Annotated in this window: 53 protein-coding genes and 3 pseudogenes (2 of these 56 cut by a window edge); 35 read left to right on the top strand and 21 right to left on the bottom strand. The window is 70.9% G+C overall.

The genetic code is table 11. The annotated features are described in order from the left end of the window. The 5 genes in view from JL475_RS07485 to JL475_RS07465 are tightly spaced (at most 47 nt apart) and all read left to right on the top strand, a layout consistent with a single transcriptional unit that may run on beyond the window. Positions 1-1,056: the 3' end of a nitrate- and nitrite sensing domain-containing protein gene (locus JL475_RS07485; RefSeq protein ID WP_202276626.1), read on the top strand. It extends 1,734 nt beyond the left edge of the window; only the last 1,056 of its 2,790 coding nucleotides appear in the window; the start codon falls outside the window, past its left edge; the stop codon is at positions 1,054-1,056. Beyond that, positions 1,053-1,490 (top strand): roadblock/LC7 domain-containing protein, encoded by a 438-nt coding sequence (locus tag JL475_RS07480; protein ID WP_202276624.1) that lies wholly within the window; start codon positions 1,053-1,055, stop codon positions 1,488-1,490. Before JL475_RS07485 ends, JL475_RS07480 begins: the two co-directional genes overlap by 4 nt. 47 nt (positions 1,491-1,537) lie before the next feature. Beyond that, positions 1,538-1,894 carry a DUF742 domain-containing protein gene (locus JL475_RS07475; RefSeq protein WP_202276676.1) on the top strand — a complete coding sequence of 119 codons (357 nt, stop codon included), beginning with the start codon at positions 1,538-1,540 and terminating at the stop codon, positions 1,892-1,894. A 5-nt stretch (positions 1,895-1,899) separates the two neighbouring features. Next, positions 1,900-2,469: an ATP/GTP-binding protein gene (locus JL475_RS07470; RefSeq protein ID WP_202276622.1), complete on the top strand. Its 570-nt coding sequence runs from the start codon at positions 1,900-1,902 to the stop codon at positions 2,467-2,469. Positions 2,470-2,509: 40 nt separating this feature from the next. After that, positions 2,510-3,640 carry an FAD-dependent monooxygenase gene (locus JL475_RS07465; RefSeq protein WP_202276619.1) on the top strand — a complete coding sequence of 377 codons (1,131 nt, stop codon included), beginning with the start codon at positions 2,510-2,512 and terminating at the stop codon, positions 3,638-3,640. Between the two features lie 228 nt (positions 3,641-3,868). Here the strand turns inward: JL475_RS07465 and JL475_RS07460 are convergent, their stop codons facing one another. Next, positions 3,869-4,345: an SRPBCC family protein gene (locus JL475_RS07460; RefSeq protein ID WP_202276617.1), complete on the bottom strand. Its 477-nt coding sequence runs from the start codon at positions 4,343-4,345 to the stop codon at positions 3,869-3,871. A 498-nt stretch (positions 4,346-4,843) separates the two neighbouring features. Between JL475_RS07460 and JL475_RS07455 the strand changes: the two genes are divergently transcribed. Further along, positions 4,844-5,560: a DinB family protein gene (locus tag JL475_RS07455; protein WP_202276615.1), complete on the top strand. Its 717-nt coding sequence runs from the start codon at positions 4,844-4,846 to the stop codon at positions 5,558-5,560. Here the strand turns inward: JL475_RS07455 and JL475_RS07450 are convergent. Then, the gene (locus JL475_RS07450; protein ID WP_202276606.1) at positions 5,493-6,275 is read right to left on the bottom strand and encodes an NUDIX hydrolase; all 783 of its coding nucleotides are present in this window, start codon (positions 6,273-6,275) and stop codon (positions 5,493-5,495) included. The two genes, JL475_RS07455 and JL475_RS07450, sit on opposite strands and share 68 nt — an antisense overlap. A 199-nt stretch (positions 6,276-6,474) precedes the next feature. Here JL475_RS07450 and JL475_RS07445 point away from each other — a divergent pair, with 199 nt between their 5' ends. From JL475_RS07445 to JL475_RS07435, 3 genes are all read left to right on the top strand, one after another. Continuing rightward, positions 6,475-6,957: a hypothetical protein gene (locus JL475_RS07445; protein ID WP_202276604.1), complete on the top strand. Its 483-nt coding sequence runs from the start codon at positions 6,475-6,477 to the stop codon at positions 6,955-6,957. 62 nt (positions 6,958-7,019) lie between these two features. Beyond that, positions 7,020-8,399 carry an SMI1/KNR4 family protein gene (locus JL475_RS07440; protein ID WP_202276602.1) on the top strand — a complete coding sequence of 460 codons (1,380 nt, stop codon included), beginning with the start codon at positions 7,020-7,022 and terminating at the stop codon, positions 8,397-8,399. Beyond that, complete coding sequence (locus JL475_RS07435; protein WP_307824993.1) at positions 8,396-9,109, top strand: hypothetical protein; 714 nt, start codon at positions 8,396-8,398, stop codon at positions 9,107-9,109. Before JL475_RS07440 ends, JL475_RS07435 begins: the two co-directional genes overlap by 4 nt. A gap of 49 nt (positions 9,110-9,158) precedes the next feature. Here JL475_RS07435 and JL475_RS07430 read toward each other — a convergent pair whose 3' ends face one another. From JL475_RS07430 to JL475_RS39835, 3 genes and pseudogenes are all read right to left on the bottom strand, one after another. After that, a complete protein-coding gene (locus JL475_RS07430) occupies positions 9,159-9,689 on the bottom strand; it encodes a hypothetical protein (RefSeq protein ID WP_202276600.1) in 531 nt (176 codons plus the stop codon). Positions 9,690-10,110: 421 nt separating this feature from the next. Continuing rightward, the gene (locus JL475_RS07425) at positions 10,111-10,308 is read right to left on the bottom strand and encodes a DUF397 domain-containing protein (protein WP_202276598.1); all 198 of its coding nucleotides are present in this window, start codon (positions 10,306-10,308) and stop codon (positions 10,111-10,113) included. A gap of 61 nt (positions 10,309-10,369) precedes the next feature. Further along, positions 10,370-10,563 (bottom strand): annotated as a pseudogene (locus tag JL475_RS39835) (hypothetical protein); the annotation flags it as partial. A 110-nt stretch (positions 10,564-10,673) separates the two neighbouring features. Between JL475_RS39835 and JL475_RS07420 the strand changes: the two are divergent. Then, the gene (locus JL475_RS07420; protein WP_202276596.1) at positions 10,674-11,546 is read left to right on the top strand and encodes a hypothetical protein; all 873 of its coding nucleotides are present in this window, start codon (positions 10,674-10,676) and stop codon (positions 11,544-11,546) included. 103 nt (positions 11,547-11,649) lie between these two features. Here JL475_RS07420 and JL475_RS07415 read toward each other — a convergent pair whose 3' ends face one another. The 4 genes from JL475_RS07415 to JL475_RS07400 all read right to left on the bottom strand — a co-directional run bounded on the left by JL475_RS07415 (position 11,650) and on the right by JL475_RS07400 (position 15,813). Continuing rightward, complete coding sequence (locus JL475_RS07415; RefSeq protein ID WP_202276594.1) at positions 11,650-12,042, bottom strand: hypothetical protein; 393 nt, start codon at positions 12,040-12,042, stop codon at positions 11,650-11,652. A 263-nt stretch (positions 12,043-12,305) separates the two neighbouring features. Further along, on the bottom strand, positions 12,306-13,448 hold the full coding sequence (locus JL475_RS07410; protein ID WP_237406466.1) for a DUF4190 domain-containing protein: 1,143 nt from the start codon (positions 13,446-13,448) through the stop codon (positions 12,306-12,308). A 620-nt stretch (positions 13,449-14,068) separates the two neighbouring features. Further along, the gene (locus JL475_RS07405) at positions 14,069-14,491 is read right to left on the bottom strand and encodes a hypothetical protein (RefSeq protein WP_202276591.1); all 423 of its coding nucleotides are present in this window, start codon (positions 14,489-14,491) and stop codon (positions 14,069-14,071) included. A 110-nt stretch (positions 14,492-14,601) separates the two neighbouring features. Then, a complete protein-coding gene (locus JL475_RS07400) occupies positions 14,602-15,813 on the bottom strand; it encodes a pyridoxal phosphate-dependent aminotransferase (protein WP_202276589.1) in 1,212 nt (403 codons plus the stop codon). Positions 15,814-15,936: 123 nt separating this feature from the next. Here JL475_RS07400 and JL475_RS07395 point away from each other — a divergent pair, with 123 nt between their 5' ends. Next, positions 15,937-16,764: a hypothetical protein gene (locus JL475_RS07395; RefSeq protein WP_202276587.1), complete on the top strand. Its 828-nt coding sequence runs from the start codon at positions 15,937-15,939 to the stop codon at positions 16,762-16,764. Positions 16,765-16,913: 149 nt separating this feature from the next. Beyond that, positions 16,914-17,870: a serine protease gene (locus tag JL475_RS07390; RefSeq protein WP_202276585.1), complete on the top strand. Its 957-nt coding sequence runs from the start codon at positions 16,914-16,916 to the stop codon at positions 17,868-17,870. A 22-nt stretch (positions 17,871-17,892) separates the two neighbouring features. On the opposite strand, the gene JL475_RS07385 is transcribed toward JL475_RS07390, so the two are convergent. Further along, the gene (locus JL475_RS07385) at positions 17,893-19,503 is read right to left on the bottom strand and encodes an amidohydrolase family protein (protein ID WP_202276583.1); all 1,611 of its coding nucleotides are present in this window, start codon (positions 19,501-19,503) and stop codon (positions 17,893-17,895) included. Between the two features lie 12 nt (positions 19,504-19,515). Then, positions 19,516-20,793, bottom strand: a complete 1,278-nt coding sequence (locus JL475_RS07380; protein ID WP_202276581.1) for an amino acid deaminase — start codon at positions 20,791-20,793, stop codon at positions 19,516-19,518. Between the two features lie 208 nt (positions 20,794-21,001). On the opposite strand from JL475_RS07380, the gene JL475_RS07375 reads away from it, so the two are divergent. The 5 genes and pseudogenes from JL475_RS07375 to JL475_RS07355 all read left to right on the top strand — a co-directional run. Further along, a complete protein-coding gene (locus JL475_RS07375) occupies positions 21,002-22,123 on the top strand; it encodes a sugar kinase (protein ID WP_202276580.1) in 1,122 nt (373 codons plus the stop codon). Then, the gene (locus JL475_RS07370; RefSeq protein WP_202276570.1) at positions 22,120-22,893 is read left to right on the top strand and encodes an IclR family transcriptional regulator; all 774 of its coding nucleotides are present in this window, start codon (positions 22,120-22,122) and stop codon (positions 22,891-22,893) included. Before JL475_RS07375 ends, JL475_RS07370 begins: the two co-directional genes overlap by 4 nt. Continuing rightward, positions 22,890-23,300, top strand: coding sequence for a RidA family protein (locus tag JL475_RS07365; protein ID WP_202276568.1), 411 nt, complete (start codon positions 22,890-22,892; stop codon positions 23,298-23,300). The genes JL475_RS07370 and JL475_RS07365 overlap by 4 nt, the downstream gene beginning before the upstream one ends. Positions 23,301-23,427: 127 nt before the next feature. Then, positions 23,428-24,924, top strand: a complete 1,497-nt coding sequence (locus tag JL475_RS07360) for a GntP family permease (protein WP_202276566.1) — start codon at positions 23,428-23,430, stop codon at positions 24,922-24,924. 155 nt (positions 24,925-25,079) lie between these two features. Beyond that, a pseudogene (locus JL475_RS07355) lies at positions 25,080-25,649 on the top strand (hypothetical protein); the annotation flags it as partial. Between the two features lie 324 nt (positions 25,650-25,973). Here the strand turns inward: JL475_RS07355 and JL475_RS07350 are convergent. The 3 genes from JL475_RS07350 to tnpA form a co-directional block, all read right to left on the bottom strand. After that, complete coding sequence (locus JL475_RS07350; RefSeq protein WP_202276564.1) at positions 25,974-27,311, bottom strand: M14 family metallopeptidase; 1,338 nt, start codon at positions 27,309-27,311, stop codon at positions 25,974-25,976. A 251-nt stretch (positions 27,312-27,562) separates the two neighbouring features. Next, positions 27,563-28,771 (bottom strand): RNA-guided endonuclease TnpB family protein, encoded by a 1,209-nt coding sequence (locus JL475_RS07345; RefSeq protein ID WP_202276562.1) that lies wholly within the window; start codon positions 28,769-28,771, stop codon positions 27,563-27,565. Beyond that, positions 28,768-29,196, bottom strand: coding sequence for an IS200/IS605 family transposase (gene tnpA, locus JL475_RS07340; protein ID WP_202276674.1), 429 nt, complete (start codon positions 29,194-29,196; stop codon positions 28,768-28,770). Before tnpA ends, JL475_RS07345 begins: the two co-directional genes overlap by 4 nt. Positions 29,197-29,351: 155 nt before the next feature. Here tnpA and JL475_RS07335 point away from each other — a divergent pair, with 155 nt between their 5' ends. Then, complete coding sequence (locus JL475_RS07335; protein WP_202276560.1) at positions 29,352-30,698, top strand: Nramp family divalent metal transporter; 1,347 nt, start codon at positions 29,352-29,354, stop codon at positions 30,696-30,698. A 117-nt stretch (positions 30,699-30,815) separates the two neighbouring features. On the opposite strand, the gene JL475_RS07330 is transcribed toward JL475_RS07335, so the two are convergent. Then, on the bottom strand, positions 30,816-32,963 hold the full coding sequence (locus JL475_RS07330; protein ID WP_202276559.1) for a serine/threonine-protein kinase: 2,148 nt from the start codon (positions 32,961-32,963) through the stop codon (positions 30,816-30,818). A gap of 308 nt (positions 32,964-33,271) precedes the next feature. Here JL475_RS07330 and JL475_RS07325 point away from each other — a divergent pair, with 308 nt between their 5' ends. The 4 genes from JL475_RS07325 (at position 33,272) to JL475_RS07310 (ending at position 37,886) form a co-directional block, all read left to right on the top strand. Next, the gene (locus tag JL475_RS07325; protein WP_202276558.1) at positions 33,272-34,846 is read left to right on the top strand and encodes an acyl CoA:acetate/3-ketoacid CoA transferase; all 1,575 of its coding nucleotides are present in this window, start codon (positions 33,272-33,274) and stop codon (positions 34,844-34,846) included. After that, entirely contained in the window at positions 34,836-35,624 is a 789-nt protein-coding gene (locus JL475_RS07320) for an enoyl-CoA hydratase/isomerase family protein (protein WP_202276557.1), read from the top strand. The genes JL475_RS07325 and JL475_RS07320 overlap by 11 nt, the downstream gene beginning before the upstream one ends. Before the next feature lie 76 nt (positions 35,625-35,700). Next, positions 35,701-37,098 (top strand): FAD-dependent oxidoreductase, encoded by a 1,398-nt coding sequence (locus JL475_RS07315; protein WP_202276556.1) that lies wholly within the window; start codon positions 35,701-35,703, stop codon positions 37,096-37,098. After that, positions 37,095-37,886: a shikimate dehydrogenase gene (locus JL475_RS07310; protein WP_202276555.1), complete on the top strand. Its 792-nt coding sequence runs from the start codon at positions 37,095-37,097 to the stop codon at positions 37,884-37,886. Before JL475_RS07315 ends, JL475_RS07310 begins: the two co-directional genes overlap by 4 nt. Positions 37,887-38,008: 122 nt before the next feature. On the opposite strand, the gene JL475_RS07305 is transcribed toward JL475_RS07310, so the two are convergent. Then, positions 38,009-38,797 carry an IclR family transcriptional regulator gene (locus JL475_RS07305; RefSeq protein WP_202276554.1) on the bottom strand — a complete coding sequence of 263 codons (789 nt, stop codon included), beginning with the start codon at positions 38,795-38,797 and terminating at the stop codon, positions 38,009-38,011. A 235-nt stretch (positions 38,798-39,032) separates the two neighbouring features. Between JL475_RS07305 and JL475_RS07300 the strand changes: the two genes are divergently transcribed. After that, a complete protein-coding gene (locus tag JL475_RS07300) occupies positions 39,033-40,382 on the top strand; it encodes an MFS transporter (protein ID WP_202276553.1) in 1,350 nt (449 codons plus the stop codon). A gap of 362 nt (positions 40,383-40,744) precedes the next feature. On the opposite strand, the gene JL475_RS07295 is transcribed toward JL475_RS07300, so the two are convergent. Then, positions 40,745-41,431 (bottom strand): TetR/AcrR family transcriptional regulator, encoded by a 687-nt coding sequence (locus JL475_RS07295; RefSeq protein WP_202276552.1) that lies wholly within the window; start codon positions 41,429-41,431, stop codon positions 40,745-40,747. 215 nt (positions 41,432-41,646) lie between these two features. Between JL475_RS07295 and JL475_RS07290 the strand changes: the two genes are divergently transcribed. From JL475_RS07290 to JL475_RS07270, 5 genes are all read left to right on the top strand, one after another. Next, positions 41,647-43,332: a class I adenylate-forming enzyme family protein gene (locus JL475_RS07290; protein ID WP_202276551.1), complete on the top strand. Its 1,686-nt coding sequence runs from the start codon at positions 41,647-41,649 to the stop codon at positions 43,330-43,332. Between the two features lie 3 nt (positions 43,333-43,335). Beyond that, on the top strand, positions 43,336-44,139 hold the full coding sequence (locus JL475_RS07285; protein WP_202276550.1) for an SDR family oxidoreductase: 804 nt from the start codon (positions 43,336-43,338) through the stop codon (positions 44,137-44,139). 34 nt (positions 44,140-44,173) lie between these two features. Then, positions 44,174-45,409: an acyl-CoA dehydrogenase family protein gene (locus JL475_RS07280; protein ID WP_202276549.1), complete on the top strand. Its 1,236-nt coding sequence runs from the start codon at positions 44,174-44,176 to the stop codon at positions 45,407-45,409. Next, positions 45,409-46,494, top strand: coding sequence for a phosphotransferase family protein (locus JL475_RS07275; RefSeq protein WP_237406461.1), 1,086 nt, complete (start codon positions 45,409-45,411; stop codon positions 46,492-46,494). The genes JL475_RS07280 and JL475_RS07275 overlap by 1 nt, the downstream gene beginning before the upstream one ends. 72 nt (positions 46,495-46,566) lie before the next feature. Beyond that, the gene (locus tag JL475_RS07270) at positions 46,567-47,886 is read left to right on the top strand and encodes an MFS transporter (protein ID WP_202276547.1); all 1,320 of its coding nucleotides are present in this window, start codon (positions 46,567-46,569) and stop codon (positions 47,884-47,886) included. An 86-nt stretch (positions 47,887-47,972) separates the two neighbouring features. On the opposite strand, the pseudogene JL475_RS07265 reads toward JL475_RS07270, so the two are convergent. The 4 genes and pseudogenes from JL475_RS07265 to JL475_RS07250 form a co-directional block, all read right to left on the bottom strand. Continuing rightward, positions 47,973-48,230, bottom strand: a pseudogene (locus JL475_RS07265) (chitinase); the annotation flags it as partial. A 174-nt stretch (positions 48,231-48,404) separates the two neighbouring features. Next, on the bottom strand, positions 48,405-48,839 hold the full coding sequence (locus tag JL475_RS07260) for a hypothetical protein (RefSeq protein ID WP_202276546.1): 435 nt from the start codon (positions 48,837-48,839) through the stop codon (positions 48,405-48,407). A 76-nt stretch (positions 48,840-48,915) separates the two neighbouring features. Further along, positions 48,916-49,491: a hypothetical protein gene (locus JL475_RS07255; protein ID WP_202276545.1), complete on the bottom strand. Its 576-nt coding sequence runs from the start codon at positions 49,489-49,491 to the stop codon at positions 48,916-48,918. Between the two features lie 21 nt (positions 49,492-49,512). Next, the gene (locus JL475_RS07250; protein WP_237406457.1) at positions 49,513-50,997 is read right to left on the bottom strand and encodes a hypothetical protein; all 1,485 of its coding nucleotides are present in this window, start codon (positions 50,995-50,997) and stop codon (positions 49,513-49,515) included. A 441-nt stretch (positions 50,998-51,438) separates the two neighbouring features. On the opposite strand from JL475_RS07250, the gene JL475_RS07245 reads away from it, so the two are divergent. The 7 genes from JL475_RS07245 to JL475_RS07215 all read left to right on the top strand — a co-directional run. Next, the gene (locus JL475_RS07245; protein ID WP_202276673.1) at positions 51,439-52,287 is read left to right on the top strand and encodes a hypothetical protein; all 849 of its coding nucleotides are present in this window, start codon (positions 51,439-51,441) and stop codon (positions 52,285-52,287) included. A 133-nt stretch (positions 52,288-52,420) separates the two neighbouring features. Further along, positions 52,421-53,128 (top strand): Flp pilus assembly protein CpaB, encoded by a 708-nt coding sequence (gene cpaB, locus JL475_RS07240; protein ID WP_202276543.1) that lies wholly within the window; start codon positions 52,421-52,423, stop codon positions 53,126-53,128. 7 nt (positions 53,129-53,135) lie between these two features. Continuing rightward, entirely contained in the window at positions 53,136-54,389 is a 1,254-nt protein-coding gene (locus JL475_RS07235; protein WP_202276542.1) for an AAA family ATPase, read from the top strand. 20 nt (positions 54,390-54,409) lie between these two features. Beyond that, positions 54,410-54,808 carry a pilus assembly protein gene (locus tag JL475_RS07230; RefSeq protein WP_202276672.1) on the top strand — a complete coding sequence of 133 codons (399 nt, stop codon included), beginning with the start codon at positions 54,410-54,412 and terminating at the stop codon, positions 54,806-54,808. 1 nt (position 54,809) lies between these two features. After that, positions 54,810-55,166, top strand: a complete 357-nt coding sequence (locus tag JL475_RS07225) for a TadE/TadG family type IV pilus assembly protein (RefSeq protein ID WP_202276541.1) — start codon at positions 54,810-54,812, stop codon at positions 55,164-55,166. Between the two features lie 119 nt (positions 55,167-55,285). Continuing rightward, positions 55,286-56,623, top strand: coding sequence for a CpaF family protein (locus JL475_RS07220; protein ID WP_202276540.1), 1,338 nt, complete (start codon positions 55,286-55,288; stop codon positions 56,621-56,623). 11 nt (positions 56,624-56,634) lie between these two features. Beyond that, positions 56,635-56,664 carry the beginning of a type II secretion system F family protein gene (locus JL475_RS07215; protein ID WP_202276539.1) on the top strand. The gene runs 915 nt beyond the window's last position, so only the first 30 of its 945 coding nucleotides appear in the window; it begins with the start codon at positions 56,635-56,637; its stop codon lies off the right edge, out of view.

Raw genomic sequence — 56,664 nt, 5'->3', positions numbered from 1 at the left:
CTGATGGCCCACCCGCCCCGGCTCGACGTCCTGGCCCACTCCGAGGACATCCGTCTGGGTCTGCACGTGGTTGCGCGCCTCGCGCACCAGTACGGCCTGGGAGTGGAGTTCCGTCAGTCCGCGTACGGCGGTACGCGGGTGGTCGTGCTCATCCCCGTCGAACTCACCGTCCCCGCCTTCCAGCAGGCTCCGAAGGCGGTGCTCTCATCCGTCCCGGACCCGACTCCCGCTCCCGGTCCGGTGGGTCCCGTGTACGGCGCCGACGAGCCGCTGCCCGCGCGCGTACAGGGACGGGCCCTGGCCGACGTCACGGCGCTGGTCCCGACGCACGCGGTGTCCCACGGGTCCGAGCCGCAGCCGCACCGGGACGCGTACCAGCCGCATGTCCCGGAAGTCACCGAGGCCTTCCCCGCGCCGGGCACGCCGGAGACGCCGTACGCGCAGCACGACCGCGGCCAGGACGCGAGCCACCAGCCCTACGGGACGTACGGCACCTACGCGTCCGAGGTGCCCCACGGAGCCGTCGGCACCCGTACACCTCAGGGTGGCCGGACGCCCCACATGACGGGTGAGGGCCACGGGGTGAACCTGGCCCACGGAGCCGACCTCGCCATGTACGGGACCGGGCAGGAGGGCGGGACCGGGCACGCGTCGTACCCGGCCGAAGCCGCCTCGTACGGGTCCGTGCCGACCTGCTCCGGTGAGGCCGAGGGGCCGTATCCAGCCCCCAGTGGGCCGCACCCGGCACCGCACCAGCCGCACACCGACGCGGGCGCCGACGGTGCCGGCCTGACTGGTGACCAGGCACCGCTGCCCCGCCGGGTGCGCCAGGCCAGCCTCGTCGACGAACTGCGGGCGGACGTCCCCGCCGAGGCGCCGCTGCCCAGGCCGCCGCGCTGGCAGGACGACCCGTTGCTGCGCCCCGTACCGCGCCGCGCCGGGGCGACGATCGGTGCGTTCCAACGTCGGTCGCGCGCTGCCCGTGAGGGGGGGATGCCGACGCCGCTCCCCCCCAGCGCTCCTCGCCAACAGATGAAAGAAGAAGAACGGTCATGACACGAACCATTGCGACCCATCAGGACCTGGACTGGCTGCTCGACGGCCTCGTGGACTCGGTCGCCGAGACCAGGAACGCGGTCCTGCTGTCCGACGACGGCCTGGTCGTGAGTCACTCGCAGAGCATCGACCGCGCGGATGCCGAGCGACTGGCAGCCATCTGCACCGGCCAGCAGAGTCTGGCCCGCGGCGTGGGGCAGCTCTTCAACGGCGGTGTCGTCCACCAGGTCATCGTCGAGCTCGCCGACCTGTGGCTCTTCATCATCTCGGCGGGCCAGGGCACCCACCTGGCCGTGGTTGCCTCCCAGGAGGTCGACGCAGAGGTGATGTCGCTCGCCATGCACAACCTCGTCCAGCAGGTCGGGCCGAAGCTCGGCACGGCGACCCGCGACGAGTTCGATGCCTTCGGCGCGGGGCAGGGAACCGTCACGTGAACCCGGGATGGGAGTACGAGGACCCCGGGGAGGACGGCGCGGGGAGCATGGTGCGTCCGTACACCATCACCCGTGGCCGGACCGCTCCCGAACGGGACGACCTCACCCTCATCACGGTACTCACGACCCTCGACGACCCGCGCGACGAACGCGGCGTGCCGTTGCGCCCCGGCAAACTCCAGCCGGAGCACCGTCGGATTCTGGAACGCTGCCGCCAATCCGCGGCCGTCGCCGAGATCGCCGCTGGACTCGACCTTCCCGTGTCGGTGACCAAAATCCTTCTGGCTGACCTCGTCAGCCAAGGCCTGCTCGCCGCTCGGGCACCGCTCACGGTGGCCTGGGCGGCGGGCGGTGCCGACCCGAGCCTGCTGGCTGCCGTTCGTGAAGGACTCCGGAGACTGTAGGAACCATGACCACGAGTCAGGCGGCACCCGCCGCAGTCAAGATACTCATCGCCGGCGGATTCGGTGTCGGCAAGACCACCCTGGTGGGCGCGATCAGCGAGGTCGCACCGCTGCACACCGAGGAGTACATGACAAAGGCTAGCGTCGGTGTGGACGACCTCGCCGGAATCGGGGAAAAGAGCACCACGACCGTCGCCCTGGACTTCGGACGCATCACGATCAACGACGAACTGGTCATGTACCTCTTCGGCACCCCAGGCCAGGAACGCTTCTGGTTCATGTGGAACGACCTGGTCAACGGCGCGCTCGGCGGCGTGGTCATCGCGGACACCCGGCGCCTGGACACCAGTTTCGCCTCAATCGACTTCTTCGAGAGCCGGCGCATCCCCTTCGTGGTGGCCATCAACTGCTTCCACGGCCACAACACCCGCACGGTGGGCGAGATCAGGGAAGCCCTCGACCTCGACCCGCATGTGCCCCTGCTGATGGGTGACGTCCGGCAGCGTGAGTACGCCAAGGAGGCGTTGCTCGCGCTGGTCGACCATTTGGCGAGCCTGCCCGCCCCGGTCGGCTGAGACCACACCCCCGTTTTCGTCTTTCCTCGGAGAAACTGACATGACTTCACGCCTACGCGTACTTGTTCACGGCGGCGGCATCGGCGGGCTCACCCTCGCCACGGCTCTGGCCCGGCGCGGCCACACGGTGGAGGTCGCCGAGCTCCGAGGGGAGCTGGAGGCGCTGGGCGTGGGCATCATCCAGCCGTCCAACGCGCTGCACGCCCTGCGGGAGATCGGCGTACTCGACGACTGCCTCGCGGTCGGTTTCGAGTGGGAGATCCTCACCGTCGCCGATCCGGAGGGCAACGCCCTGGCCCGGATACCGCAGCCCCGGATGGACGACGTTCCCCCCAGTAACGGCATCCCCCGCCCCGCTCTCGCGCGGGTACTCAATGCCGCTGCGGTGGCGGCGGGCGCGAAGATACGGTTCTCCACCACCATCACCGAACTCACCGACGACGGTTCTGGTGTCGACGTCACCCTCTCGGACGGATCGTCCGACCGCTGGGACCTGGTGGTCGGCTTCGACGGCATCGGCTCCCCGCTGCGCAGCCGGCTGTACGGCGACCGGTACACCCCCGAGTACACCGGCTTCGCCAACTGGCGGGTCACAGTCCCGCGCCTGCCCGACGTACGGGGCGTGGTGATGGGCACCGCGCAGGAGACGAAGGCGCTGCTCACCCCCATCACGGACGACACGATGTACCTGGCCGCGGTGTTCGCCGAGCCCGAGGACTTCAGGCCGGACCCGGAGCGTGCCCACGAGCAGTTCGCCGAGCGGCTGCGGATGTTCTCCGGACCGATCGCCGAGGCGCTCGGCGCCGTCACGGATCCCGCCGCCGTCGTGTACTCCAGGATCTCCCAGGTGACGGTGGACGCGCCGTGGCACGTGGGCCGTGTGGTACTGGCCGGGGACGCGGCCCACGCCAGCACCCCGCAGCTGGCGCAGGGCGCGGCGATGGCCGTCGAGGACGCCGTCGTGCTCGCCGAGGTGCTCGACGCCCAGGACGGCGTCCCCGAGGCCCTCACGGCCTGGGAGGAACGGCGCCGGCCCCGCGCCCTGTGGGTGCAGGCCCTGTCGCGCGCGGTGCTCAAGCAGGAGATGGGCGGTGAGACGACCGCCGAGGAGGACGAGCTGCTGAAGATCGGCGTTCCGGGCGCCGCGCACGTACTGGTCAATCCGTACTGATCCGTACCGCCTCAGCACGCCGGTCCGCGGTGTTCGAGGGCCGGGCCGCCGCCCCGGCCCTCGAACCGTCCACGAACTCCACGAAGTCCCCCGGCCGCCCACCCCAACGCCCGCCGCGTCACCGCCGTACCGCTGGTCACGGAGTCCTTCGACTGGAACCACGGCGTCTTCCTCGGCGGCGCAGACGCCCGAAGTGCGGGCCGACGACCTCATGCGGCGTACAGCTCCTCATCCGCTCCGGGTGCTCTGCAGAGCGCCGCCGGCGCTGCCGCGATGCTCGCGCACCGCGATCCGGGCCAGCTTCGTCAGCATCATGCCGTTGCGGATCGAGACGAGGTAGTCCACGGGGAGCCCGTGCATCCGGGTGCCGGGGCCCCGCAGGGGATGCCAGTCGAGAAGGAAAAGAGTGCTCTCGCCCCAGGGGATCAGGTTCATGGCGATGCGGGCCGCACCGAAGGGATCCGCCTTCGCCTCCAGTTCCAGGCGGCGTTGCGGCTCGCAGATGCGTACGACACAGGTGTCGTCGAGGACCAGAGGGCCGAGGCCGACCCGGACCTGCAGGCGGGCGCCCACTTCCGGCCAGTGCGGGTCCGCGGCGGTGACCTGCTGCGTTCCCGAGACCCATTCCCCGTAGCGCCGGCCGTCGGACAGCAGGTCCCATACCCTGGACGGCGAGCTCAGGATCAACCGGCGGTTCCGGGCCACACCGACCGCGCTCCTTATCTCCGTCGAGACCGACGCCCATGACCACGCTGCCAGGCGTGGAACGCCTCCTCGGCTGCTCGGCGCGCTCCTCGACACTAGCCGCGCCGTACACCTCCAGCACCCGCGACAGTGGTCGGGGCCGGCACTCGCACGGCATCGAGCACGACCGGTCCACCAGGCACGATCACGGCCCTGACCGGCGCTGCCCCTCCGGTCGGCACCGAGTGGTGCGCTCGTCCGATCAGGTGATGGCAGGGACCATCAGATGGCTGGTGCGGATCGACTCCGCCCTCGGCCGATCCCGAGGAGGCTTGACCACCGAAGTCCACTTCGCCTGCGACGGCGAAGGCCGACCGTGTGCTGGAGGAGTGCGGTGATGCCGGTGACACTGTGCCGCTTCGGGGCGAGGAAATCGGTCGCGCCCTGTGAGGGGATTCGTTAACTTCCGCCTGAGCGCAGTGTGTTGCGTGCGAGACGCGACCGCCAAGGGGGCCAGGCATGGAGATCGAGGGTGTGCGGACCGACCGGTTGGGGCTGCTGCTCGACCAGTTCGACCAGGCCAGGGAGATGGCCCAGGTGCGGCTGACGGGGCTCGGTGACGAGGAGTACCTGTGGGAGCCGGTGCCCGGTTGCTGGTCGATCCGGCGCCGGAGTGAGGCGGTGACGCCCAGGGCGTTCGGACCGGGCGAGTGGCTGCTCGACAAGGGCGCCCCGGACATCCCCTCGAGTGAGTACGCCGAGGTCGCCCGGCAGGCCGCGGGCGGCATGCCCATCGACAAGATCGCCGACGACTGGGGCGTGAGTGTCGAGCGGGTCGAGCAGGTCCTCGCCCACACCGGTACGCCGGAGCCCGACGCATCGCCGGTCACCACCATCGCCTGGCGGCTGGGGCACCTGCACTCCTGCTTCGCGGGCCAATGGGAGTGGACCTTCGGTGAGCGGCGGCAGGAGCCGGACCTGCTGGTCGACTTCACCCCCTCCGCCGCCCTGGCACTGGAGCGGTTCTGGAAGCTGATCGACCGCTGGCGCGCCGACGTCGGCGCCGTCACCGACGAGCAGCTCGACACGGTCGGCTTCTCCCAGTACCCGTACAGCAATGACGCCGACTACCCCTTCATCGCCGTGCTGACGGGGGCCAACATCGAGTTCATCCACCACATGGCCGAGATCGCGGTGCTCCGCGACCTGTGGCGGGCCCGGCCGTCGGGCCGGTGAGCCGGAGTGGACCGTGGCGGCGGAGGACCGGCTCCAGGTAGGCCACCTGCGGGCCGCCGAGGCCGGTCAGGTCGGCGTGGGAGCGGACGAGGGCGAGACGGTCCAGTTCCGGGACGCGGCCGAGGGCGTGCTCGGTGGCCGTGAGGGCGGCGAAGCGCTCGTACAGCCAGGGCGCCGGACGGGGCGGGGCCTGGAACAGGACGCCGACACTGCCGTTCGCGCCTCGGGTGACCTGCCAGGGGGTGAGGTCGTCGGCAGGGGTGTCGACACCGGTCTCCTCGGCCAGCTCCCGGGCCGCGTGACGGCGGAGGGCGGCCAGGTCGAGGGGCTCACCGTCCGGTGGGGGCTCGACCGAGCCGCCCGGCAACTGCCAGCGGCCGGGCGCGGTCGTCCAGGACGCCATCCGCCCCACCAGCAGGCGCCCGTCGTCCGCAGGCTGCGCGACGGCCACGAACAGGGACGGCAGCCGTACAGACGCGCCGGGCAGCCTGCGCAGGACGTAGAAGCGGTAGGTCGCCCGGACCCAGGTCAGGACGAGGCCGTCACGTGCGTCGTGTTCCAGGCCCGTACACCCGGCCACCGGCCCGTCGAACAGAGTCGGGTTGGCCCGGACCGCCGCGTCCCAGGCGTCGTCCATGGCACGACGGTCCTCCGGCGACAGCTGAGGTGGCAGGGCTTCGACCAGTCGCAACCGGTCAGCGGCGAAGAGGTCCATGTCGGGACCGTACCGGGCCCGTCCGGTACGTAGTGGAAGGGCAACCGCCGGGCGCGAGCCGTCCTGAACGCCGCAGAGGAACCCATCGGCCTCCCGGCAGGCGAGTCCCCCATCTCGCAGCCCCGTCCAACAGCCGCGCCGCCCAATGTCAGTGGCCGACCCTAGGATCGCGCCAGATCCATGACAGGGAGGGGCGACCGTGGGCGCCAGTTGGTGGGAGTACGTCACGGCGTACGAAGGCAGCGTCGAGAAGTCGCTGGAGGCTCTGCACCGGCAGGTCTTCGACAAGTTGTACGGCCACGACGACATGTACGGCTGTCTGGACGACCTCTGGGCCGACGAGGAGTTCATGGGTGAGGAGGGGACGCACTCCATCCTCGACATCCAGCGTGTTGTCCACTCGACCACAGCGCCGACGCCGCTCCGTGTCGAGGACTACGGGACACTGCGTCCCCTGACGCACGAACGCCTCCTGCACCACTTCGGCACCGTCCGGCCGACACCGCTCCGGTTCTCGGAACTCCTCGACCACGCCCGCACGGCCGACCGGTTTCCGCCCGACCCTGAGGAGACGCTGCTGGACGAGTGTCGTATGCGGTGGACGGGTGTGTACGTCCTCCTCTACGCCGGTGGCCAGGCCGAGCCGGCCCACCTTGGCATCTTCGGACACTCAGGCGACTGAGCCGTCCCGCGAGCACTCCATGGCTTCCTCTTCCTCACCAACCGACCGACCGGAGAACACCGTTGTCCTCGATACATGACCTCGCGACCTGGGAGCCGCTGCTGCGGCTGGTGCGGGATGCCCACGCGGAGGAGCTTGCCGCGCCGGGCGGTTGCTTCACGGGCCAGGTCGGTCTGGGCGGCTGGACCCTGCCCGCGCCACAGCCGCACCCGGCGCCGGGGCGGGCCTTGCAGGTGGCGGACATGCAGGACCAGTTCACCGCCGTGGAACGGGTACAGGACGCCCTCAGGGCCGACGGCCTGAACAATGTGTCGTACGTGGTTGAGACGGCGCCGGACGGGGCGACGCTGCTCCATGTCGTCGACTCCGGACCTGCCGTGGAGTACGGCGTCGTCAGCCCCTTCGTGGGAGCCCTGCTCCTGGTCGAAGGCGCCGTTCCCGAGCCCTGGCGGCGCCTGCCCGAGGAAGTCCTTGGTGCGGTGCCGGCGTCGTCGGCGGACCCGGCACTGCTGGAGCAGACCCTCCACGAGCGGCTGCCCGACGCCGTCGGTGCCACGGAGGAGGAGATCGCCGAAGCGGAGGCGCGCCTCGGTGTCACGCTGCCCGACGAGCTCAAGGCGCTCTACCGGGTGACCCGGGCACGGTGGCAGGACTGGGGCGATGACTACGAGGCTGGGGAGCGGGTCAGCGATGCGGTCGGTTGTGAGCTCTTTTCCTTGGACGGGCTCTACATCGGGGACGCGCAGTCCCGTCCCTGCCCTTGGCAGTTCGCCGCCGCCGCCGTCGTCACTGCCCCGGACGCCGCCGTGCAGGGCCTGGTCGGGTCGCCCGGGTGGATCGTCTTCGGCGACAACGGGGGCGGTGACCGGCTGGCACTCGACCTGACGCCCGGCCCTGGCGGACACATCGGGCAGGTCATTGTGATCGACCACGAGCGGAGCATCGGCGCCGGACTGCGCGCCGACTCGCTCACCGACATGGTGGTCAACCGCCCCAGCGGCTGGCACCAGGGCCGTGACGGGGACAATCCTCCGGTGGTGGCCCGGGTGAACATCCGTTACCTGGAGAGTGTGAGGACCGCCGCCCATCCTGCACTGGAGGTACTCAGCATCGGCGCATGGCAGGGCGAGCCGATCGGCCTCGCCTCGGTCGTCGGGCTTCCCCGTCTGCGGACCCTCACCGCCTACCCGGGCACGCTCGCCGATCCCCTGGAGATCACCGGGCTGGCGGGGCTGGAATACCTGAGTCTCGGCCCCGAGGAGTGGCGCGTCCTCCTCGACGCCGGTGCCGTCCCCCGGAGTCTGTCGGCGGCCGGTATCGAGGTCCAGGGCAAGCGGTACCCGCTGCCGATCCTGGACCTCGCCAACGAACTCCTCGCCCTGTGGGACCGCCCCCTCATCAGCCGGACCGTCCTGGAAGCCCACCTGGACACCGACCGGTGAGCGAGGACGGGCTGGGGGAGAAGTGGGCGCCGGCGCCCGAGTACGAGATCGAGATCGGTACCGAGCCGCTGGAACGTCCGGCCCGCAACTCGGTGGGCGGGTGGCCCTACTTCGACGACGACCAGGAGTGGCCTAGGTGCTTCTACGGCGAGCGGATGGCGCTGTTCTTCCAACTGGACCTGCCGGACGACATCGAGTTCTTCGGCGGAGAACACCTGTCGGTCTTCCACTGCGCCCACCACCACGACGCGGCCGACCCGGTGACGGCCGGCGGCCGGGCCGACAGACGCCTCGTACCCCGGTTCTGGGAGGCTCCGCAGCCGCCGTTCCCGGGCTCGTTCTGGCGGGTGCTGCTGCAGCGCGACCCAGGGGCGCCGGAAGCGGAGCCCGAACCGACCGTACACGCGCTGCCCCTGTCCCTGCGGCCCTTCGTGGACGGGCACGGGCCGTACGAAGTGCACTTCAAAGTGGGGGGTACGGCGGCTTGGCCTCACGAAGCCGAGTACTACCTGTGCGCGTGCGGTACGGAGCTGGCGTTCGTCTGCCAGGTGCCGGGTGACTGGGAGTTCGGCGTCCACCCCGGGTCTCCGGTGCAGCCCGACAGCATCCGTGACGACGCCTACCTCCTGTTCCTCGGCAACGAGGTCTACCTGCTGGCCTGCCCGAAGCGTTGCGATCCGGCGGCCGTCCTTCCGGTGAGCCAGCGCTGACCCTCAGCCGCCCGCCGACACGTTGGTGAGCTGCTCGGAGACCTCCTGCTCACACCTGTGAGGCACGCGGTTCCCAGGACACCGCGACCAGCCGATCGCTGAGGGGACTGGCGGCGCTGTCGCCGACCGTCCGGGCGCGGTACGCGCGGATCGCCGGCTCGGTGAGGGTGAGGGTCAGCACCGGGCAGTCCGCGACGTCGTTGGTGTCCTCGGGCGAGCACCTGTTGATGTCGAGCAGGCTGTGGCCAGGACATACGGCCCCGGCAGGCAGCTCCACGTCCAGGAGCAACTCCTTGCCCGGATCAACCCGGAAGCTGCCGGACGCCGGGACTTCTACGGGCTTGCCCTTGAAACCGCTGTCCACAACAGTCGCGGTGAGCCCGCGGGCAGAAGCGCGGACGCCCTCACCGTGGGGGCCGTGGAGATCGAGCGTGACCTGACCTTTGGCCAGCGGCGCGTCGAGCAGGAGGGGGCGGTCGCCCGCTCGTACGGCCGCGTGGACGGTGAAGCGAGCTTCGCCCGGCGTCTTCGGCCCCGGATCGTAGTAACCCCAGCTGGTGAGCACCAGCCTCGGGGCCATGCTCTGCTCGCCCTCCCCCCGTGGTACAGGCCGCGGCGATTCGTCCACCCCGCACTTCGAGAGCTGGGCCGTGCCGTCGGCGGGGAGCGGACGGTCCCGCAACGGCTCGGCAGGGGCCTGTCGTTCCCCGGATGCGCGCGTCTCGGGCGTCGTGGCGGAAAACGTCAGTGCCAACAGACCCACGACGGGCACGGCGAGGATCAACCAGGAACGCGGGGAAACGCGGGACACTCAGCCACGTCCTAGCACTCGGCCGACCGTCCCGGCATGCCCGGTCCCCGGACCCCGCTCGCCGGCCCGGGGGAACAACTCCATGACGCTCATGGTTCTTTCTGCGTGCTCGACGCCAAGAGCGTCACAGCGCACCGCGCCGGCCTTGGGTGTCTTCCCTCGCGTAACGGAGTCAAGACACGCGCGGCACCTACTTGAGGGACGTGACGAATGACGTCCAGGCCGGTGCCGCGACCGTGAGGACCGGTCCGTGAAGGACCTTGGAGTCGCGGACGGGGACGACGTCGGTGTGGGCGTCGCACACTTCGAGGCAGTCGCCGCCGCTGCCGTTGCTGTAGCTGCTCTTGCGCCAGACGGCCGTGCTCAAGTCAGTTCCGTGGTTTGCCATTTCGGTCATCCTCAGCCACTTGGTCAATCAAGGCGAGGGACGCCTTCGGAGGCGGTGCGGCGGCCCTGCGCACGTCCTCGCAGCGGCGGCGGAAGAAGCCGTCCGTGCCGAGGACCTTGTCGACGTGGTCGGCGAGTTCCGCCGGCGGCGCGTGCCCCGTTCGATCTCGCTGAGGTGGCTGGGGCCGTAGAAGCTGCCCTCGACCAACGGAAGACGGTCAGCAGGACCGAGGTTCAGAAAGGCCCGCCGTTGCAGTCGGGACCCAGGGCGTGACGCCACCGGATGTCGGGATTGTCTGCCGAGGTGATCAGGGGGCGGGCGCTGTTGTACATTCCGCGCCCCGTCGTGACGTAAGGAAAAGGTCCATGCGAACTCGTCCCGGACGCACCGCCGCGCTCGCCCTCCCGGTCGCCCTCACGCTGGCCGCGTGCGGCGCGGAGACGGACGACGCGAAGACCCAGGAGGTGGCCTCGTCGCCTGCCCGCGAGGTGTCCGAGCAGCCCCGGGCGCCCGAGTCCGCGGAGGACTTCCTCGACCTCGCCGAGGAGGCGATGGCCGAGGAGCCCGCCTGGGCCTTCTCCGTGACGGGCGAGGAGGGGCTGACGCTCCAGGGCCAGAAGAGCGCGGCGACCTACGAGGGCACCCTTCGGCGTGCCGTCGAGCGGGCGGCGTTGCACTCGCAGGGCGTCAGCACCAGCAGCAAGGGCACGAAGAAGACCGAGGAGCTCTACGTCGTCGGCGACGCGGGGTATCTGAAGGAGGGTTCGGCCGGCTGGAAGGCCGTGTCTCCCGTCGACCCCGAGATGCGGAACAAGGTCGAGGACCCGATCGCGGTCGTCGACGAGTTCCGGATGTACGCGCGGGCTGCCGACGGCGAGGTGAAGGTGACCGAGACGGAGGGCGGCGGCACGGTCGAACTCCGTGTCGTGAGCGGCGAGCAGAAGCTGAGCGCCGTCCAGGACCGGGCGTGGGCGAAGAAGGCCGAGCGCGAGTTCGAACCGACGGCCGAGCAGCTCCGCGCGGCGGGCGTCCCGGTCGAGGACGGGCAGTTGACGCTCTCCGGCCTGGAGGAGGTGCTGGTCCTGGACGCGACGTCGTACCGGATCGAGGGCCACCGTCTCGAGTTCGGCTTTCTGATTCCGTACAACGGCCAGGACATCACGTTCGAGCAGAAGGTCAGCGAGGCGAACCGGGGCCCGTATCAGGGGAAGATCGAGCTTCCGGCGGACGTGCGCTGACGCGGAGTTCCCTGCCCGCACCCGAGTGGTGGGCGGCCGGGTGCGGGCGCTACGGGGTCAGGGACGAGGACGGCACCGACGTGCCGGCTGTGACCGGGTGGCGTCAGGCGGCGGTACGCCGGCCGCGTCCGTGCAGGGTCAGGTAGAAGGTGCGCAGCGACTCCTGCGAGCTGCCCGCCGCGAAGCAGTTGCGGACCTTGCCGAGGGGGTTCCACACCCGCCCGTCCGGCATCCGTACGCCGACCGGCTGCCCGAAGTAGGCCCGCTGGTCGGCGTCGAAGTCGACCCACTGCGCGTCCGCACGGCGGACCAGCACCTCACCGACGTACGCCCCGAGCCCTAGCAGCGCACCGCTCACCCGCGCCTCGTCCACGCCGTCCTTGCGCAGCCCGTCGACCAGGAAATCGACGAGACGGAGGCTGGCCACGGAGTAGTCCAGCGGGAGCCGCTTGCGGGCGGTGACGCGACTGACGAAGGACCCTGCGCATGCCCGCATGTCCTCCGCACACGGCAGTCGATCGCTCACATCACTCACAGGACCGCTCCCCCTCCACTCGATTCGGGGGAGAGCTCCCGCCCGTCCCCCATCAGATCAAGCGGATCCGGTCGCGGAGGCATCACGGGTCACGGACGTGCGGAATCCCACACGATGTCCCGCGGGAACCGGTACAACCTTTTCACTCGTCATGCGTCGTCAGGGTCATGCCGGGCTCGTGCAGTCACTCCAGCCCGGGCGCGGAGGCCGAGGTCCCCTCCCGCTCACTGCCCGGGCCCGAGGTCGCCCTCGAGGACGGTCCGGGTGATGAGGGGCGGTCCCGGAGGGTGAGGAGCTCGTCGGTGGGGGTCAGGAGCGGAGACGGCGGTGCGCTCGAGCCCCTGGGTCGGTTCGGACGGGGGCAGGGGGAGATCCAGCAGGCCGCGTATCCGGCGGTGGTGCTGTTCTCCGTTGTGCCGGTCGACGGACCGCAGATGGCTGAGGAAGGCGTCGGCGTCGGGTGCCTTGGCTGCCTGCTGCCAGAAGGGCAGTCCCGCTTCGAGTTCCGCCACGAGCCGGCCGGTGGGCGCTTCCGCGCCCGGAAGGTCGGCGTCCTTGAGCAGCCGGATGGTCTCGGCCTGTGCCTGAGCCATGTCTCCGGCCCAGGCGGTGGCGCCGGCGAGGTCCTGCTGCGGGCTCTTCGCCGGGCGGAGTGCGCCGGCGGTGTTCAGCGGTTTCATCGCCGCGAGGAACTCCAGTTGGGCGGCGTCCAGATCGGAGGCGTCCCCGCGCACCGAGACGTCGAGTTCGGTGTTGTCCGGCCGGGCCACCCAGCACATTACGGTGCGCCGCCCGGCCGCCCATCCCTTCTCGTCGGGATGGAAGTAGTAGGTCTGCAGTCGTCCGAAGGCCATCGAATCGAGCGCGTAGTCCATGAAGAGCCTCGCGCACTGTGGCCAGGCGGTCGCCGTGATGCCGTCGAGCCCCGGGAAGTCACCCTCGGGGAGGGTGAAGGAAGCGTAGGCCTCCGCACGGTGCGGCATGTCGCAGGGGATCAGTTCCACACTTCCGCCCAGCGGCGGCGTCCCCGGTTTCGTCAGCCCGCCACGCGGGGTGAAGCAGTCACCGGCGCGGATCGACTGGATGGTGGTCCAGCCCGGCTTTGTGACGTCGCCGCTGTCGCTGCGAGCGGGTGGCGTCCAGACCCTGAAGTCGACGACCGGGATGACGACGGCGGCCAGCAGGAGAATCGCTCCGGAGACGGAGACACCGGCGATCGCGAGGCCCTTGCCCCGCTGTCTCCGTCTGGGGATCTGCCACAGCGCGATACAGCCGAAGACCAGCCCCAGGGGTGCGAGGCAGAGCAGCGACGTCACCAGGGAGGTGACCGCCAGGCCGTTCAACGCCGGTGGCGCGGGCGGGGGCATCGGATGCCACTGTGGTTCGGGACGGGGCCACGGGCCGGGCGGCTCGTGAGGATTCGGCGGAGGGGGGACCGACATCCGGTTCCAGCCTTTCTGGGACTGGGACTGCTGTGAGTCCTGCCGCAGCCCGCTCAGCACATCAGTGGAAGCCGGCGCGGATGTGCGAACCCGAGTCGATTCCAAGTCGGAAGTGTGATGACCAGACCCCACAGAAGGCCTGCCGTCTACGTATCAGGCCCGGAAGCCGGCTACGTTCCGCCGCCCGCGAGCAGGTGAAAGGCCGGCTAGCGGGTGCGCGGGCGCATTATTGACCAACGGATCGAGAGTTCGTCAAGCCCAAGGACATTCAGGGAATTCACCCCACCGAAAAGCAGTCACTTCGCCCCTTTTCGTTCTCTCGGTCGCGCTTCACTCGGCGCTGCCGGAGATCCGCCGCACGGCGGGCGCGTCGGAGTGCGCGGGCCCGCCCGTGCAGGCAGGCCGATGCCGCGGGGGAACGGCGACGGGGCGCCCCGGGCGGGTTGCCCGGAGTGCCCCGTCGGGGTGCGCGGTGCGTGGCGCCCGGTCCGCGCGTCGCTGCGGGTTGCACGCGGACCGGGGCCGTATGGGGGAGCCCGGTGGGCTCAGCGGGACGCGAATTCGCGCGGCTCGAGGGCCGCGGCGTGCGCGTCCATCCGTTCGGCGGCCAGAATCGCGGCCACCGTGTCGGCGCGGGAGGCGGCGACGACCAGGGCGCGGCCCGCGCGGGCGTGCGCCTGTCGGTGCAGGGCCGTGGCGTTCGCCCGGCGGCCCCTCGTGGTCGCCGACGCGCGGGCCGGCTTACGTCCTCCCCGCAGGCGGGTCACCTGCTCGGCGAGCCGCTCGGCCGCGGTGTCCAGATCGGCCGAGGGCGCCGCGAAGCGCAGCTCGTCGGTGACGGCGAGCAGCGCGGCGAGATGGCCCGCGAGCTGGATGTCCAGCTCTTCCTCACGGGAGCGGTGGGGGAAGTCGTGGGGGGTGCCGGCCATCGTGCGGTGGACCGACTTGCTGCGGATCGGTTCGTACATGGATGGCCTCCTGAGGGCTGACAGGAAACCATCCTAGCTTGGATTTCGTCTAAAGTTGAGTCGCTCACAAGATCGGACAGTTTAGACACACAGGGTGAGCGCGCACCCCGTCAGAGCTGGCCGTAGCCGTCCAGGAAACGGGCGATCCGGCCCACCGCGTCCCGCAGGTCGTCGACCGACGGCAGGGTCACCACCCGGAAGTGGTCGGGTTCCGTCCAGTTGAAGCCGGTGCCGTGCACGACCATGATCTTCTCGCTGCGCAGCAGGTCCAGGACCATCTGCCGGTCGTCCCTGATCTTGAAGACGTCGGGGTCGAGGCGCGGGAAGAGGTACAGGGCACCCTTCGGCTTCACGCAGGTCACGCCCGGGATCTGGGTCAGCAGTTCGTACGCCACATCCCGCTGCTCGCGCAGTCGGCCGCCCGGCAGCACCAGGTCGTTGATCGTCTGGCGTCCGCTGAGCGCGGCGACCACTCCGTGCTGGCCCGGCATGTTCGCGCACAGGCGCATGTTCGCCAGGATCGTCAGGCCCTCGATGTAGGAGTCGGCGTGCGCGCGGGGTCCGGAGACCGACATCCAGCCCACCCGGTAGCCGGCCACCCGGTACGCCTTCGACATGCCGTTGAAGGTGAGGGTGAGCAGGTCGGGGGCGACGGAGGCGGTGGGGGTGTGGACGGCGCCGTCGTAGAGGATCTTGTCGTAGATCTCGTCCGAGCAGACCAGCAGGTTGTGGCGGCGGGCGATGTCGGTCAGGCCCTTGACCATCGCCTCGTCGTACACCGCGCCGGTCGGGTTGTTCGGGTTGATGATCACGATCGCCTTGGTGCGGTCGGTGACCTTGCGTTCGATGTCGGCGAGGTCCGGCATCCAGTCGGACTGCTCGTCGCAGCGGTAGTGCACCGCCGTGCCGCCGGCGAGCGAGACGGCGGCCGTCCACAGGGGGTAGTCGGGCGCGGGTACGAGCACCTCGTCGCCGTCGTCCAGCAGCGCCTGCATCGCCATCACGATCAGCTCGGAGACGCCGTTGCCGATGAAGACGTGCTCGACGTCGGTCTCGATGCCGAGGGTCTGGTTGTGCATGACGACCGCCCGGCGCGCGGCCAGCAGCCCCTTCGCGTCGCCGTAGCCGTGTGCCGACGACACGTTGCGCAGGACGTCCTCGAGGATCTCGGGCGGGCACTCGAAGCCGAACGCGGCCGGGTTGCCGGTGTTCAGCTTGAGGATGCGGTGACCGGCAGCTTCCAGCCGCATCGCCTCCTCGAGCACCGGGCCCCGGATCTCGTAACAGACGTTGGCGAGCTTGGTCGACTGGATCACCTGCATGCTGGGAGCTTACGGCCCGGTAACGCCCCGTGCCGTGTCATCCGTCACGTGAGACGGGCGGATTCGGGTGTTTATGTCCGCCTGCTGTCCCCGCGGGCACCCGCCTCCTTACAATCCGCAGCCATGTCCCAGCCTTCTCACGAGGTCCAAAGGGGGTACGACGCTCAGGAGCCCCAGGCTCCGCCGAACGTGTACCTCCCCCCGGCCGCCCCACCCCCGGCGTACGACGCGTACACCGATCCGGCGACCGCGCACGGGTGGCAGAACGCGTACGACGAGACCCGCGAACTGCCACCGGTGGTCGGCGGCCCGCCCCGTCCTGGCGTGGTGCCCGAGCCCGCTCCCGCCTCGGAGTCGGGGCCCGGGGGCGGCGAGGAGCGTGCGGCCGCCGACGGGTCCGGCGCCGGGGGAGCCCGGCGGGGCGCGGGCCGGCACGCCCGCCTCCCCGGCTTCGGTCCGGGCTCCGGCTCCCGGGGTTCGCGTCGGGGCGTGGTGGCCGCCGGTGCGCTGGGGGCGGTGGCGGTGGCGGCGCTGGTCGCCGGGTTCTCCCTCTCGGGGTCTTCCCCGGGTGGCTCTCCGGGCGTGGAGGACGGTACCCGTCCGGCGGCGGAGGACTCCGTGCCCACCGTGCCGACCGGTGACGACCCGCCCGCCACGAGCGCGGCCCCCTCCGACGGTCCGTCACCCGGTGAGGAATCCGCCGGTGAGGACTCCGCCGGTGAGGACTCCGGCGGCGGGGAGGGCTCCAGTGCCCCTGGTCCCGGTGTCTCCGGCGGGGACGGGCGGGCGGACGGCACACCGTCCGGGTCGTCGGCCGGCTCCTCCACCACCTCCACACCGACCCTCCCCACGCCGGCCGCCTCCCCCTCCGCCGGTCCGGGAGACCCTGGCTCGGGCAACTCCCGCGACCGTCCCGGATGGGGTCAGGGGGGCCCGAAGGGGCCCAGGTAGGCGCAGGTGAAGGCCGGGCGGCCCCGTGAACCTACCGACCGGAAACAAGGGCTTGCCCCCTCGACACGGGCGTGCTGAAAATGCACATGACAATCCTGTGGGTGGTCGGAGGAATCCGGCCACCTCCGTCGCAAGAGGGGACCCCCCACATGAGAAAACCTCTCGTCGTCGCGCTCTGCGCCCTGGCCCTGGCCGCGGCCGGAGCGACGCCCGCGGCCGCCGCCGCGCCCACCCCCACGGGCGCGGACACGGCCACGGGCGCCGACGCGGGCGCGGGTTCGACCGCGGTGCCGGACGCCGTCAACGGTGTGGTCGACGGCGTCGTCTCCACCGTGACGGACACCGTGGCCGGACTCACCGCGCCGCGGGCCGGGGCGGTGAACCTCGCGGGCACCGTCTCGCTCAGCAACTGCTCCGGCTCCGTCGTCCGCATGCCCGACTCGGCGGCCGACGACCCCGCGCTCGTCCTCACCAACGGCCACTGCCTGGAGAGCGGCTTCCCCGGGGCCGGCGAGGTGCTCGTCGACCGGGCGTCCAGCCGCAGCTTCGGACTGCTGAACGCCTCCGGCGCCAAGGTCGCCACCCTGCGCGCCGACCGGCTGGTCTACGCGACGATGACCGACACCGACGCGGCGGTCTACCGCCTCGGCACCACGTACGCGCAGATCAAGAGCGCGTACGGCATCGACGCGCTCACGCTCGCCGACACCCGCCCGGCGGCCGGCACGGCCATCAGTGTGCCCTCCGGATACTGGAAGCGGATCTACACCTGCGCCGTCGACGGGTTCGCGTACCGGCTGAAGGAGGCGGGCTGGACCTTCAAGGACTCGGTCCGTTACACCCCCGCCTGCAACACCATCGGCGGCACCTCCGGCTCGCCGGTCGTCGACGACGCCACCGGCAAGGTGGTCGCCGTCAACAACACCGGCAACACGGACGGCGGGCGCTGCACGATGAACAACCCGTGCGAGGTCGACGAGAACGGCGCCGTCACGGTCCGCCGGGGCATCAACTACGCCCAGCAGACCTACCCGTTCACCGCCTGCTTCGGCCCGGACGGCAAGCTCGACCTGTACGCGGGCGGCTGCACCCTGCCCAAGCCGTGACCCGCCCGGCGCGGGCGGGCGGTCAGCGGGGAGACCTGCGGACCGCCCGCCCCGCCAGGACGTCGGTGCGCCGTCCGTCCTCCATCACGAAGCGCCCGTCGACCAGCACGTACGGGATGCCCACGGGGAGCGCCCGGGGCTGCTCGAAGGTGGAGCCCGCGGCCACCGTCCGCGGGTCGAACAGCACCAGGTCGGCCCGGTACCCCTCGCGGACCAGTCCGCGGTCCGCGAGCCGCAGCCGGGCGGCCGGCCGCGACGTCAGGTGCGCGACGCACTCCTCCAGTGACAGCACGCCCAACTCCCGCACGTACCGGCCGAGATACTGCGGGAACGTGCCGTACGCGCGCGGGTGCGGCTTGGCGCCCTGGAGGATGCCGTCCGAGCCGCCGGTGTGCACCCGGTGCCGCATGATCGCCCGCACGTTCTCCTCGTGACCGACGTGCTGCAGGATCGACGGGGCCAGCCTGTCCTTGAGCAGCAGCTCACGCGCGAGGGCCCACGGGCTCTGACCGCGCAGCGCGGCCGACTCCCGCACCGTGCGGCCCACGTACTCGCCGAGCGCGGGGTCGCCCACCCCGGAGATCTCGATGGTGTCCCACTCGATGGGCACGCCGTGGCAGCCGTCCGAGCCGGTCACCTCCAGATGGTGCCGGATCCGCTCGGCCGTCCCGTCGTCCGCGAGCCGCCTGAGCGTCTCCTCCGGGCCGCCCTCGCTCGCCCAGCTCGGCAGCATCGCGACGAGGGTGGTGCAGCCCGGCGTGTACGGGTACGTGTCGAGGCTGATGTCGGCGCCGGCGGCCAGCGCCTCGTCCAGCAGCGCCAGCAGCTCGGGCGCCCTGCCCTTGTTCACGCCGAAGTTCATCGTCGCGTGCGCCAGGTGCAGCGCGCAGCCCGCCTCCCGGGTGAGCGCCACCATCTCCTCGTACGCCTCGAGCGCGCCCGCGCCGTAGGAGCGGTGGTGCGGGCAGTAGTAGCCGCCGTACCGCGCCACCACCCGGCACAGCTCGGTGAGTTCGGCCTCCTTGGCGTACATGCCGGGCGTGTACGTCAGCCCCGACGACATGCCGACCGCGCCCTGCTCCATCCCCTCCGCGACCAACTGCCGCATCCGGTCCAGCTCCCGGGGGGTCGCCTCCCGGTCCTCCCAGCCGACGGCGAGCGCACGGACCGTGCCCTGCGGGATCAGGTACGCGGCGTTGACCGCGATGCCCGCGTCGAGCCGGTCCAGGTACTCGCCCACCGACCGCCAGTCGAAGTCGATGTCGTCCCCGCCGCCGTTCCAGCCGGCGATGGCCGAGCGCACCTCGCCGAGCGTGCGGTCGTCGACCGGCGCGTACGACAGGCCGTCCTGACCCAGTACTTCGAGGGTGACGCCCTGCGCCGCCTTGGCGCTGTGGTCGGGGTCGCGCAGCAGCGCCAGATCGCTGTGCGCGTGCATGTCGATGAAGCCGGGGGCCAGGACCAGGCCCTCGGCGTCCAGTTCGCGGCGGGCCTTCGGGCGCTGACAGCCCGCTGCCGCCGCCTCCTTCACGATCGAGACGATCCGGCCGCCGTCGACGACCACGTCCGCGCGGTAGGCGTGGTCGCCGGAGCCGTCCACGACGTCGGCGTCCCGGATGACGAGTTCTTCCATGCCCCGGCCCTCCTAGAAGAACGTGCGGATGTAGTCGACCACCGTGCCGTCCGCCTCCGCCACGGGAATGAGTACCCACTTGTCGAACGAGGTGCACGGGTGCGACAGCCCGAGCCCCAGCCAGTCGCCGACCTCCAGGTCGGTCTCCGGGGTGGTGCGCAGCCAGGCGTGCTGGTCGGAGAGGGAGACCACCGAGACGCCGGTCGCCGGGCGCTCGGTGCCGTCCCGGCGGATCACCTGGGCGAACGGCAGGTCGAGGTCGTAGGCCGCGTCCCGCTTGCCGGCGTTGGCGAAGGCCTGTTCGGCGGACGGGCGGGACACGATCTGCGTCCACAGCCGGAACGCCGGTTCCAGCGCGCCCTCCTCCGGCACCCGGTTGAACGGCGTCACCGCGCTGTAGTGCCCGTCGTCGTGCGAGACGTACGCGCCCGAGCGCAGCAACTTCAGCACGGGAGCCGAGAGTTCGGGGATCTCGGCGAAGACGTCGGCCACCGCGTCGAACCAGGCGCTGCCGCCCGCGCTCACCACGATCCCGTCCAGGTCCGCGAACCGGCCCGCCTTGTCGAAGTCCACCGCCAGGGCCACCAGCCGCCGCAGCCACGCCCGCACCCGCTCCGGGTCGGCGTCCGGCACCTCGCCCTCGTACCCGGCGACCCCGACCAGCCGCAGACCGCGCGCGCCCGCCACCGCGTCGGCGACGGCGGCGCACTCCGCCTCCGTGCGCACCCCGGTCCGGGCACCCTCACCGGCGGCCAGCTCGATCACCACGTCCACCGGGCGGGCGGACCCGGTCAGGGCGGCGTCCATCAGCTCGACGCCGCGCACGGAGTCGACGTAGCAGGCGAAGCGGAAGTCCGGGTCGGCGTCCAGCTCGCCGGAGACCCAGCGCAGGGCCGCCGCGTCCACCACCTCGTTGGCCAGGAAGATCCGCTGGACACCGAACGCCCGCGCCACCCGCGCCTGGTGCGGCACCGCGAGCGTGATGCCCCAGGCGCCGTGTTCGATCTGGCGCCGGAAGAGCTGCGGGGCCATGGAGGTCTTGCCGTGCGGGGCGAAGGCGAGGCCGTGCCGGGCCGCGTACGTCTCCATCAGCTTCAGGTTGTGCTCCAGGCGCTCGGCGGACAGCGCGAGCACCGGGGTGGTGAAACCGCCGGTGAACAGGTTGCGGCGCTGGGCGGCCAGCTCACCGACGGTCAGCCCGGCGGCGTCCGGCGGGAGGCCCTTGAAACGGTGGTCGACGCGTTCCTCGGTGAGGTGCTGGTAGCTGTCGGAGCCGGGGTCGAGGACCATCAGAGCCTCCCTGATCTGGCGTGTTGCACTCTCTGCAACACTCATTGCGTATGTCGCTTACGGCTGTCTAACATCTCGGCCACGCGGGGTCAACGGAAACGCGTCCCCGCCACCACCGCAACCGCCCACGCAACCGCCCCGCGCGACCGCCGCGGACGACGCCGTGGACGCCCGCCACCGCCCCGCCACGCCGAGGAGCCCCGCCATCGTGACCGCCACCGGACCCCGCACCGCCCCCGACGTCGTGGAGGTAGTCGACGTCGTCGCGCTGGGCGAGTCCATGGTGACGTTCCTGCCCTCCCGGCCGGGCCCCCTCGCCGACGTGCCCTCCTTCGAACGGGCCATCGGCGGCGCGGAGTCCAACACCGCGTGCGTGCTCGCGGCGGCCGGACACCCGGCACGCTGGATCAGCGCGGTCGGCCAGGACGGCTTCGGCGACCACCTCGTCCGGGCCGTCGGGGAGTACGGCGTCGACGTGTCGTACGTCCGGCGCGACCCGCACCGCCCCACCGGCGTCTACTTCCGCACCGCCGGCGACCGCGCCACCGACGCCCACGAGGTCGCCTACTACCGGGCCGGCTCCGCGGCCTCCGCGATGACCCCCCACACCGTCGACCTGGCCGCCGCCCGCGCCGCCCGCGTCCTGCACCTGTCCGGCATCACCGCCGCGCTCTCCGCCGGCTGCCTGGACCTCATGCGGGAGCTGACCGCCCGCCGCCCCGGCCGCCCGCTCGTCTCCTTCGACGTCAACCACCGGCCGGGGCTGTGGCGCGACAGCGCCGCCCACGGCCCCGAGGTACTGCTGGAACTGGCCCGCGGCGCCGACATCGTCTTCGTGGGCGAGGACGAGGCGCGCGAGGCCTGGGGCCTGCGGGACGCCGCCGCCGTACGGGAGGCGCTGCCGGAACCGGAGATCCTGGTCGTCAAGCAGGGCGGCCGCGGCGCGACGGCCTACGGCCCGGGCGGGGACGGCACCGGCGCCGCGTACACCGGCGCCGCGGTCTTCGTCCCGTCCCTCGACGTGGACGTCGTGGCCGCCGTCGGCGCGGGCGACGCCTTCGCCGCCGGGTTCCTCTCCGCCACCCTGCGCGCCCTGCCCGTGCGGGACAGGCTCCGGCACGGCCACCTCGCTGCCGCCGCCGCCCTCACCACCTCCGGCGACCTCGCCGCGCCCCCCGCCCGCGACCTGGCCGACCGGCTGGCCGCCCTGGACGACCCGGCGTGGGGGAGACTGCGTCTCGGCCCCGGTTGGACCGAGACCGACACCGCGGGCGCGCACCCGGACGCGGGCCACGCGGACCGGGCCGAGGAGGAGGGACACACCCCATGAGCCAGACCGTCGACCGTGCGCTGAGCATCCTGCCGCTGCTCGCCGAGGGCCCCGCCGACCTCGGGCAGGTCGCCGACCGCCTGGGCGTGCACAAATCCACGGCGCTGCGGCTGCTGCGCACCCTGCACGAGCACGGACTCGTCTACCGCCAGTCCGACCAGCGCTACCGGCTCGGCGCCCGCCTCTTCGCCCTCGCCCAGGAGGCGATGGAGAACCTCGACGTCCGGGAGATCGCCCACCCCCACCTCGCCCGCCTCAACGAGCGGTGCGGCCACACCGTGCACCTCGCCGTGTACGAGGAGAACGAGGTCCTCTACATCGACAAGGTGGAGAGCCGCTACCCGGTGCGCATGTACTCGCGGATCGGCAAGCCCGTCGCGATCACCGTCGCCGCCGTGGCCAAGCTGCTCCTCGCCGACCTGCCCGAGCCCGAGCGCCGCGCCCTCGCGGAGCAGCTCGACTACCCCATGTACACGTCCCGTTCGACACCCAACCCGACCGCTTTCCTGCGGGAGTTGGAGAAGGTGCGCGAACAGGGCTGGGCCACCGACCTCGGCGGCCACGAGGAGTCCATCAACTGCGTCGCCGCGCCGATCCGCGGCGCCGACGGCCGGGTGATCGCCGCGATGTCGGTCTCCGCGCCGAACGTCGTCGTCACCGCCGACGAACTCCTCACCCTGCTCCCGCTGGTCCGCCGCACCGCGGACGCGATCAGCGGCGAGTACTCCGGCAGGACGCCCGTGCAACGATCCGACAGGGAAACCGCATGACCGACAAGATCGCGCTCACCCCGAAGACCCACACCACCCCACCCGCGAAGTTCTCCCACGGCGTGCGGAAGGGCAACATCCTCCAGGTCGCCGGCCAGGTCGGGTTCCTCCCCGCAGAGGAGGGCAAGGCGCCCACACCCGCCGGTCCCACCCTGCGCGAGCAGACCCTCCAGACCCTCGCCAACGTCAAGGCGATCCTCGAAGAGGGCGGCGCGACCTGGGACGACGCGATGATGATCCGCGTCTACCTCACCGACGTGGACCACTTCGCCGAGATGAACCAGATCTACAACACCTATTTCGAGGAGCAGGGCCTCACCCAGCCGCCCGCCGCGCGCACGACCGTCTACGTCGGCCTGCCCGCGGGGCTCCTCATCGAGATCGACGCACTGGCCGTACTGGGCTGACGCGCGCTCACCCTTTCGCTCAACCTCACACCTCTTTGCCACGGCACGGCGTCCACCACCCCCGGGACGCCGTGCCGCGGTCCCCCATGCCCAAAAGCTCCGTGTGCTCAAGCAGAGGACCCCCCGAATGTCCCGACTGTCCCAGCCACCCTTTTCGCTCGCCGCCGGCGCCGCGGCCGAGGCGCCCCCGCACACCGGAGGGCTGCTCCTGCTGATCGACGGCACCGCCGGTCTGCTGACCGTCGCCGCCATCGGCATCGCACTGCTCCTCTTCCTGATCATCAAGGCGCGGGTGCAGCCCTTCGTCGCGCTGCTCGGCGTCTCCATAGCCGTCGGCCTGATGGCGGGCCTGTCGGTCACCGAACTCTTCGGCACGGTCCAGCGTTCGGACGCGGTGTCCACCATCGAGTCGGGAATGGGCGGCATCCTCGGCCATGTCGCGATCATCATCGGCCTCGGCACCATGCTCGGCGCGATCCTCGAGGTCAGCGGCGGCGCCGAGGTACTGGCCTCGCGGCTGCTCGGCGTGTTCGGCGAGAAGCGGGCCCCGCTCGCCATGGGCGTCACCGGCCTGATCTTCGGTGTCCCGGTCTTCTTCGACGTCGGCATCTTCGTCCTCGCGCCGATCGTGTACGCCGCCGCCAAGCGCTCCGGCAAGTCGATCCTGCTCTACTGCCTGCCGCTGCTCGCGGGCCTGTCCGTCACCCACGCCTTCCTGCCCCCGCACCCCGGCCCGGTGGCCGCCGCCGGACTGCTCGACGTCGACCTCGGCTGGGTCATCCTCATGGGCGTCGTCACCGGCATCCCGGCCGTCGTCGCCGCCTGGGTCTACTCCGCCTGGATCGGCAAGCGGATCTTCGTCGCCGTACCGCAGGACATGGTCGAGGCCGCCGAGGAGTCCAAGCAGGCCGTCCTCGACGAGCAGCGCGCCGCGGGCGTCGAGCCGCGGGAGACGCCGGTGCCGCTCGGCACGGTCCTCGGCATCATCGGCACGCCGCTCCTGCTGATCCTCGCCGCGACCTTCTCCTCGATCGCCCTGGAGGAGTCGACGCTGCGCTCGGTCGTCGAGTTCTTCGGCCACCCCTTCGTCGCGCTCACCATCGCCCTGTTCATGGCGTACTACCTGCTCGGCATCCGGCGCGGCTGGTCCCGCAAGTCCCTGGAGACCGTCTCGACGTCCTCGCTGAAGCCGGTCGGCAACATCCTGCTGGTCGTCGGCGCCGGCGGGGTCTTCGGCGCGGTCCTCAAGGGGAGCGGGGTCGCCCAGGCGCTGTCCGACACGTTCAACGACGTCGGGCTGCCGGTGATCGTCCTGTCGTACCTGATCTCCGTGGTGCTCCGGGTCGCGCAGGGCTCGGCGACGGTGGCGATCGTCACGACGGCGGGCATCGTGGCCCCGCTGCTGTCCGAGGGGGACTACTCCCAGGCGTTCGTGGCCCTCGTCATCATGGCCATCTCGGCGGGCTCCATCTTCGCCTCGCACGTCAACGACGGAGGGTTCTGGATGGTCGCCAAGTACTTCGGCATCAGCGAGCGGGACACGCTGAAGACGTGGACGGTGCTGGAGAGCGTCCTGTCGGTGGCCGGTTTCGTGGTCGCGGCGGCGCTCAGCCTGGTCGTCTGACCCGGCCTGCCGACTCCGGTCCGCTGAATCCGGCCCGCGCGTCCTGTCGGATCATTGTCCGATTGGTGCGAACGGTGGGTCCCATGTAGGCGTCTGATAACGAAAACAGGGGCTGGCTGTGTCCCGCACAGGATCGTCGACCATACTCCTCCGGTGTGGAGCAGCGCATAGGTTCGAGCAGCCAGCCCCTGGAAGGCGCCGGATTCGACCCGGCCTTCATCCCCGGGCTCACCGCCCCCGCGTCCGGCCGCAAGGCGGGCGTGAAGGACGAGGTGGAGCCGGAGGACTCGAAGGCGGCGTCGGAGCAGGCGGACGCGGACACGGAGGCGGAGTCCGAGGAGAAGACCTCACCGGAGAAGCCCGAGGTCGCCGACGCCTCAGACGCTTCTGATCAGTCCGACGCCTCCGACGCCTCCGACGCCTCCGAGGAGGAGCCCGTCCCCGACGGCCCGGTCTTCGAGGCGTCCGACCGCCGAGCCAGGATCGTCGCCGACCACAGTGGCGTACGGCTCCGCCTGGACGACCAGGAGTGCGAGTTCCGCTGGGACGAGATCGGCGCGGTGGAGACGGAGACCGCCCGCTTCGGCAAGCGCTACACGGTCACCGTCCACACCACGGACAGGCGCTGGTACCCGCTGGAGGTCGAGGCCGCGTCCCGAAGCCGCTTCGCCGAGTGGGACACGGAGCTGGACGCGGTCCTGGACGCCTACTTCGACGACGAGGCCGCCGAGCCGGAGACGCCCGACGCGGACGCCACCGACGCAGACGCGTCTGACGCGGGCGCCGACGTGGACGCGTCCGACGACGCGGACAAGCCCGAGTCGGAGGCCGAGAAGGGCAAGTCCGCGCCGGACGCCGATGCCGGGGAGTCCACGCCGGCGCCCGACCTGGACGAGTCCAAGCCGGGCGCCGGCGTGAACGAGCCGGAGTCGGAGGCCGACAAGAGCAAGTCCAAGTCCAAGTCCAAGTCCGATACCGCCCCCGTGGAGTAGGCGCCACGCCTTCTCACGGCGGGCGGCGCCGCTCCGCGGCACCGGGGTCGGGCCGCGCTAGCGGCAGTACTGTGCCTCCTTGCCGATGGAGCGGTACATGCAGTCCGCGTTCTCCAGGAGTTGCAGGACGGCGTCCCGGTTCCGGGACGTCTCCCGCTCGATGACCTCGTCGGGCGGGTAGAAGCCGCCGCCCGACGAGGACCTCGGATACATCTCGAAGGTGTAGCCGAAGATCTTGTGCGTGCCCCACAGGTAGTCGTCGATCGACCCGTCCGTGATGTACAGATCACTGGACTGCTGCGGCGTGTAGCCGTTGCTCGCCGCCATCTTCTGACCGACCGTCCGGAAGGCGGCCTGGTCGTCGGCCGTCATCCCGGTCGTGGTGTCGGAGTAGGTGTAGCCGAACGGCCACAGCACCAGCTCGCTGTACGTGTGGAAGTCGACGCCTGCCTTGATCTGCTGCACCCCGCCCACGACCCGGCTGCGCACGAAGTCGGCGACGACCTTCACCTCGGGCGCGGACTCGGGAGCCGAACCCCGGTAGGTCTCGGAGGACGTGGAGCCGGAGGAGCCGCCGCAGCAGCCCCAGCGGTAGTTCCAGTTGCGGTTCAGGTCGGTGCCGACGTACGAGGAGCCGGAGTTGGGCTGCCGGTTCTTGCGCCAGGAGCGGTAGGAGCCGGTGGCGATGTCGTACTCGCCGCCGTCCGGGTTGAGGTCCGGGATGATCCAGATCTCCCGGCCGTTGACCATGTCGGTGATCCGCGAGTCGCTGCCGTATCCCGCGCCGAGTTCGCGCAGCAGGTACAGGGCCATCTCCACGGTCAGGTGCTCACGCGCGTGCTGGTGGTGGGTGAACAGGACCTCGGGCTCGTTCTCGTCCGCCGTCACGTTGTCGCTGATCTTGATGGCGACGATGTCCCGGCCCTGGTAGGAGCGGCCGATCACCCGCTTGCTCATGATGTTCGGGTACGCCGCCAGCCGCTGGTCGATCTCCGCGTTCATCTCGGCGTAGTTGTGGTACCGGGAGTCGGCCGAGGGGAAGTCGAACAGCCGCAGACCGTCGGCGGCGGTCGAGCGGTCGGGAGCGGCGCCCAACGGCGTGACCTCATAACCCTTTTGGCGCAGGCTGCGGATCTGGTCCGCACGGCCGGAGACGACCACCGTCTCCTCGTCGGCCTCGTCCACGGTGACCCCGGCCCGCTGGATCTCCGTACGGGTCACGGGAGTCGTGCGCTGATGGATCTCGTACTGGCGGATGTCGTCGGCCGAGGCCGCCACCGGCTCCGCGCTGTCGGCGTCGGCCTGAGTGGCCGTCATCGACACGGGCGCGGCGAGGGCGAGGGCGAGGAGCGCGGCGAGCACGGCGGAGCGTCTGCCGCGTGTGCGAAGTCGCATGAAGTCTCCTTGTGGGAGGTGGGGTTGTCCATGGCGACGTGCCTGATGCGATGTGCGGTGCCGCAATCCTGCGCGCATGACATGATCAGGTCAATACCGTCATGTCGGTCGACCGTTTGACCCTTTGGTCACTCGACCAGGTACATCCAGTGAAGATCCCCGCACGCCCCCTTGTCCGACCGACCTCCATCGGCTTTCTTGCCCTCGTGACTCCACCCACGGGTAAACGCGCGGGCTTCCTGCGTCGGTGGCTATGCCGCCGCGCAGAGGGCCAGCCCGGCCCTGTTGAGGACGTTCGTCGCACCGACGTGGTCCGCGTTCGCGGTGAAGCCGCACGCTGTGCATGCGAACCTCGCCTGGGTGGCGCGGTTCTCCTTCGCGGTGTGCCCGCAGGACGGGCAGGTGCGGGAGGTGTTGCGAGCGTCCACCGGGATCACGCGGCGAGCGGCACTTTCAGCCTTCTGCGCCAGGATTCCCAGGAAGATGCCCCAACCCGCGTCGAGGATGCTGCGGTTCAGACCGGCCTTGGCGGCGGACCCGTTGGGCAAAAACGCGCCGGGGGTTCCCGGATCGGGCTTGGGCTCGGGTGCGCGGGTCATGCCCGCTGTGCTCAGCCGCTCGTGGGCGATCACGTCGTGGTCGCGGACGAGGGTGAGCGCGGTCTTGTGCGCATGGTCCAGGCGCTGCCTGCGGATCTTCGCGTGCAGCTTGGCGACCTTCCGGGCGGCGGCACGGTGCTTCTTGGTGCGTCGGCGGGTGCGCTGGGGGAACGCCGCCAGGTGCTGCTGCGCGGCCGACAGTTCGTCTGCCGCCGCTTTGAGGAAGCGCGGGTTGGCGAGGTGCTCGCCGTCGGACGTGGTGAGGAAGTGCGTCACGCCCATGTCGATGCCGACGATGCCGCCCGTGGCGGGCAGCGGCTCGGCGGGCACCTGGTCGCAGGAGAGGACGACGTACCAGCGCCTTCCTTCCCGCTTGATGCTGATCGTCTTGACCCGGCCGCGTACCGGGCGGTGCCGGTGCACGCGGACGTGGCCGATGCCCTGGAGGCGGACGCGGGTCTGCGCATCGTGCGGGGTGGAGTCCCAGCGGCAGCCGTCGCCGTCCTTCGGGAAGGTGACGGTGTCGAAGTGCCCGACGCCCTTGAACCTGGGGTATCCGGGTGTCCGGCCTGCCTTGACACGCTGGAAGAACGCGGCGAACGCCTTGTCGAGGCGGCGCAGGGTGGCCTGCTGGGAGGAGAACGACCAGCGGCCCTGGCGCTCGGGGTCGAAGGCCCGGATGTCCTTGAGCTGCACGGACTGGTCGCCGTAGCGCACGGTCGTCTTCGAAGTGTGCCGGTAGGCGTCCCGGCGCTCCTGGAGGGCCCCGTTGTAGAGGGAGCAGTGGTCTTGCAGCATCTCGCCCAGCGCGACCGTCTGACGGGCCGTGGGCCGCAGGAGGAACTTGTAGGCGCGGATCACGAGCCGTCCCCCTCCCGCTTCTTTTGGGGGCGTTCCCACTGGGTGTCGATGTACCTCTCCACTGTCGCCGCCGATACCGCGCCGGCTGAGGCGGCGAAGTACGACGACGACCACAGCGTGGGCATCCGCGACCTCAGGTGCGGGAACTCCTCGCGCAGCACGCGGGACGTGAAGCCCTTGAACTGGTTCGCGACGTACGAGGCGGACGACTTCGCATCGTGTTTGACGAACAGGTGCACGTGGTCGGGCATCACCTCGAGGGCGATGATCTCCCAGCCGCGCTCGCCCGCCTTGGCCCGGATCAGCTCATCCAGGCGTTCCGCGACCCGGCCGTCCAGGACCGGACGGCGGTACTTCGGGCACCACACCACGTGGAGCCCGAGGTCGTACACGCCGCCGGAGAATCGGCGGACCTTCCTGGTCACGGCCACGTAACAACTATACACACGCGACAGGTCTAGTTCGACAGAAAGGCGGTACAGGTGAACAGTGCAGATCCGTGCACCCAGTTGAGGTCAGAGCAGCCCGGAGAAGCCATTCCCCACCCCGCTGAAGCGGGGCGTCCCCCGGCTGGGTCCTGATGTCGGACACCATGGGAAACACGGGAAACACAGGAAACATCCAGGACACCGGAGCACCACCCCACGGCCCCGGCCCTCAGCCCCGCAAGTCCAGTTGGCGTTACATCGGCCCCGGCATCGTCGTCGCCGCGACCGGGGTGGGCGCCGGAGACCTGGTCGCCACCCTCATCGCAGGCAGCAGCTTCGGCTACACCCTTCTGTGGGCGGCGGTGATCGGCTGCCTGGTGAAGATCTCCCTCGCCGAGGCCGCGGGCCGCTGGCATCTGGCCACCGGCCGCACCCTGTTCGACGGCTGGGCGAGCCTCGGCCGTTGGACGACGTACTTCTTCGGCGTCTACGTCGTCGTCTGGGGCTTCGTCTACGGCGCGGCGGCGATGTCGTCGAGCGCCCTGCCCCTGCAGGCCCTCTTCCCGGACGTGATGGGCCTCGAGTGGTGGGGCATCGCCTGTGCCCTGGTGGGCCTGGCCTTCGTCTGGTTCAACCGGTACGCGGTCTTCGAGAAGGTCATGACGGTCCTGGTGGGCGTCATGTTCGTGGTGACGGTCTATCTGGCGGCCAGGGTGGTCCCGAACCTGGGTGACGCCTTCGCCGGACTGCTCCCGGTCCTGCCCGACGCGGACGACTCGGTCCTCTACACCCTCGGCCTGATCGGCGGCGTCGGCGGCACGATCACGCTGGCCGCGTACGGTTACTGGATCAACGCCAAGGGCTGGACCGACTCCGGCTGGATGAAGGTGATGCGGCTGGACAACCGCGTCGCGTACCTCACCACCGGCATCTTCGTGGTCGCGATGCTCGTCGTCGGCGCCGAACTCCTGAACTCCGCCGGTGTCGCGATCGCCGGCGGCGACAAGGGCCTGATCCAGCTGAGCGACATCCTGGAGGACAAGTACGGTGCCACGACGGCCAAGTTCTTCCTGGTCGGCTTCTTCGCCACCTCGTTCACGTCACTGATCGGCGTGTGGCACGGGGTGAGCCTGATGTTCGCCGACTTCGTGAACCGCGGCCGGAAGAAGGCGAAGCCGTCGACGGGCGAGGCCATCGCCTCCGGTCGGCCGGAGAAGTCCTGGCCGTTCCGCGCCTACCTGCTGTGGCTGACCTTCCCGCCCATGATCCTGCTGTTCGAAGGCCAGCCCTTCCGCCTGATCATCATCTACGGCGTCCTCGGTGCCGCCTTCATGCCCTTCCTCGCCCTCACCCTGGTCTGGCTCCTCAACTCCGCCCGCACGCCCCGCGAATGGCGCAACGGCCCCCTCAGCAACGCCATGCTCGCCATCGCGGGCCTCCTCTTCCTGGTCCTGTGCGTCAAGCAGATCTGGGACCAGCCCTGGTCGGAGTTCTTCTGACACCCGCACCGGCTCGGGCTGCCGGGGCCCACTCGTTCCCGGAGTTCCGAGCCCGGCTGCGGAACGTGCGAGGGCACCCCGTCCGACGGGGGGTGCCCTCGCGCTCCGCGAGCCCGCTCAGTCCGCGCGGTGGTAGGCCGGCGGGGGCTCGTCGTCACCGAGCACGCTCACGGTCATCCGGTCGGTGCTCTTGAGCCGCAACATCTCCGTGTCGCCGTCCTCGCACTGGTTCTCCGGCTCCGCGGCCGTGACGATCGCCGGGCCGAGCCGCAACCCCGTGCTGGTGGCGTCCACCAGCACGCTCTCCCACTCGCAGTGGTACGCCGGTCCGTCACCGGTCCGCTTGGCCACCACCTCGCCGTAGGCCCCTTGCTCCAGCACGAGGGACAGGCTCTCGCCGGGGTCGGAGCCCTCCCGTTTCCAGGTGCCGAGGAAAGCGGTCGGGATGGGGGTGTCGGACGGTTCGGTCTTCTTGAGGACCGCGGTCTCGCCGTTGACGCCGCTGGTCCAGGTGATCGAGCCGTCGTCGCGCAGGCGCAGGGTCTGCTCTCCGCCATTGCTGCAGCCGTTCTCGGGGATGCTGGTGACCGCGCGGGACTCCAGCACCATCAGGTTGCCGAACGAGACGAGCTCCGCGGCGCCGGTGCACAGCAGGGAGTCGAAGGAGTTGAACGTCGTCGCGACGTCCTCGCCCTCGATGCCCTGGGTGATCGTGATGCGCCGGAGCGAGACGACGTCCCCCTCGGAGTCCTTGCCCTGGCCCTGCCAGGTGCCCAGGTACTCGTCGGGGATCGAGCCTTCGATGGAGGCCGAGGGAGCAGGGCCCGGGGAGGTGTCCTCGCCCTGTGCGGGGTCGTCCGCGGGGTTCTCGGCGCCGTCGTCGACGGGCCGGCCGGGAGACTCGGTCCCTCCCGCGCTGGTGTTGCCGCCGTCGTCCTTGCCGTCGCCCAGGTTCATGGCGGCATATGTGATGCCGCCGGCGAGCAGGGCGACGGCCAGGGTGACGGAGCCGACGACCAGTCCGGTCCGTCTGCGGCGTGCCGGGGCGGGCGTGGGGGCCGGGGCCGGTGTCGGCAGGGGGGCGCCGAACACGCCGAGCGGGGGCGCGACCGGTGTCGGCGGGGGCGGCAGGGACGGAGCGGGGTCCGGTGCCGGGTCCGCGGCGGCCGGGCTCGGGGCCGGTGCCGGCGTGGACGCCGGGGTGGGCTCCGGCTCCGGGGCGGAGGGTGGTGCCGGCGGGACCGCGGGCGGGGGCGGGGGCGGTGTCGACCCGGGCGGCGACGGGGCGACCGTCAGCGGCGCGGTGGTGGGCAACGGCGGCACGGTCGGCGGCGCGGGGACCGACCGGGTGCCCGGCGCCTCCGAGTCCAGCAACCGGGCCGCCCTGCGGCCCAGTTCCGCGATCAGATCGGCCGGCAGCCACGGCTCGGTGTCCGCGCTCGCCGCGTCGGCCGCCGTGAGCTCCGCCAACCGGGCGGGCGTCGGCCGGGCGGCAGGGTCCTTGGCCAGGCAGGCGCGTACGAGTTCCGACAGGCCCTCGGGCAGGTCGGACAGCTCCGGCGGCTCCTGCGCGATGCGGTACATCATCGCGTGCATCCCGCTGTCCGGTGAGCCGAACGGCTGGCGCCGGGTCGCCGCGAAGGCCAGGACCGAGCCGAGCGAGAAGACGTCGCTGGCCGTGGTGAGCGGTTCGCCGCGGACCTGCTCGGGGGACATGTAGCCGGGAGAGCCGATCACGGCCCCGGTGCGGGTCAGCTTGCCGTCGGCCGTCACCGCGTCGAGCGCGCGGGCGATGCCGAAGTCGATGACACGCGGACCGTCGATCGTCACCAGGATGTTCGCCGGCTTGAGGTCGCGGTGGACCAGGCCCGCCTCGTGGACGGCTATGAGCGCGCGGGCGAGCCGGTTGGCGAGAATGCGCACCGACCGCTCGGGCAGCGGCTCCGGGCGCTCGGCGATCACCGCGTGCAGCGAGGGCCCCGGTACGTATCCGGTGGCGACCCACGGCGAGGCCGCTTCGGTGTCCGCGTCCAGCACGGGCGCGGTCCACTCGCCGCCCACGCGCCGTGCGGACGCGACCTCCTGCGCGAACCGCCTGCGGAACTCGGGCTCCGACGCCAGCTCGGAGCGGACAAGTTTCACAGCGACGGTGCGGCCACCGGCCGAGCGGGCCAGATAGACCTCGCCCATACCGCCCGCACCGAGGCGGGCAAGAAGCCGGTAAGGGCCGATATGTGCCGGATCGTCATGTGTCAGCTCATCCACGGGCCGATCCTCGCACAGCCCTCGCGCAGCCCTCGTGCGAGGAGATGTTTGATGCCGTATCGGGAACTTCCGTATCCCGCTCGTGACCTGCGGACTCCGGCCGGGGCCGCCCCCGTCCGGGGTCGCGCCGGAAGCTCCCGTCGGGGGCGCCGCCCCGGCCCGCGTCGCCGGACGGCTGCCGGCGAAAGGCCCAGGTGGCCAAGCCCTGAGCGGCCTTGATGAAATTATGTTCCTCCTTGGAACGCCATTCCAGTCATGCTACTTTGTGTCCACTTCCGGCCAAAGGTCGGCGGGAGGGAAGAGGGCAGGTGACTTCAGTGGAGGACGTCGCAGTGGGTGGCGTGTCGATCAGCGCGGCCGCGGCAGTGCGTGAGATCACCGATGGCGCGACGCTCGCGATCTCGGGAGGCGGGGGCGGGGTGCTCGAGCCGGATGCGTTGATCATGGCTCTGGCTGCCCGCTTCGAGGCTGAGGGGAGCCCGCGCGACCTGACGATCGTGCACAGCGTGGGCGTGGGCGACAAGGCGCTGCGAGGCATGAGCCGCCTGGCCAAGCCCGGTCTGGTCGCCAAGTTCATCGGTGGCCACATGGGCAACAGTCCCGCCGTCGGCAAGATGATCCGCGACAACCAGGTCGAGGCCTACAACCTCCCGCTCGGTGTGCTGAGCCAGCTCTTCCGCGACACCGCTGCCGGCCGGCCCGGGCTGCTGACCAGGACCGGCCTCGGCACGTTCGTCGATCCGCGGCTCGGCGGAGGCAGCCTGAACTCGATCTCCAAGGACAGCCTCGTCGAGGTGATGGAGATCGACGGGCAGGAGTACCTCTTCTACCGGGCGATCCCCATCGACTTCGCCTTCGTGCGAGGAAGCCGGGCCGACGTCCTGGGCAACGTGGTGTACGACGACGAACCGTCGTACCTCGACACGCTGGAGATCAGCATGGCCGGCTACCGGGGCGGCGCGACCCGTCCCGGTCCGGGGCGTACCTTCGTGCAGGTCAAGGAGGTCGCGTCCGAGCGCTTCCATCCCAAGCGCGTGCACATCCCCGGGGCGCTCGTCGGCGCGGTCGTGGAGTACCCGGAGCAGTGGCAGACCTATGTGGCGGAGCGCAACGACGCCTTCGCCGGCGATGTGCGCATCGACGAGTTCCCCGAGCTGCCGCACGGGTGGCGGCGGATCATCGCCGAGCGGGCGGCCCGCTTCGTCCAGCCGGGCGACGTGGTGAACCTCGGCGTCGGGGTGCCCGACGGTGTGGCGTCCGTGCTGCAGGAGACCGGCATGACCGAGCAGATCACGATGACGAACGAACACGGGGTCATCGGCGGAGTCACGTCACTCGGCATGACGTTCGGCGCGTCGAGCAACCACGACGCCCTGCTGACGATGACGAACATCATCGACCTGTACCAGGGCGGCATGCTCGACGTCACCTTCCTGGGCTTCGCGCAGGCCGACCGGCACGGCAACGTCAACGTGTCGCTCTACAACGGCGAGGTGATGGGGGCCGGCGGGTTCATCGACATCGCCCAGAACGCCCGTCGCGTGGTCTTCTGCGGCTCGTTGACCGCCGCCGGCTTCAAGCCCGACATCGGCGACGGAACGCTGGGCATCGCCCGCGAAGGCTCCGTCGACAAGTTCGTCCGTGACGTCGAGCAGATCACCTTCAGCGGCGAGCAGGCGATCAAGCGGGGACAGGACGTGCACATCGTCACCGAACGTGCCGTCTTCCAGCTGACCCCACAGGGCTGGGCCCTGCGCGAGGTCGCACCCGGTGTCGACGTACAGGCCGACGTACTGGACCACTGCCCCTTCACTCCTGTGCTCGACGACGTGTCGCCCATGGCGGCCGAGCTTTTCACCCGAAAGGACAGCCGTGAAGTCTGAGACCGACGGACCGATCCGGATCCTCACCCTTGACCGACCGGAAAAGCTCAACGCCATGAACAGCGAGGCGTGGACGGACCTGCTGCGCGAGCTGCGCACGGCAGAGGACGACCCGTCGATCCGTGTGCTGTTGCTCCGCTCGCAGGGGCGCGCCTTCTGCGCGGGCAACGACATCAAGGAGACGAACGCCTTCACCACGAGGGCGCAGACGCGTGCCTACTTCCTGGACCTGATGGTTCCGACGATCACGGCGATGGCCGGCAGCAGGCTGCCGATCGTGGCGGAGGTCCAGGGCATGGCGCTCGGCGCCGGCATGGAACTCCTCCAGTTCTGCGACGTCGTCGTCGCCGGCGATGCCGCTGTCTTCCGCCTTCCGGAAACGAGCATCGGTCTGTGGGCCACCGTCTTCCTGGGGTCGGCCAGCTACACGACCAGCCGACGCATGACGCAGTACCTGGCGCTGACGGGCGAACCCGTCAGCGCGCAGGAGGCCCTCGAGGCGGGTCTCATCACTCGCGTCGTCGCGCAGGACGATCTGCAGCGCGTGGGCGGGGAGGTCGCCGCCAGGATCGCGCGCAACGCCCCGCGGGCCACCGCGTTGAGCAAGAAGTTCGCCAACCACACGATGCTGACCGAGTCGCTGCCGGTGGTCCGTGAGGCGCTCTCCGTGCTCATCGACGAGACGTTCAGCGGGCAGGAGGGCATGGAGGGCGTGGCCTCGTTCCTGGAGAAGCGCGCCCCCGTCTTCGCCGACATCACGAACGTGCACGGACGGTGAGGCGGTTGTCCGGGTCTTCACAGGTGCGTGCGGTCGGTCGTCCGGCCGCCGAGGGTGCTCGGGTCGAGGGGGCGTCATGAACCACGACCGAGGCGTGGTGCCCTCTCAGGTGGACGTGGTCATCGTCGGGGCCGGCATCACCGGCCTCGCGGCCGCGGCGTGGTGCGCCGAGCACCAGGTGCGTGCCGTCCTGCTGGAGAAGCAGCCGGAGATCGGCGGCACGAGCGCGATGAGCGGCGGATGGTTCGCCTTCTCGGGCACCGACGAGCAGCGGCGGCGCGGCATCGTCGACCACGACTCCACCTTCGTGGCGGACATGCTCGCCGCCTCCGGCGGGGTCGCTGATCCGGCGCTGCTGGAGGCGTACGCGCGCGAGCAGCACGACGCCTACGACTGGATGCGCGGGCTGGGGCTGGAGTTCGACGTGGTCAAGCTCAGTTCCGGCCAGAGCGTCCCCCGCTCGCACCACGCGCCGATCGAGACCGTGCTGGCCGCCCTGCTCGCTCGTGTCGAGGCCTCGTCCACCGTGGTCCTGCGCACCGGTGCGCGCGTGGTGGACCTCATCGACGACGGAGGGACCGTCGCGGGTGTCGTGGTCGAGCTGGACGGCGGCGCGCGGCAGAGCGTGCACGCCCGCGGCGTCCTGCTGGGGACGGGCGGTTTCACCCGCTCCCCGGAGACCATCGGCCGGTACGCTCCGCGGCAGGTCGACGCGATGCCGTACGGGGGCCTGGGCAACACCGGCGACGGCCTGCGCTTCGCCGCCGCTCGAGGAGCGGCCCTGCGCGACATGGAGTACGTCTCGGGCACGTTCGGGTCCCACCCCGAGACGACCATCGAGGAGCACGAACTGCTGACCGCGTTCTACATGGGCGCCGTCATCGTGAACGTCGAGGGCCGGCGCTTCGTGGACGAGTCGGCCTCGTACAAGACGCTGGGCGCCGCGTGCCTGGAGCAGCCCCGGCAGATCGCTTTCCAGGTGTTCGACGCGGACGTACGTGCGCAGTCCCAGCCGGGGGTCCCCCTCTCGGACATCGACGCCCTCGAGGACAAGGGGCATGTGCACCGGGCCGACTCGTTGCGGGAGCTCGCCGAGGCGGCGGGCATCGACGCGGCACGGTTGGAGCGCACGGTGCACGAGTACAACGCGGTGGTGGCCGGTGACCGCTCGGACGCCTTCGGCCGCACCGGACTGTGCAACGGGGTGGGGCGTCTCGTGCCCGTCACCAAGGCTCCGTTCTACGCCTACCCCGCGAAGACGCTGATGACGTCGACGTACTGTGGCGTGGCCGTCGACGCCGTCGGCCGGGTGCTGACCGAGTCCGGGGCGGCCGTGCCCGGGCTGTACGCCGCGGGCGAGGTCGTCGGCGGATTCCACGGCAAGGCGTACGTGACCGGCACGGCGCTGAGCAAGGGTCTGATCTTCGGCCGCGTCGCGGCCGCACACATAGCCATGGAGGCTGCCGCGCGATGAAGCTCTTCGTGCTGCTCGGCGATCCGATCAAGCAGGCCAAACTGCCCGACCTGTTCAACGATCGGGCGCGCGAGGCTGGTCTGGACTCGTTGATGGTCATGGCACGTTGCCGTGCGGACAGCCTGTCCGACGTCATGGCCGGCCTGTCCGGGACCGAGCAGGTGGCCGGGATCGTCGTCACCGTGCCGCACAAGGTGAACGTGGCCGGGATGTGCGACAGTCTCGGGCCGGCGGCCGAGGCGTGCGGCAGCGTCAACGTCGTGCGCCGTGACGAGCGCGGCGGCTGGCACGGAGACAACGTCGACGGCCTGGGGTTCGTCGCGGGGCTGCGTGCCCGGCACCGGCTGCCCGATCACCCGCGGGTCGACATCATCGGCGGCGGAGGCGCCGGCGTCGCCATCGCCTTCGCCCTGCACGCGCAGGGTGCCGAGGTGCGGATCGGGGAGATCGACGCGGACCGTCGTGCGGCGGTGTCCTCGTTGCTGGGCGCTGCGGGCACCGAGGTCCAGGTCCTCGACCGTGTCGACGGCCACGCATGTGATCTGGTGGTCAACGCTACCCCCTTGGGGCTGTCACCGGACGATCCGCTGCCGTTGGACCTGAGCCGCACCTCGACGGCGCCGGGCGCGGTGGTCGCGGACATCGTGATGGACCCGACGCGCACCGCGTGGTTGGAGCACGCGGACCGGTTGGGCCTTGCGACGCACGAAGGCCGTCACATGCTCGCGGCCCAACTGGAGCCGATGCTCGACTTCTTCGGCGAGACCCAGCCCCGATCCGCCGACTGAGGGACGGCGGGGCCGTTGCCGGCCATGTGACAACTGCACCTCGTCTTCCGCCGGTTGCTGTCGTGCCGGGCCGCGCACTCCGCTGCTGCCCGGCACGTACGCGGTCCCGTACCCGTCCGCTCTCAGGCGCGGGCGACGGTCTGCAGGCGCCCGTCGGCGGCTTCCAGGATCTTCGTGACCTCGGCCGTGGTCCGGAGCAGGCGCGGCGCGAGCTGCGTCAGGCGCTCCTCGGTCAGCCGCGGGGTCGGACCGGTGATGTTGATCGCCCCGGCGACCTCACCGGCGACGAAGATGGGTGCGGCCACGGTTCCGACACCCAGGGAGTAGGTGTCGATGGCGATGGCGAAACCGTTGTCGCGGGTCTTCGTGAGCTCGGCGCGGATCTCGTCGATCGTCTGGGGCGCGCGGGGTCCGCTGTCCTCCCGGCTGGTGATGCCCTGACGCAGGATCTTCTGCAGCGCGATCTCCTCGGGGACGTGCGCCATCCAGGCGAAACCGGTGGCCGAGCAGCTGAGCGTGACGGTGCTGCCCGAGTCGGGGTCGTAGCGCAGCCCGGAACGTGTGCCCTGGTGGGCGGCGACCCAGACCATGTCGTCGTGGTCGACGACGGCCAGGCGGACGAGCTCGGCGGTGTCACTGGCGAGTTGCTCGAGCAGGGGCCGGGACAGGCCGACCAGGTCGTTGACCGCGAGGTGTTTCAGGCCCAGGGAGACCAGCTTGAGGCTCAGCACGTAGTTGCCGAGCGCGCCGTCCTGGCGTACGTAGCCGGCGTCGCCGAGCTCGGCGAGCAGCCGGTGAGCCGCACTGCGAGGTATGCCGAGCGAATCGGCGATCTGGTGCAGCTGCAGGCCTTTCTCGACACCGGCGAGGACTTCGAGGATGCCGAGGCCGCGCGCGAGCGCAGGAGCCATGAGTCGTTTCCCTTTCTCAGCGAGGGTCTTTGCCGGTGGTGCCGTCGATCTGCGGCCCATCCTGCCACCACAACCCGGATCGCCGTCTCTATATGAGATGTCGTTCCAACTTTATCTTGTATCGAACTGCTTTTCATGTTGGAATGCCGTTCCAGCGCGACGGAGCGGCAGGTGTCCGTCACGCTCCCCGCCCTGACACGAGAGCCTCGTGCACGACGCAAGGACAGCAAGAACCATGGAGCAGGTCACGCAGAGACAGAAGACACCACGCAAGGCCGCGATGGCGTCACTGTTGGGCAGCACGCTCGAGTACTACGACTTCTTCATCTACGGCGCCGCGGCTGCGCTGGTCTTCAACCACCTGTTCTTCCCCGACGTGAGCCCGGCTGTCGGCCTGATCGCCTCGTTCGCGACGTTCGGCGTGGGATACGTCGCACGGCCGCTCGGCGGCCTGGTGTTCGGTCACTTCGGCGACAGGATCGGCCGCAAACGGGCGTTGCTCGGGTGCCTGGTCCTGATGGGCGTGAGCTCCTTCCTGATCGGCTGCCTGCCCAGCTACGACTCCATCGGATTCCTGGCCCCGATCGGGCTGACGCTTCTGCGGCTGCTCCAGGGCTTCTCGGCCGGGGCGGAATCGGCCGGTGCGGCGACGCTGACCGTCGAGCACTCCTCGAACGAACGCCGCGGCTTCTTCAGCAGCTTCCTCTCGGTCGGCATCGCGGCGGGCAACGTGCTGGCGACCCTGGTGTTCATCCCGGTCGCGGCGCTGCCGGACGAGGCGCTGTACAGCTGGGGATGGCGGGTGCCCTTCTGGCTGTCGGCGGTCGTCGTCCTGATCGCCTACCTGGTGCGTACGCGCCTGGAGGAGACCCCGGTCTTCCAGGAGATAGCCGAGGACGACGAGGTGCGCAGCCTGCCGGCGAAGGACGTGCTGCGCTACCAGTCCGGATCGGTCGTGCGCGTCGCGGGCGCGACGATGCTGGCCATGATGCAGTCGCTGTCGACGGTGTTCGTCCTGGCCTATGCGACGCAGGAGGTCGGCGTGGAGCGGTCGACGATGCTGATCATCAGTGCGGTGGCGGTCGCCCTGATGATGTTCACGTCGCCCGCCGCGGCTCATCTGTCCGACCGGTTCGGCCGGCGACCGGTGACGCTCACCGCCGCGATCGGCTGCGGAGTGACGATCGTCCCCTACCTGTGGATCGTCTCGACCGGCAACGTTCCGGGCATCGCCGTCATGACGATCGTGTTCATGTCGCTGCTCTACGCCTGCCGCGAGGGCGTGTGGCCGGCCTTCTACGCCGAGCAGTTCGCAGCCCCGGTCCGCTACTCTGGCATGGCGATGGGCAACCAGCTGGGCAACGTGATCGCCGGATTCGCCCCACTGATCGCCACCGCCCTGCTCTGGGACGGACCGCTGGGGTGGCTGCCCGTGGCAGTGTTCGGCGTCGTCGTGGCCATCGTCTCGGGTACCGCGGTCTACTTCATGCGCGAGACGGCCGGGCTCTCGACCGAGGAGCTCGACGCGCCGTACGAGCAGGCGCGGGCCGCACGGCGTGAGCAGACGGCCGTCCCCGTCGCCTGACCGTGGCCGGTGTGGTCACGGCGCCGCCCCCGCCCACGTCACCGTGGGCGGGGGCGGCGCCGTACCGGCTGAGGCCGGGGCGGGGTGCGGACGTGTGTGGGGGCCGACCGCGCCGGAGACCTTGGTTCGGGCAGCCCGGCGGCCCGGTCGGCTGTCATGCCCGCCGCGACCCGCATGCGGGCGCCCTGCCCAGCGTGAGTGCGAGGCCGTACGGCGGCCCAGCCGCCTTTCGGCCGTAGAGGAAGAGCGCTGGGTGCGTCTGGGGTGGGGTCGGCCCCAGGGGCGCGCGGAGGCGATGCCGAGAAGGCGGTCTCCCGGCCTCCGCAGGGACGGCTTTCCGGCCCGTACGGCGCGGAAGCCGGTCAGGGTGACGGCGCGGACGGTCCCAGCGGTGTCGCGCCGACGGTCATGCGGGCCATGGTGCGGTAGCGGGCGGCCAGTTCCGCGGGGGAGAGACTGCCGTCCACGCGGTACCACTGGGACACCGCTGTGCACATCGTGACGATCGCCCGGCTGACCTCACGGGGGTACGGTGTCGTGAACGTCCCCCGGGTCACGCCCTCCTCGACGGCCGCGTCCATCAGGCGCTGCTGCCGGTCGCGGGCCTGGAGGTAGGTGGTGCGGTCGTCGTCGAGCAGGCTGCGGATCTCGCTCGCCGCGATGAACGCAAGGTCCCGCCGGTGCGCGTGGAACAGCACCAGGCACTCCACCAGCAGGTCCAGCCGCCGTCCGACGTCCGGTCCGGCCTCCTCCAGTGCCGCTGTGCTGCGCTCCCACAGCTCCGCCATCGCCCGGGTGACGATGCCGACCAGCAGGGCGTGTTTCGACGGGTAGTGGTGGTACACCCCGGGCACCGACAGGCCGGCCCGCGCCGCCACCTCCCGGATCGTGGTGCCGTGGTACCCCTGCTTCACGAAGCAGGCCAGGGCGGCCCCCAGGACGGGCGGCAGGCCGTCGCTGGTGTAGAGCCTCCAGTCCGCCGTGGTTCCGGCCCCGTCGTCTCCGGTCACGGCAGCTCCGCCGGTGGTCAGTGCGTCGGCTTCGGTCATGCTCTCCTCGCCGCGTGTGCTCGTGCCAGTACGTAAGTATGCACAGGCGCCCGGTCCGTTCTGCCGGGCGACCGCCGCCCGAAGCCCTCCGCCGCGCACCCCCTTGACACGCTGACGCGCCCCGTAGATCCTCACCTGCAATACCGAGCGAGCGCTCGGTCGGTACGTTGTCCAGCATATCCCGGGCTGTTCGGAGCCGGTGGAGGGAGCGGGAGATGTCGATGCCCGAGGCGCGTCCGTGGCGGGAGCTGTACCCGGCCGCGGTGCCGGCGGAGATGACGGTCGGCCACGACTCCCTGACGGCCGCATGGCGAGCCCGGGTGGCGCGCGACCCCGACGCCGTCGCCCTGCGCTACTTCGACGGCGCGCTCACGGCACGCGAGGTGGACAGCGCCTCCGACGCACTGGCCTGCGCCTTCGCAGCCCGCGGAACCGGACGCGGGGACCGGGTCGGCATCTACCTGCAGAACATCCCGCAGTACGCCCTGGTGCTGCTCGCCCTGTGGAAGCTGGGCGCCACCGCGCTCCTGCTCAACCCGATGTACCGCCGAGGCGAGCTGCGCCGCCTGATCGACGATGCCGGGGCCGTGGGTGTCGTCTGCGCCGACCTGGACGTGGAGGAGACCCGTACGACCCTCGCCGGCAGCTCCGTGCGATGGACGGTCAGTACGTCGGCGCTGGAATTCCAGACACGCAACGACCCGCGCGCCTTCCCCTCGACCGAGCGTCCCTCGCCCGCCGACGGCGGCGACCTGGCGGCCCTGCTCCAGGAGTTCGCGGGCCGCCGCCCCGAACCGGTGGATCTCACCTCCGACGACGTGGCCCTGCTGACCTACACCTCCGGCACCACCGGACCGCCCAAGGGCGCGATGAATTCCCACGGCAACGTCCTCAACGTGGCACTCACCAACGCCGCCTGGGCCGATCTGGCCGACGGCGACACGGTGTACGCGCTGGCCCCGCTCTTCCACATCACGGGGGCGGTGGTGAACGGGGTCATCTCGCTCGTCACCCCCACCACCCTGGTCCTCACCGGCCGCTTCCGGCCCGAGGTGGCGCTGGACGCGCTCGCCGAGCACCAGGTGACCTACATGGTCGGCTCGATCACCGCCTACAACGCGATGTACGCCGTGGAGCACGCAGGACCGGAGCACTTCGCCTCGGCCAAACACCTCTTCTCCGGCGGGGCCCCCATCCCGCCCGCCACCGTCGACCGGTTCCGGGAACGGTTCGGCGTCTACATCCACAACATCTACGGCATGACCGAGACCAGTTCCGCCGTCATCGCCGTGCCGCCCGGCACCACCGCGCCCGTGCACGAGGCCAGCGGCACCCTCTCCATCGGCGTCCCGCTGCCCAACCTCACCGCCCGGGTCGTCGACCTCGACGGCAACCCGCTGCCCCCCGGCGAGCAGGGGGAACTCGAGCTGAGCGGCCCCCAGGTGGTCGCCGGCTACTGGCAGCAGCCCGCCGCCACCGAACAGGCCGTCCCTGGCGGCCGACTGCGCACCGGCGACGGCGCGATCATCGACGAGCACGGCTGGGTCTACCTGGTCGACCGGCTCAAGGACCAGATCAACGCCTCCGGATACAAGGTCTGGCCGCGCGAGGTCGAGGACGCCCTCTACGAGCACCCGGCGGTCCACGAGGCCGCCGTGGTCGGACAGCCGGACGACTACCGCGGCGAGACGGTCGTCGCCTACGTCTCGCTCACCGCCGGTGCCTCGGTCACCCCGGACGAACTGATCTCCTTCACCCGCGAGCGGCTGGCCGCCTACAAGCGGCCCACCGAAGTGCACATCCGTGCCGACCTCCCCAAGACCCAGACCGGCAAGATCCGGCGCACCGCACTGCGCAGGCCCGCGGGCCACGACGTCCCTCCCCCCACGACGAAAGGCTGACCGGTGCAGCACCTCCACACCGACCAGAACAACGCCCCCCGGACAGCGGGCCGCCTCGCCGGACGCACCGCCGTGGTGACCGGGGCCAGCCGCGGGATCGGTCTGGCCATCGCCGAGCGCCTGGTGGCCGAGGGCGCACGGGTGTGCATCACCGCCCGCAAGCCCGAACCGCTGCTCGAGGCCGCTCAGGCACTGCCCGAGGGCCGTGTGCTCGCCGTCGCGGGCAAGGCGGACGACCCCGAGCACCGCGCCGAGGTCCTCGACACCGTGGCCCGGGAGTTCGGCCGCCTCGACATCCTCGTCAACAACGCCGGCATCAACCCCGCGTACGGCCCCCTCACCGAGATCGGCCTCGACGCGGCCCGCAAGGTGCTGGAGGTCAACGTGCTCGCCACGCTGGGCTGGGTGCAGGCCACCCTCGCCCACCCGCGGCTGCGCTTCGCCGAGAACCACGGCACCGTCGTCAACCTCTCCTCCGTCACCGGCGACACACCCGCCCCCGGCATCGGGCTGTACAGCGTCAGCAAGGCCGCCGTCTCCCACCTCACCCGTGCCCTGGCCGCCGAACTCGGCCCGGACGTCCGCGTCAACGCCGTCGCCCCGGCCGTGGTCAAGACCCGCTTCGCCCAGGCGCTCTACGAGAACAGGGAGGACGAGGTCGCCGAGGCCTACCCGATGCGGCGGCTCGGCGCCCCCGCCGACGTGGCCTCCGCCGTCGCCTACCTCGTCTCCGACGACGCCTCCTGGGTCACCGGCCACGTCCTCACCGTCGACGGCGGCCTGGCCGTCGCCGGCGGCACCGCCTGACCCACGGCATCCGTTCAACGAAAGGACCCCGATCATGTCCCTCGGCAATCTGCCGCCCTCGGTGGAGGAACTGCGCGAGCGCACCCGCCGCTTCATCCGTGAGACCGTCATCGACGCCGAGCCCGTCCCCGGCGAACGACTGCAGGAGGACACGCGCCTGCGGCTGCAGGCCGCGGCCAAGGAGGCCGGGGTCTTCGCCCCGCACGTGCCGACCGAGTACGGCGGCCAGGGCCTGTCCATCGAGCACTGGTCACCGATCCTTCAGGAAGCGGGCTACTCGCCCATCGGCCCCAGCGTGCTCAACTGCATGGCCCCCGACGAGGGCAACATGCACATGCTCAACCTCATCGCCACCGAGGAGCAGAAGAAGCGCTACCTCCTCCCGCTCGCCACCGGTGAGATGCGCTCCTGCTTCGGCATGACCGAGCCGCACCCGGGCGCCGGCTCCGACCCGACCGCGCTGCGCACCTCCGCCGTACCGGCCGAGGGCGGCTGGGTGATCAACGGCCACAAGCGGTTCATCAGCGGTGCCCTCGGCGCCGGCTTCTGCATCGTGATGGCACGCACCCCCCAGGTCGGGGACGCCCCCGAGGGCGCCACCATGTTCCTCGTCGACATGACCAACCCCGGCGTCCGCATCGGCGCCCCCATCCACACCGTCGACCGCTACATCGACGGCGGCCACCCGCACGTCCACCTGGAGGACTGCTTCGTCCCCGACGAGGCCGTCCTCGGATCGCCCGGTCAGGGCTTCCGGTACGCGCAGGTGCGGCTCGGACCGGCACGGCTCACCCACTGCATGCGCTGGCTCGGGCTCGCCCGGCGCTCCCTGGACATCGCCCTCGACCGGGCCGGGGAGCGGGAACTGTTCGGCGCTCCGCTGAACGCGCTCGGCCTCGCACAGAACCTGATCGCCGAGTCCGTCATCGACATCGAGACCTCCGACGCCATCATCGACAAGACGGCCGCGCTGCTCGCGAGCGACCCCCGGGCCGGCTCCGCGATGTCCTCGGTCGCCAAGGTGTACTGCTCGGAAGCCATCTCCCGAGTCATCGACCGGGCGGTCCAGCTGTGCGGCGGCGACGGCGTCTCCGACGGGCTTCCGCTGGCCCAGTACCTCAACGAGATCCGCCCGTTCCGCATCTACGACGGGTCCACCGAGACGCACAAGTGGGCCATCGCCCGCAGGGCGGCCAAGCAGCGCGGCGCCGCAGTCCAGGCCGGAGAGCGCCATCAGGGCACCGCCGTCGTGCGGGGCGAGGAGGCGTGATGGAAACCGTCCCCGACGGCATCGAAGTCGTCGCCGACCGGGAGGCCGCGGAGCGGCTGACCGCCCCGCCCCTGCTCGTCGTCGACGAGATCACCGACTTCCTCGACAAGCACGGCATCGGCAGCGGCCCCCTCGCCTGGGGACGCATCGGCGACGGGCACTCCAACGTCACCTATCTGCTCCGGCGCGGCGACACCTCCGTCGTGCTGCGCCGCGGGCCGCGCCCGCCGCTGCCCAGGTCCACCCACGACATGGTCCGCGAGGCGCGCATCCAGCGGGCCGTGGGCGGCCACGGCGTCCCGGTGCCGGAGATCCTCGCCATCTGCGAGGACGACTCGGTGCTCGGAGTGCCCTTCTACCTGATGGGCCATCTCGACGGCGCCGTCATCACCGACACCGTCCCCGCCCACCTCGACGCCCCCCAGCGGCGCCGGGCCACGGGACTCGCGGTCGTCGACACCCTCGTCGACCTGCACCGCCTCGACGTCACCCAGGGCGAACTCGCCTCCTTCGGGCGGCCCGAGGGCTATCTGGGCCGGCAGGTCGAGCGCTTCGCAGGCCTGTGGGACGTCAACACCACGCGCAGCTTGCCGGCCGTGGCCAAGCTCGCCGACTGGCTCGCCGCCAACCTCCCGGCCAGCCAGGTCGCCACGGTGGTGCACGGCGACTACCGCATGGGCAACCTGATGTTCGCGCCCGACGGCCCGCCCCGGCTCCTGGCCGTCCTCGACTGGGAGATGGCCACCCTCGGCGACCCGCTCGCCGACCTCGGCTACCTCGTCGCCACGTACGCGGAGAAGGGGCAGTCCGTCACCCCGCTCGAACTCACCCCCGTCACGCGTGAGGAGGGATACCCCACCCGGGCCGAGCTCGTCCGGCACTACCACGCCGGTATGGACCACCTCGACCTCACCGCCCTCCCCTGGTACCAGACCCTCGCCCTGTGGAAGGCGGCGATCTTCTGCGAGGCCATCTACACCCGGTGGCTGCGCGGGGAGCGACCCCACGACCGCACCTTCGGACCCTCGCTCGAGGCAGGGGTCCCCCTTCTGCTGGAGGCGGCCGCCGCTCACGCCGCCGGCTGACCGCGGCGCCGGGCCGCACCCCGGCGCCCCCAGGCAATGCCCGCCCTGCCCACCCGGAGCAAAGGAGCTCTCGTGAGCGACGTACAGACATCCCGCGGCGCGCCGCACGAAGCCGGAGCGCAGGCCGGACCCTCGCTGCGCGCCAAGCGCAAGTCCCTCATCGCCAGCACGGTCGGCAACGTCCTCGAGTGGTACGAGTGGAGCGCCTACGCCGTCTTCACTCCGTTCATCGCCACGGCCATGTTCAACTCCCAGGACGCGGTCTCCGCCCTGCTGTCCACCCTCGCGGTGTTCGCGGTCGGCTTCCTCATGCGGCCCCTGGGCGGCATCGTCTTCGGCCGTGTCGCCGACCGGCGCGGGCGCAAGTTCGTGCTGATCACCACCATGCTGATGATGGCCGGCGGCAGCCTCGTCATCGGCTTCCTCCCCTCGTACGCCTCCATCGGAGCCTGGGCCTCGCTGATCCTGCTGCTGGCCCGGGTGGTGCAGGGATTCGCGCACGGCGGCGAGTCGGCCACCGCCAACACCTATGTGGCGGAGATCGCGCCGAGCCACCGGCGCGGCATGTGGGGCAGCATCGTCTTCGTCGCCATCTTCGGCGGCTCCGTCCTCGCCTACACCGTGGGCGGCGTGGTCACCTCCACCCTGACGGAGAGCGCCGTCGCCGACTGGGGCTGGCGCATCCCGTTCTTCCTCGGCGCGTTCCTCGCTCTGGCGGCGCTCTACCTGCGCCGCAACATGGAAGAAAGCGACGTGTTCGAGAACCAGCAGTCCGGATCGGCGGACGCCGACCGGCCGGTCTCGCGCAAGCAGGTGACCCGGTCGGTGCTGCTGGTCGTCCTGATGACGTCCGGCATCACCTCGGCCCACTACACCTGGACCTCGTACGTCTCCACCTACGCCATCACCCAGCACGGCATGGACCCCGGCGTCGCCTACTGGTGCTCCGTCGCGGCCCAGTGCATCGCGCTGGCGACGCTGCCGCTGTGGGGACACGTCTCCGACCGGGTCGGCCGCCGACCGATGCTGATCGCCTTCGCGGTGCTGATGGCGGCGCTGCACATGCCGCTCATCGGGATGATCGGCTCGGCGGGCTGGACGCTCTTCGTCGCCGCCACGGTGGCGCTCGTCATCGTGGCCATCCCCGGCGCGCTGTTGTCGGCCACCATGTCGGAGGCCTTCCCGACCAAGGTGCGCACCCAGGGCATCGGTTTCGCCTACTCCATCTCCGTCGCCCTCTTCGGCGGTACCGCCCCCTACCTCAACCAGCTCTTCATCGACCTGAAGATGGCGCAGCTGTCCGAGTTCTACATCATGGTGCTGTGCCTCTGCACCGGTGTCGCCGTCTACCTGATGAAGGAGACCAAGGGCATCGAGCTGAAGAACGCCTGAGGCGCGCCCGGGCGGGCCCGGGCGGGCCCGGGCTCGGCACCCGGAGAACCGAGCGTGCCGAGCCCGGACCACCCCCCTCTCACGGGTCAGGGCAGGGCGTGGACGTGGGGGCCGACCGCGTTGGACCAGGCGTTGCCGGCGGTGGCGTCCCAGTTGGTGGACCAGGTCATGGCGCCGCGCAGACCCGGGTAGGTCCGGGAGGGCTTGAAGGAGCCGCAGTGGGTGCCGGGCGTCAGGCAGTCCAGGGCGTTGTCCACCACGGTCGGGGAGACGTAGCCGCTGCCCGCGCCGCGGGTGGAGGCCGGGAGGCCGAGGCCCACCTGGGAGGGGTCGAGGCCGCCCTTGGGGCCTCCGGTGGGGGGAAGAGGGGGGAAGAAGGGCGGAGAAAACGACGGTGGCCGTCGCCGGGGATACAAAATGGTCCAGACCAATAGGGTGGTCAATGGGTCCGGACCATCCGTCGGCCCTTCAGGCCGGCCGCCTGCCGTGCTTCCCCGCTGCCCCGTGCCGCTCGCGCGTCAGTCCCGTGCCTTCCACAAGCGGTCCAGCAGCATCCCCAGCACACAGCCCGCCAGCAGCACGCCCGTCGACAACCAGAACGCGAGCGCCCCGGCCCCCGCCCGGTCCCAGTGCAGTGACAGGGTGAGCACCTGGGCCGCGACCGGCACCGCGCAGGCCGCCGCCGCGTGCCGCGACGGCACCTCCCGCCACGGCTCCGGATGCACCGACGCCGCCGCCCAGGTCGCCAGCACCACGCACACCAGGTTCGGCAGATGCACCAGCCCCAGCGCCGCCCCGAACGACCCGACGCCCTCCGGGCCCAGCAGGTGGTCGTACACCAGCGTCCCCTGCACCGCCGCCGTGACGACCAGGACGATCACGCCCGCCGCCCACGACCGTACGAGCGCGAGGGCGGGCGAACCGGCCCGCGTCGGGGTCTCGTAGCGGGTCATCGGGAACCTCCCCGTATCTCGAAGCGGAGCGGGTAGGGCACGCCCGGCGCCCGGTACCGCCAGTGCGCCTCCATGGCTAGTGGACCTCCACCGACTCGACGATCCGCCGTACATCGGCGTCGGAGAGCTTCCCCCGCTGGGCGTCGATCCGGATCTGGAAGGTCCGCTCGGCGGAGTCCAGGCCGGTCAGGATCACGCCGTTCACAGGTGTGCCCTCGGGCGGTCCGCCCTCCTCGCCGGAGGCCTTGAAGGTGAAGTCGATCCGGCGGGCCTCGTCCGTGCCGGCCAGCTCGACCTCCTTCTGACCCTTGACGTCCGCACCCATCTGGATGCCGGCCTCGGCGGCGATGGCCGCCCGTTCGGCGGAGTCCGCCTGGGTGAAGCCGAGCTGCACGGTGATCAGCGAGACGGTCCTGCCGCCCTCCGTGCGCTCGGCCGCGGCCGCGTTGAACTTGCTGCGCTCTCCCGCGCCCTGCTCCTCGTAACCGTCGGGGTACGACACGGAGACACCCTTGGTCTTCAGCGTCCCCCAGCCGTCCGGCACCGAGGCGGAGCCGGAGGCGGAGTCGTCCGTGCCGCAGCCGGAGAGGGTGAGGGCGAGGGCCAGCAGGCCGGTGGTCAGGTACGTACTGCGGGGCTTCGGATGAGTCATCGGTGCGGGCTCCTTGTCCGGTCAGTCGGCACAGTAGCTATAGGGGACGTAGGAGCGGTTGTCCCCCTTGGGGGCGCCGAGGAACTGCGCGTCGGTCAGGGTCTCCGCCTTCTGCTCGGTGCTGACGGACAGGCCGAGGCTGAGCCCGAGGTTCAGTTCGAAGCCGTACTCGGCGGCGTTCACCTCGCCCGTGTAGTTCATCCGGCTCGACTTGCCCTTGTCGAACATCAGCTGCCCGAACGGGTCGTCGGCACCGGGGCGGTCGGTGGGCGCGTTGTCGTCGAACATGTACTGGAACGGTGTCCCGAACTGCTCGTTGTTGCCGTCGAGCCACTGCTCGGCGATCGCCCGGTCCTGGTCGCCGGCCGGTCCCGGGTCGAAGGCCAGGGTGTTGGTGACGATCTCGACACCGTTGGGGCTGTCCGTGCCCTTCACGTTCGCGCCTCCGCCCCGTTTGTCCTTCCCGCTCTGGCCGTTGTCGCCGCCCAGTTTGGCGCCGTCCTTCTGGCTGCCCTCCTCGACGGTGCGGGTGGTGTCGATGCGGACCAGCTTGCCGGTGGTCTTGTCGTAGGTGACGGTGATGGTGCCGGTCTGCGTGGTGTTCGCCGAGGCGTCGCCGTTGAGCGCGCCCGCCTCGTAGCTCGCCTTGACGCCGTACTCGATGGACGAGGAGTACGTGTACGACCTGGTGTTCTTGTACGCGTTGTCGGTCCAGGTGACCTCGGGGGCGTACTTGAAGTTGCCGCCGAGCGTGGCGCTCAGCTTCTTCTCGTCGGCCACCGAGAACTTCAGGCCGGCCGCTGCCGAGGCCTCCAGGTTCACCTTGCCGTAGGTGATCTTCCGGTTGTCGCCCAGGTCGTTCTCGATCCGCTCCCGCGTCTCCTCCTCGTCCTTCAGCGGACCGGTCCCGAACAGGTAGAGGATGCTGTCGCTCAGGGCCACCTCCCCGCCGTGCGGCGACCTCCGCCGCATCTCGTACATCTGCAGCGTCTCGACGTCGTCCCGGAACCGCTGGGCCTCCTCGGGGCTCTCGAAGACCCAGGTGTCACCGTTGGTGACCTTGATGCCGAGGCCGAGCTCCACCTTGTCGGTGCCGAACTTGCCGACCTTCATGCCGGGCTTGAAGTCCTTCTTCGCCGCCACGGACGCCGCGTCGGTGAAGGTCAGGTACACCATCTCGTCGTTGTCGTCGACCTTGCCGTCGCCGTTGACGTCCGTCTTCGCCTTGATCCGCTGCTCCTGGAAGCCGTACTCGTTGCCGATCTCCCAGAAGGCGATCTTCACCTTCGAGCCCGCCTTGTCGGTCACCGAGGAGACCTGGCACAGCGCCGGCTCGAAGTCGGCGTCGGTGAGCGGCTTGCCCTGCTCGTTCCCGCCGTTCCCGCCGGTTCCGCAGTTCCCGCCACCGGTGACCCGGCAGACCTGGGCCGCGATCTCGTCGTAGAGCGACTGTCCGATGCCCGTGGCGGAGACCGCCAGGACAACGGCGGCGCTGACCACGATCATTCCGAGATACTCCGGGGCGGTCGCCCCCCGGTCGTCCCGGACGTGTCTGTGTCGCCCGCCCGTCCGTATGCCCCCGCGAGCCATACGGCACCCCTCCTCGCCCAGCAGCCTCGGTGTGGACCGCGAGCGTATGTACGGTCGTGGCCGGAAAGCGTGGGCCTGGGGACCCAAAACGGGCCCAGTGTCAAAGCGGCGCACAGGGCCCACCCGCCCCGTGCCGAATTGGGCCCGCCGAGATGCTCTACGTGTCCCGTTTTGGAGCGTCTTGCGCGACGCTCGTTGCCGTTCGGCTACACAAACGCTGTTCTCCGGTCATGAAGCCGCGGATACAGTGCGGACGTAGTGACGCTGTGGAGTGGACGCGGTGCACCTGGTGAAACAACCGGTGGGCCGCTGGGCAGGGGAAGAACGGGGGAACCGCGCGTGTCAACCGCCATCGCCGTGACCGGCGCCGACCTGGCGCTGCCGCCGCAGGACGAACGAACCCTGCCGGCCGTCGTGCTGCAGGACATCGAAACCCGCCCGCTCGAACAGGCACTGACCGAACTGCAGACGCTCATCGAGCAGCACGGGCACGTCATCGTGGTCTGCTCCCCGGCCGCGCCCACCGCCGTCCAGCGGCGGCTGCACAGCCTGCGCTCCCTGCTGGAGACCGACCGGATCGCACTCTTCCAGCCCGACCTGCCACCGCTCGGACTGGCCGTCCTGGCCCGCCAGTTGCGGCAGCTGGCCTCGTGCGACCTCAGCCCCGGCGTGCTGGCCTCGGCCGGCCGGCTGCTGGTCCACTACATCCATGCCGGCGCCCTGCTGGGGTCGGTCGCCCGGCTGGACCGCGTCCCCGTGAACCTCAAGCAGCACGCCAAGTCCTGGCTCCCGGGCAGCCAGTTCGCCGTACTCGCCCACCCCCATCCGCAGCTCGTGCGCCTCGGCCCGGAAGCCGCACTGGACGGACCGGAGTTCGGCACGTGGATGCTCGTCGCCAAGGGCCAGCTGCAGTCCGACTGGGTCACCGGCACCCTGGCCCCGTCCTGGAACGTGCAGGGGCTGCGCGAGGCGTCACTGCCGACCGCGTCCCCGCGGTGGTGGGGAACCGGCAAGCTGATCGAGTTCTGCACCTACCTGCCCGACCTGTCCGTCCTGTACCAACTGGTCACGTCCGTGCGGCGCGGCGTCTGCCACTGGTGCGGCCTCGACGTCCTCGGCGACCGGTGCGTGTTCTGTTCGGCCACCCCGCCCGGCCACGACGCCCCGCCGCAACCCCGCCCCGCGAACCGGGCGGCCGCCGGATGAGGCCCGAACACACGCGGCGCGCCGCGGTACCCGTGGCCCGGGGATCCTGCCCACGCCCGCCCGGGCGCCTGCTCACCACACTCACCACACCCGACTCCGCTCGACCGATATCCCCAATGAGGTTGCACGGTTCATGAACTCCCGTCAGCGCCGCGGCGTGATACTCCTGCTCCTGTCGGTCCTGTGCGCCCTCGGCGCGTTCGCCGGCGTGCTGTCCGTCATCAGTGACGTGAACTCCAAAGTCGGCCCCGAGGTCGCCGCGTACCGGCTGAAGACCAGCGTGGCGCCCTATACCGAGCTCAGTACCGGCCAGTTCGAAAAGGTCCGGATGCCCGAGCGGTGGCTGTCCCAGAACGCCGTCACCGACCTGGACGAGATCCAGGGCAAGATCGCCGTCACCACGCTGCGCAAGGGCTCTCTTCTGCAGAACGACATGATCGTGAACCAGCCCGCCCTGAAGCCGGGGCAGCAGGAGGTCGCCATCATGATCGATGCCGCGACCGGTGTCGCCGGCAAGATCACACCGGGATCGACGGTCAACGTCTACGCCACCTTCGCCGGAGCGCGGCAGGGTGACCCCGCCCAGTCCAAGATCATCGTGACGAACGCCCAGGTCCTCGACGTCGGCCGGATCACCGCCCTCGAACCCGAGGAGGACGAGCGGGGGCGGCAGCCCACCGACGGCGTCCCGATCACCTTCGCGCTGTCCACCATCGACGCCCAGCGCATCACCTACGCCGAGTCGTTCGCCCAGCGTGTCCGGCTCGCGCTGGTCGCCCCCGGCAGCGACACCACCGTCCCGGACTCCCAGCGGACGTACGAACTCGCGAAGGACAAGTGAGAGCCGCATGCCCACGAGGATCCTCCCGGCGGTCGGCGACGCGGACGCGGTGCGGTCCATCACCACACTGCTCAGTCAGCTCCCGGACGCCGAGCCGGTGGCTCCGGTGGCCGACTCCACCCAGCTCATCGACACCCTCGCGCGCCTGGCCGCCGAGTCGGTCGACGAGCTGCCCGAGGTCGTGGTCGTCCACGAGCGGATCGGTCCCGTCCCGGCACTGGAGCTGATCCGCGAAGTCGCCCTGCGCTTCCCCGCCGTCGGCGTCATCCTCGTCACCTCGGACGCGAGCCCCGGCCTGTTCCAGGCCGCGATGGACTACGGCGCCCGCGGCCTGGTCGCCCTCCCGCTCAGCTACGAGGAACTCGGCAGCCGCGTCCAGGCGGTGGCCCAGTGGTCGGTCGGCGTACGCCGCCATCTGGGCGCGAGCGGCGACGTCTTCACCGGCGTCGGCGGCACCGTCGTCACGGTCAGCGGGGCGAAGGGCGGCGTGGGGACGACCCTGACGGCGATCCAGCTGGCCCTCGCCGCACAGGCGTCCGGCCGGGCCGCGGCCCTGGTCGACATGGACCTCCAGACCGGCGACGTCGCCTCCTACCTGGACGTCCAGTTCCGTCGCTCGGTCGTCGACCTCGCGGCGGTCACCGACATCTCCCCGCGCGTCCTCGCCGACGCCGTCTTCCGGCACGACACAGGTGTCGCGCTGCTGCTCGCCCCCGCCGAGGGCGAACGCGGAGAGGACGTCACCGACCGCGCCACCCGGCAGATCGTCAGCGCCCTGCGCTCCCGCTACGAGGTCGTCGTCATCGACTGCGGAGCCCAGCTCGGCGGGGCGGGTGCGGCGGCGGTCGAGATGGCCGACACGGCGCTCCTGGTCACCACGCCGGACGTGGTGGCGGTCCGGGGCGCCAAGCGGACGGTGCGGATGTGGGAGCGGCTGCAGATCCGCAAGGCCGAGGAGACCACGGTGGTCGTCAACCGTCACACCCGGGCCACGGAGATCCAGCCCCCGCTGATCCAGAAGATCACCGGCACCGTGGTCGCGGCGACCGCGGTCCCCGCCAACTTCAAGGAACTGCAGAGCGTCGTGGACGCGGGCCGTGTCCACGAGCTGGAGAGCAAGAGCGCGGTGAAACAGGCCCTGTGGGGCCTGGCCGGCGAACTCGGCCTGGTCAAGGCCACCGAGGGTGCCCACAAGGCCGGTCGGCTGCGCGGCGACCGGGGGTCGGTCAACCTCCGGCGGCGCAAGGACCAGAAAGAATGAGGATGCCGACGATGCCGACGATGCGAAGGGCGCGTGACCGAGTCCGGAACCGGGAACGGGACCGGGGCCAGGTCACCATCGAGTTCCTCGGTATGACACCGGCGATTCTCGTGACGTTGGTGGTGCTGTGGCAGCTCGTGCTGGTGGGATACACGTTCACCCTCGCGGGGAACGCCGCGGACGAGGCGGTACGGGCGGGGACGGCGTCGGAGCCGGCCTGGCGCCAGGGCGCCTGCCGCGAGGCCGGGTTGGACAAGCTGCCCGGCGCGTGGAAGGGCGCCGCGACGGTGAACTGCACGACGGCGGGCGGCCATGTCAGGGCCGAAGTGAAGCTGAACGTCCCCGTGCTGTTCCCCGGCGCAGCCGACTTCCCCTTCGACGTGACGGGCACCGCGGGCGCGGTGGAGGAGGTGGACTGACATGCCGTACCAGCACAGGCGCCGTGACCGGGGCCAGGCGGCGATCGAGTTCCTGGGCTTCATCCCGGTCCTGATCATCGTCGGCATGGCCGTCGTACAACTCGGCCTGATCGCGTACACCGCCCAGCAGGCCGGCACCGCGGCCCGAGCCGCGGCGCGCAGCGCCTCGCTCGACCGGGGCACCGGGCAGGCCTGCACCGCCGCCGTCAGCGGCTGGCTCGCCGACGGCACCGACTGCCGGGCCGCGTACGGCGGCGACGAGGTCACCGTCACCGCCACGATCGACATCCCCTCGATCGTCCCCGGCTGGGACTTCGACCCGGCACGGAAGTCCGCCACGATGCCGATCGACCACTGACGCCGCAGCCCGGCCGCCGGTCACCACACCGCCGGGCCGCCGGTCACCACCACCGCCGACCGGCCGTCGGCCACCGACGACCGTCCAGGACGAAGAACGAGGAGAGGAGCACCGGACTCATGAGTCTGCGGGCACGTATCAACTCCCCCGAGGAGAAGGGAAGCCGGGGCGAGGACGGTCACCGGGTCGCCGCCTACCGCGCCAAACTCCTCGAGGAGATCGACCTCGCGGAGATGAGTTCGATGGCCGCCGCCGAGCGCCGGGTGCGCCTGGAGCGGGTGCTCGGGCACATCATCAGCCGCGAGGGCCCGGTCCTGTCCACGGTCGAACGCTCCCAGCTGATCCGCCGGGTCGTCGACGAGGCCCTGGGCCTCGGCATCCTGGAACCGCTCCTGGAGGACGCCTCCATCACGGAGATCATGGTCAACGGCCCCGACGCGATCTTCGTCGAGCGCGGCGGCAGGGTGGAACAACTGCCCCTGCGCTTCGCCTCCAACGACCAGCTCATGCAGACGATCGAGCGCATCGTCTCGACCGTCAACCGCCGCGTGGACGAGTCCAACCCGATGGTCGACGCCCGCCTCCCCTCCGGCGAACGCGTCAACGTCATCATTCCGCCGCTGTCCCTGACCGGCGCCATCCTCACCATCCGCCGCTTCCCGCGCTCCTTCACCCTCCAGGAGCTGATCGGCCTGGGGTCGCTCGACGAGCCCATGCTGTACCTGCTCGCCGGCCTGGTGCAGGCGCGGTTCAACATCATCGTCTCGGGCGCGACGGGCACCGGCAAGACGACCCTCCTCAACGCGCTGTCCGGGCTGATCCCGGAGGGCGAACGCATCATCACCATCGAGGACTCGGCCGAACTCCAGCTCCAGCAGCCGCACGTCATCCGCCTGGAGTCCCGCCCGCCGAACGTCGAGGGCAAGGGCCGGATCACCATCCGCGACCTGGTGCGCAACTCGCTGCGCATGCGCCCCGACCGCATCGTCGTCGGCGAGGTCCGCGGCGGTGAGTCCCTGGACATGCTCCAGGCCATGTCCACCGGCCACGACGGCTCCCTCGCCACCGTCCACGCCAACAGCGCGGAGGACGCCCTGATGCGACTCCAGACACTCGCCTCCATGTCGGAGGTGGAGATCCCCTTCGTGGCTCTCCACGACCAGATCAACAGCGCCGTCGACGTCATCGTCCAGCTCACCCGCTTCGCCGACGGCGCCCGCCGCATCACCGAGATCGCCCTGCTGGAGAGCCACGGGGGCGAACCGTACCGGCTGGCCACGGCCGCCCGTTTCAACGCGCAGCCGATGACCGCCGACGGCCGGATCCACGGCGCGTTCGAGTACCACCCGCTGCCGCGTCGCACCGCCGACCGCCTCTACATGGCGAGCCAGGCCGTTCCCCAGGCCTTCGGCATCGCCGAGTCCACCGACCAGCTCGCCGCCCGAGAAGCCAGGTAGGAACCGTCCCCATGGATCTGCAGAACCTGATCACGCTGACC

Origin of the sequence: Streptomyces sp. M2CJ-2 (assembly GCF_016757295.1) — a bacterium.
Classification (GTDB): Bacteria; Actinomycetota; Actinomycetes; order Streptomycetales; family Streptomycetaceae; genus Streptomyces.
The sequence above is the reverse complement of the archived record's forward strand: the minus strand, read 5'-3'. Positions and strand labels throughout refer to the sequence as shown.

Coding starts and splice junctions, on each gene's coding strand:
- JL475_RS07410 (WP_237406466.1), bottom strand. CDS start 13,448: ATGCCCCCGCCCGCGCCACCGGCGTTGAACGGCCTGGCGGTCACCTCC.
- JL475_RS07425 (WP_202276598.1), bottom strand. CDS start 10,308: ATGGCAAACCACGGAACTGACTTGAGCACGGCCGTCTGGCGCAAGAGC.
- JL475_RS07370 (WP_202276570.1), top strand. CDS start 22,120: ATGAGCCAGACCGTCGACCGTGCGCTGAGCATCCTGCCGCTGCTCGCC.
- JL475_RS07335 (WP_202276560.1), top strand. CDS start 29,352: ATGTCGGACACCATGGGAAACACGGGAAACACAGGAAACATCCAGGAC.
- JL475_RS07450 (WP_202276606.1), bottom strand. CDS start 6,275: ATGGACCTCTTCGCCGCTGACCGGTTGCGACTGGTCGAAGCCCTGCCA.
- JL475_RS07430 (WP_202276600.1), bottom strand. CDS start 9,689: ATGGCCCCGAGGCTGGTGCTCACCAGCTGGGGTTACTACGATCCGGGG.
- JL475_RS07380 (WP_202276581.1), bottom strand. CDS start 20,793: ATGGTCCTCGACCCCGGCTCCGACAGCTACCAGCACCTCACCGAGGAA.
- JL475_RS07315 (WP_202276556.1), top strand. CDS start 35,701: ATGAACCACGACCGAGGCGTGGTGCCCTCTCAGGTGGACGTGGTCATC.
- JL475_RS07260 (WP_202276546.1), bottom strand. CDS start 48,839: ATGACCCGCTACGAGACCCCGACGCGGGCCGGTTCGCCCGCCCTCGCG.
- JL475_RS07350 (WP_202276564.1), bottom strand. CDS start 27,311: ATGCGACTTCGCACACGCGGCAGACGCTCCGCCGTGCTCGCCGCGCTC.
- JL475_RS07360 (WP_202276566.1), top strand. CDS start 23,428: ATGTCCCGACTGTCCCAGCCACCCTTTTCGCTCGCCGCCGGCGCCGCG.
- JL475_RS07310 (WP_202276555.1), top strand. CDS start 37,095: ATGAAGCTCTTCGTGCTGCTCGGCGATCCGATCAAGCAGGCCAAACTG.
- JL475_RS07390 (WP_202276585.1), top strand. CDS start 16,914: ATGAGAAAACCTCTCGTCGTCGCGCTCTGCGCCCTGGCCCTGGCCGCG.
- JL475_RS07275 (WP_237406461.1), top strand. CDS start 45,409: ATGGAAACCGTCCCCGACGGCATCGAAGTCGTCGCCGACCGGGAGGCC.
- JL475_RS07415 (WP_202276594.1), bottom strand. CDS start 12,042: ATGCGGGCATGCGCAGGGTCCTTCGTCAGTCGCGTCACCGCCCGCAAG.
- JL475_RS07230 (WP_202276672.1), top strand. CDS start 54,410: ATGCGAAGGGCGCGTGACCGAGTCCGGAACCGGGAACGGGACCGGGGC.
- JL475_RS07420 (WP_202276596.1), top strand. CDS start 10,674: ATGCGAACTCGTCCCGGACGCACCGCCGCGCTCGCCCTCCCGGTCGCC.
- cpaB (WP_202276543.1), top strand. CDS start 52,421: ATGAACTCCCGTCAGCGCCGCGGCGTGATACTCCTGCTCCTGTCGGTC.
- JL475_RS07290 (WP_202276551.1), top strand. CDS start 41,647: ATGTCGATGCCCGAGGCGCGTCCGTGGCGGGAGCTGTACCCGGCCGCG.
- JL475_RS07365 (WP_202276568.1), top strand. CDS start 22,890: ATGACCGACAAGATCGCGCTCACCCCGAAGACCCACACCACCCCACCC.
- JL475_RS07395 (WP_202276587.1), top strand. CDS start 15,937: ATGTCCCAGCCTTCTCACGAGGTCCAAAGGGGGTACGACGCTCAGGAG.
- JL475_RS07250 (WP_237406457.1), bottom strand. CDS start 50,997: ATGATCGTGGTCAGCGCCGCCGTTGTCCTGGCGGTCTCCGCCACGGGC.
- JL475_RS07235 (WP_202276542.1), top strand. CDS start 53,136: ATGCCCACGAGGATCCTCCCGGCGGTCGGCGACGCGGACGCGGTGCGG.
- JL475_RS07300 (WP_202276553.1), top strand. CDS start 39,033: ATGGAGCAGGTCACGCAGAGACAGAAGACACCACGCAAGGCCGCGATG.
- JL475_RS07220 (WP_202276540.1), top strand. CDS start 55,286: ATGAGTCTGCGGGCACGTATCAACTCCCCCGAGGAGAAGGGAAGCCGG.
- JL475_RS07400 (WP_202276589.1), bottom strand. CDS start 15,813: ATGCAGGTGATCCAGTCGACCAAGCTCGCCAACGTCTGTTACGAGATC.
- JL475_RS07480 (WP_202276624.1), top strand. CDS start 1,053: ATGACACGAACCATTGCGACCCATCAGGACCTGGACTGGCTGCTCGAC.
- JL475_RS07405 (WP_202276591.1), bottom strand. CDS start 14,491: ATGTACGAACCGATCCGCAGCAAGTCGGTCCACCGCACGATGGCCGGC.
- JL475_RS07225 (WP_202276541.1), top strand. CDS start 54,810: ATGCCGTACCAGCACAGGCGCCGTGACCGGGGCCAGGCGGCGATCGAG.
- JL475_RS07470 (WP_202276622.1), top strand. CDS start 1,900: ATGACCACGAGTCAGGCGGCACCCGCCGCAGTCAAGATACTCATCGCC.
- JL475_RS07280 (WP_202276549.1), top strand. CDS start 44,174: ATGTCCCTCGGCAATCTGCCGCCCTCGGTGGAGGAACTGCGCGAGCGC.
- JL475_RS07455 (WP_202276615.1), top strand. CDS start 4,844: ATGGAGATCGAGGGTGTGCGGACCGACCGGTTGGGGCTGCTGCTCGAC.
- JL475_RS07305 (WP_202276554.1), bottom strand. CDS start 38,797: ATGGCTCCTGCGCTCGCGCGCGGCCTCGGCATCCTCGAAGTCCTCGCC.
- JL475_RS07465 (WP_202276619.1), top strand. CDS start 2,510: ATGACTTCACGCCTACGCGTACTTGTTCACGGCGGCGGCATCGGCGGG.
- JL475_RS07295 (WP_202276552.1), bottom strand. CDS start 41,431: ATGACCGAAGCCGACGCACTGACCACCGGCGGAGCTGCCGTGACCGGA.
- JL475_RS07255 (WP_202276545.1), bottom strand. CDS start 49,491: ATGACTCATCCGAAGCCCCGCAGTACGTACCTGACCACCGGCCTGCTG.
- JL475_RS07475 (WP_202276676.1), top strand. CDS start 1,538: ATGGTGCGTCCGTACACCATCACCCGTGGCCGGACCGCTCCCGAACGG.
- JL475_RS07385 (WP_202276583.1), bottom strand. CDS start 19,503: ATGGAAGAACTCGTCATCCGGGACGCCGACGTCGTGGACGGCTCCGGC.